Origin of the sequence: Bilophila wadsworthia ATCC 49260 (assembly GCF_000701705.1) — a bacterium.
Taxonomy (GTDB): Bacteria; Desulfobacterota; Desulfovibrionia; order Desulfovibrionales; family Desulfovibrionaceae; genus Bilophila; species Bilophila wadsworthia.
On sequence record NZ_JNJP01000005.1, the window covers coordinates 1 to 57,386 of the forward strand.

General features: G+C 60.8%; 51 protein-coding genes (1 of these 51 running past the window's edge). 25 read left to right on the forward strand and 26 right to left on the reverse strand.

All coding sequences use genetic code 11. The features are described 5' to 3' along the window. The 7 genes from T370_RS22595 to T370_RS0103550 form a co-directional block, all read left to right on the forward strand. A partial coding sequence (locus tag T370_RS22595; RefSeq protein WP_029434758.1) for an HNH endonuclease occupies positions 1–430 on the forward strand: 430 nt, incomplete at its 5' end. Further along, the gene (locus T370_RS26055) at positions 396–530 is read left to right on the forward strand and encodes a hypothetical protein (protein WP_009367990.1); all 135 of its coding nucleotides are present in this window, start codon (positions 396–398) and stop codon (positions 528–530) included. The genes T370_RS22595 and T370_RS26055, both read left to right, overlap by 35 nt. 4 nt (positions 531–534) lie before the next feature. Continuing rightward, complete coding sequence (locus T370_RS23410) at positions 535–1,392, forward strand: ERF family protein (protein WP_051643726.1); 858 nt, start codon at positions 535–537, stop codon at positions 1,390–1,392. A gap of 57 nt (positions 1,393–1,449) precedes the next feature. Further along, positions 1,450–1,911 carry a single-stranded DNA-binding protein gene (locus T370_RS0103535; protein WP_029434760.1) on the forward strand — a complete coding sequence of 154 codons (462 nt, stop codon included), beginning with the start codon at positions 1,450–1,452 and terminating at the stop codon, positions 1,909–1,911. Between the two features lie 21 nt (positions 1,912–1,932). Further along, positions 1,933–2,886 (forward strand): DUF1351 domain-containing protein, encoded by a 954-nt coding sequence (locus T370_RS0103540; RefSeq protein ID WP_029434761.1) that lies wholly within the window; start codon positions 1,933–1,935, stop codon positions 2,884–2,886. Positions 2,887–3,006: 120 nt separating this feature from the next. After that, the gene (locus T370_RS23415; protein WP_051643727.1) at positions 3,007–3,411 is read left to right on the forward strand and encodes a hypothetical protein; all 405 of its coding nucleotides are present in this window, start codon (positions 3,007–3,009) and stop codon (positions 3,409–3,411) included. A gap of 17 nt (positions 3,412–3,428) precedes the next feature. Beyond that, a complete protein-coding gene (locus T370_RS0103550) occupies positions 3,429–4,193 on the forward strand; it encodes a hypothetical protein (protein WP_051643728.1) in 765 nt (254 codons plus the stop codon). A 285-nt stretch (positions 4,194–4,478) separates the two neighbouring features. Here T370_RS0103550 and T370_RS0103560 read toward each other — a convergent pair whose 3' ends face one another. The 4 genes from T370_RS0103560 to T370_RS0103575 all read right to left on the reverse strand — a co-directional run bounded on the left by T370_RS0103560 (position 4,479) and on the right by T370_RS0103575 (position 6,476). Beyond that, positions 4,479–4,964 (reverse strand): hypothetical protein, encoded by a 486-nt coding sequence (locus T370_RS0103560; RefSeq protein WP_005027336.1) that lies wholly within the window; start codon positions 4,962–4,964, stop codon positions 4,479–4,481. A 192-nt stretch (positions 4,965–5,156) separates the two neighbouring features. Continuing rightward, complete coding sequence (locus T370_RS24095) at positions 5,157–5,312, reverse strand: gamma-interferon-inducible protein Ifi-16 (protein ID WP_081847472.1); 156 nt, start codon at positions 5,310–5,312, stop codon at positions 5,157–5,159. Between the two features lie 465 nt (positions 5,313–5,777). Then, positions 5,778–6,095 carry a hypothetical protein gene (locus T370_RS0103570; RefSeq protein ID WP_029434765.1) on the reverse strand — a complete coding sequence of 106 codons (318 nt, stop codon included), beginning with the start codon at positions 6,093–6,095 and terminating at the stop codon, positions 5,778–5,780. Between the two features lie 27 nt (positions 6,096–6,122). Then, the gene (locus T370_RS0103575; RefSeq protein WP_345917526.1) at positions 6,123–6,476 is read right to left on the reverse strand and encodes a helix-turn-helix domain-containing protein; all 354 of its coding nucleotides are present in this window, start codon (positions 6,474–6,476) and stop codon (positions 6,123–6,125) included. Positions 6,477–6,591: 115 nt separating this feature from the next. Between T370_RS0103575 and T370_RS0103580 the strand changes: the two genes are divergently transcribed. The 4 genes from T370_RS0103580 to T370_RS0103600 all read left to right on the forward strand — a co-directional run bounded on the left by T370_RS0103580 (position 6,592) and on the right by T370_RS0103600 (position 9,059). After that, positions 6,592–6,972 (forward strand): hypothetical protein, encoded by a 381-nt coding sequence (locus T370_RS0103580; protein ID WP_016361050.1) that lies wholly within the window; start codon positions 6,592–6,594, stop codon positions 6,970–6,972. A 641-nt stretch (positions 6,973–7,613) separates the two neighbouring features. Continuing rightward, complete coding sequence (locus tag T370_RS25900) at positions 7,614–7,787, forward strand: hypothetical protein (RefSeq protein ID WP_227329345.1); 174 nt, start codon at positions 7,614–7,616, stop codon at positions 7,785–7,787. A 17-nt stretch (positions 7,788–7,804) separates the two neighbouring features. Beyond that, complete coding sequence (locus T370_RS0103595; RefSeq protein ID WP_029434769.1) at positions 7,805–8,017, forward strand: hypothetical protein; 213 nt, start codon at positions 7,805–7,807, stop codon at positions 8,015–8,017. Further along, positions 7,995–9,059 carry a tyrosine-type recombinase/integrase gene (locus T370_RS0103600; protein ID WP_029434770.1) on the forward strand — a complete coding sequence of 355 codons (1,065 nt, stop codon included), beginning with the start codon at positions 7,995–7,997 and terminating at the stop codon, positions 9,057–9,059. Before T370_RS0103595 ends, T370_RS0103600 begins: the two co-directional genes overlap by 23 nt. A gap of 26 nt (positions 9,060–9,085) precedes the next feature. Here T370_RS0103600 and T370_RS0103605 read toward each other — a convergent pair whose 3' ends face one another. The 3 genes from T370_RS0103605 to T370_RS0103615 all read right to left on the reverse strand — a co-directional run bounded on the left by T370_RS0103605 (position 9,086) and on the right by T370_RS0103615 (position 10,963). Further along, on the reverse strand, positions 9,086–9,520 hold the full coding sequence (locus T370_RS0103605; RefSeq protein ID WP_005024672.1) for a 2-thiouracil desulfurase family protein: 435 nt from the start codon (positions 9,518–9,520) through the stop codon (positions 9,086–9,088). Positions 9,521–9,549: 29 nt separating this feature from the next. Then, entirely contained in the window at positions 9,550–10,041 is a 492-nt protein-coding gene (locus T370_RS0103610) for a cupin domain-containing protein (RefSeq protein WP_029434771.1), read from the reverse strand. A gap of 115 nt (positions 10,042–10,156) precedes the next feature. After that, positions 10,157–10,963: a M15 family metallopeptidase gene (locus tag T370_RS0103615; RefSeq protein WP_029434772.1), complete on the reverse strand. Its 807-nt coding sequence runs from the start codon at positions 10,961–10,963 to the stop codon at positions 10,157–10,159. Between the two features lie 345 nt (positions 10,964–11,308). On the opposite strand from T370_RS0103615, the gene T370_RS0103620 reads away from it, so the two are divergent. Next, positions 11,309–12,808 carry an FAD-dependent oxidoreductase gene (locus T370_RS0103620; RefSeq protein ID WP_029434773.1) on the forward strand — a complete coding sequence of 500 codons (1,500 nt, stop codon included), beginning with the start codon at positions 11,309–11,311 and terminating at the stop codon, positions 12,806–12,808. A 348-nt stretch (positions 12,809–13,156) separates the two neighbouring features. Here T370_RS0103620 and T370_RS0103625 read toward each other — a convergent pair whose 3' ends face one another. The 11 genes from T370_RS0103625 to T370_RS0103685 all read right to left on the reverse strand — a co-directional run bounded on the left by T370_RS0103625 (position 13,157) and on the right by T370_RS0103685 (position 25,067). Beyond that, positions 13,157–15,529: a glycyl radical protein gene (locus T370_RS0103625; protein WP_029434774.1), complete on the reverse strand. Its 2,373-nt coding sequence runs from the start codon at positions 15,527–15,529 to the stop codon at positions 13,157–13,159. Positions 15,530–15,697: 168 nt separating this feature from the next. Beyond that, a complete protein-coding gene (locus T370_RS0103635) occupies positions 15,698–16,603 on the reverse strand; it encodes a glycyl-radical enzyme activating protein (protein WP_029434775.1) in 906 nt (301 codons plus the stop codon). 18 nt (positions 16,604–16,621) lie between these two features. Further along, positions 16,622–17,422 carry a pyruvate formate lyase family protein gene (locus T370_RS26060; RefSeq protein WP_282705447.1) on the reverse strand — a complete coding sequence of 267 codons (801 nt, stop codon included), beginning with the start codon at positions 17,420–17,422 and terminating at the stop codon, positions 16,622–16,624. Next, a complete protein-coding gene (locus tag T370_RS0103645) occupies positions 17,409–18,986 on the reverse strand; it encodes a pyruvate formate lyase family protein (protein ID WP_029434777.1) in 1,578 nt (525 codons plus the stop codon). The genes T370_RS26060 and T370_RS0103645 overlap by 14 nt, the downstream gene beginning before the upstream one ends. Positions 18,987–19,010: 24 nt before the next feature. Beyond that, positions 19,011–19,793, reverse strand: coding sequence for an SDR family oxidoreductase (locus T370_RS0103650; protein ID WP_029434778.1), 783 nt, complete (start codon positions 19,791–19,793; stop codon positions 19,011–19,013). 349 nt (positions 19,794–20,142) lie between these two features. After that, positions 20,143–20,904, reverse strand: coding sequence for an ABC transporter ATP-binding protein (locus tag T370_RS0103660; RefSeq protein WP_029434780.1), 762 nt, complete (start codon positions 20,902–20,904; stop codon positions 20,143–20,145). Between the two features lie 27 nt (positions 20,905–20,931). After that, on the reverse strand, positions 20,932–21,768 hold the full coding sequence (locus T370_RS0103665) for an ABC transporter permease (RefSeq protein ID WP_005024662.1): 837 nt from the start codon (positions 21,766–21,768) through the stop codon (positions 20,932–20,934). A 3-nt stretch (positions 21,769–21,771) separates the two neighbouring features. Then, a complete protein-coding gene (locus T370_RS0103670; RefSeq protein ID WP_005024660.1) occupies positions 21,772–22,569 on the reverse strand; it encodes an ABC transporter permease in 798 nt (265 codons plus the stop codon). Positions 22,570–22,748: 179 nt separating this feature from the next. Then, positions 22,749–23,855 (reverse strand): ABC transporter substrate-binding protein, encoded by a 1,107-nt coding sequence (locus T370_RS0103675; RefSeq protein ID WP_005024658.1) that lies wholly within the window; start codon positions 23,853–23,855, stop codon positions 22,749–22,751. A gap of 52 nt (positions 23,856–23,907) precedes the next feature. Further along, entirely contained in the window at positions 23,908–24,663 is a 756-nt protein-coding gene (locus T370_RS0103680) for an ABC transporter ATP-binding protein (RefSeq protein WP_005024657.1), read from the reverse strand. Between the two features lie 41 nt (positions 24,664–24,704). Then, positions 24,705–25,067: a cupin domain-containing protein gene (locus tag T370_RS0103685; protein ID WP_029434781.1), complete on the reverse strand. Its 363-nt coding sequence runs from the start codon at positions 25,065–25,067 to the stop codon at positions 24,705–24,707. Positions 25,068–25,684: 617 nt separating this feature from the next. Here T370_RS0103685 and T370_RS0103690 point away from each other — a divergent pair. The 3 genes from T370_RS0103690 (at position 25,685) to pbpC (ending at position 34,912) form a co-directional block, all read left to right on the forward strand. Then, the gene (locus T370_RS0103690) at positions 25,685–26,464 is read left to right on the forward strand and encodes an IclR family transcriptional regulator (protein ID WP_029434782.1); all 780 of its coding nucleotides are present in this window, start codon (positions 25,685–25,687) and stop codon (positions 26,462–26,464) included. A gap of 207 nt (positions 26,465–26,671) precedes the next feature. Continuing rightward, on the forward strand, positions 26,672–32,260 hold the full coding sequence (locus T370_RS0103695; protein WP_029434783.1) for an alpha-2-macroglobulin family protein: 5,589 nt from the start codon (positions 26,672–26,674) through the stop codon (positions 32,258–32,260). Positions 32,261–32,566: 306 nt separating this feature from the next. After that, positions 32,567–34,912, forward strand: coding sequence for a penicillin-binding protein 1C (gene pbpC, locus T370_RS0103700; protein ID WP_029434784.1), 2,346 nt, complete (start codon positions 32,567–32,569; stop codon positions 34,910–34,912). A gap of 218 nt (positions 34,913–35,130) precedes the next feature. Here pbpC and T370_RS0103705 read toward each other — a convergent pair whose 3' ends face one another. Continuing rightward, positions 35,131–38,244 carry a sigma-54 interaction domain-containing protein gene (locus tag T370_RS0103705; RefSeq protein ID WP_029434785.1) on the reverse strand — a complete coding sequence of 1,038 codons (3,114 nt, stop codon included), beginning with the start codon at positions 38,242–38,244 and terminating at the stop codon, positions 35,131–35,133. A gap of 229 nt (positions 38,245–38,473) precedes the next feature. On the opposite strand from T370_RS0103705, the gene T370_RS0103710 reads away from it, so the two are divergent. The 8 genes from T370_RS0103710 (at position 38,474) to T370_RS0103745 (ending at position 46,766) form a co-directional block, all read left to right on the forward strand. Beyond that, the gene (locus tag T370_RS0103710) at positions 38,474–40,087 is read left to right on the forward strand and encodes an amidohydrolase (RefSeq protein ID WP_029434786.1); all 1,614 of its coding nucleotides are present in this window, start codon (positions 38,474–38,476) and stop codon (positions 40,085–40,087) included. Between the two features lie 83 nt (positions 40,088–40,170). Next, positions 40,171–41,448 carry an MFS transporter gene (locus T370_RS0103715; protein ID WP_029434787.1) on the forward strand — a complete coding sequence of 426 codons (1,278 nt, stop codon included), beginning with the start codon at positions 40,171–40,173 and terminating at the stop codon, positions 41,446–41,448. Positions 41,449–41,961: 513 nt separating this feature from the next. Next, complete coding sequence (locus T370_RS0103720) at positions 41,962–42,246, forward strand: DUF8000 family membrane protein (RefSeq protein ID WP_156034323.1); 285 nt, start codon at positions 41,962–41,964, stop codon at positions 42,244–42,246. Continuing rightward, the gene (locus T370_RS0103725; protein ID WP_029434789.1) at positions 42,243–42,476 is read left to right on the forward strand and encodes a FeoA family protein; all 234 of its coding nucleotides are present in this window, start codon (positions 42,243–42,245) and stop codon (positions 42,474–42,476) included. Before T370_RS0103720 ends, T370_RS0103725 begins: the two co-directional genes overlap by 4 nt. 282 nt (positions 42,477–42,758) lie before the next feature. Then, on the forward strand, positions 42,759–43,067 hold the full coding sequence (locus T370_RS0103730) for a hypothetical protein (protein ID WP_005024644.1): 309 nt from the start codon (positions 42,759–42,761) through the stop codon (positions 43,065–43,067). A gap of 677 nt (positions 43,068–43,744) precedes the next feature. Continuing rightward, positions 43,745–44,071, forward strand: a complete 327-nt coding sequence (locus T370_RS22605) for a cytochrome c3 family protein (protein WP_034505687.1) — start codon at positions 43,745–43,747, stop codon at positions 44,069–44,071. A gap of 144 nt (positions 44,072–44,215) precedes the next feature. After that, positions 44,216–45,676 (forward strand): uracil-xanthine permease family protein, encoded by a 1,461-nt coding sequence (locus tag T370_RS0103740; RefSeq protein ID WP_005024642.1) that lies wholly within the window; start codon positions 44,216–44,218, stop codon positions 45,674–45,676. A gap of 346 nt (positions 45,677–46,022) precedes the next feature. Then, entirely contained in the window at positions 46,023–46,766 is a 744-nt protein-coding gene (locus tag T370_RS0103745; RefSeq protein ID WP_029434791.1) for a sulfite exporter TauE/SafE family protein, read from the forward strand. A 394-nt stretch (positions 46,767–47,160) separates the two neighbouring features. Here T370_RS0103745 and T370_RS0103750 read toward each other — a convergent pair whose 3' ends face one another. Continuing rightward, complete coding sequence (locus tag T370_RS0103750; RefSeq protein WP_029434792.1) at positions 47,161–48,696, reverse strand: BCCT family transporter; 1,536 nt, start codon at positions 48,694–48,696, stop codon at positions 47,161–47,163. Positions 48,697–48,732: 36 nt separating this feature from the next. Continuing rightward, positions 48,733–49,113: a Rid family detoxifying hydrolase gene (locus T370_RS0103755; RefSeq protein WP_005024639.1), complete on the reverse strand. Its 381-nt coding sequence runs from the start codon at positions 49,111–49,113 to the stop codon at positions 48,733–48,735. Positions 49,114–49,627: 514 nt separating this feature from the next. On the opposite strand from T370_RS0103755, the gene T370_RS0103765 reads away from it, so the two are divergent. After that, positions 49,628–50,827, forward strand: coding sequence for a PucR family transcriptional regulator (locus T370_RS0103765; protein ID WP_029434793.1), 1,200 nt, complete (start codon positions 49,628–49,630; stop codon positions 50,825–50,827). Between the two features lie 71 nt (positions 50,828–50,898). Here T370_RS0103765 and T370_RS0103770 read toward each other — a convergent pair whose 3' ends face one another. After that, entirely contained in the window at positions 50,899–52,329 is a 1,431-nt protein-coding gene (locus tag T370_RS0103770; protein WP_005024637.1) for a flavin monoamine oxidase family protein, read from the reverse strand. 418 nt (positions 52,330–52,747) lie between these two features. On the opposite strand from T370_RS0103770, the gene T370_RS22610 reads away from it, so the two are divergent. Further along, positions 52,748–53,590: a 4Fe-4S binding protein gene (locus T370_RS22610; protein ID WP_248604200.1), complete on the forward strand. Its 843-nt coding sequence runs from the start codon at positions 52,748–52,750 to the stop codon at positions 53,588–53,590. Here the strand turns inward: T370_RS22610 and lpdD are convergent. From lpdD to T370_RS0103795, 4 genes are all read right to left on the reverse strand, one after another. Next, a complete protein-coding gene (lpdD, locus tag T370_RS0103780; RefSeq protein ID WP_009368617.1) occupies positions 53,584–53,934 on the reverse strand; it encodes a prenylated flavin chaperone LpdD in 351 nt (116 codons plus the stop codon). The genes T370_RS22610 and lpdD overlap by 7 nt on opposite strands. Beyond that, on the reverse strand, positions 53,931–54,497 hold the full coding sequence (locus tag T370_RS0103785) for a UbiX family flavin prenyltransferase (RefSeq protein WP_029434794.1): 567 nt from the start codon (positions 54,495–54,497) through the stop codon (positions 53,931–53,933). Before T370_RS0103785 ends, lpdD begins: the two co-directional genes overlap by 4 nt. A gap of 109 nt (positions 54,498–54,606) precedes the next feature. After that, positions 54,607–56,073, reverse strand: a complete 1,467-nt coding sequence (locus tag T370_RS0103790; RefSeq protein WP_029434795.1) for a UbiD family decarboxylase — start codon at positions 56,071–56,073, stop codon at positions 54,607–54,609. A gap of 221 nt (positions 56,074–56,294) precedes the next feature. Then, positions 56,295–57,386 carry the 3' portion of an FAD-dependent oxidoreductase gene (locus T370_RS0103795; RefSeq protein ID WP_029434796.1) on the reverse strand. 597 nt of this gene lie beyond the right edge of the window, so only the last 1,092 of its 1,689 coding nucleotides appear in the window; its start codon lies beyond the right edge, outside the window; it ends in the stop codon at positions 56,295–56,297.

Here is a 57,386-nt window from a genome sequence, read left to right on the forward strand (position 1 = left end):
CGTGCTCTACAGGAACAAAGACGGCGAAATCACAAAAGGAATCAACGGGGCGCAGGATGCTTTCAACGCCTTTCTTGATCAGCGGAAGTGGGAGGGCGGGGGAAAACGTGAGCGGAGGCCCCGAAATGCCCGCGAGCGTAACCTGTTGATCCGTTCCATCGCGGAAAGGGACGGTTGGGTCTGCATGTACTGCGGGCGGGTCCTGACCCCCGAGACGGCAACCGTGGAACATATCGTGCCGCTTGCCGGAAACGGACTGGACAGCTTGCGGAACCTGACCCTTGCCTGTGCCTCATGCAACAATGAGGCGGGACACCTGAGCGCCCGACAAAAACTGGATTTGGCAATGAGAAGAAGGTTGCTGACCATCGCCAATGAATTGCAGGAGATCCGTGATGAACTGGACGGACGACGCTTACCCCGAACTTGATGGGGACTGGACGGACGAGGAACTCATGATCGCGGCGGGCAATGCCGCCTTTGCGCGGAACCGGCGCAAGCACACGGAAACGGAAGAAGGCGGGGAGTAAGTATATGTGCGATACCCATAGCGAACAGATCAACGAACTGGCGAAGGCCCTTGCCGCCGCGCAGGGCGAGCTTGAACCCGCAGAAAAGAACTCCACCGCCGCCGTCGGGAAGGAGGGAAAGCTCAAGCGCAAATACGCTGACCTGACGGCGATGATCGACGCCGTCCGCAAGGTGCTTCCGAAGCACGGCCTCTCCATCGCGCAGATTGTCCTCCCCTCGGAAGGGGTTGCGCACGTCAGGACGATGCTGATGCACGAGTCGGGGCAATGGCTGGCATCGGAATGCAGGATGCCCTACGACAACACGGGCTCCAAGAACGCCATCCAGTCAATGGGCAGCGCCATCACCTACGCCCGGCGCTATTCCCTTTCGGCGTTGGTCGGCGTGGTGGCCGACGATGATGACGACGGGGAAGGTGCATGGAGGCGGGACGCCGACCGGGAACCGCCCCGGCGCAATACCCCCGAGTCCGCCCCGCAGCCCAAGCCCGAGCGCGTGAACCTCGCCGCCCTCGCCAAGGCGTTGAGCGAAGTGCGGGACAGTGCGGGGTTCGTCGCCTGTTACAACCGCCATCGGATTACTGAGGAACACCCGGACTACGAGGCGGTCAAGAACATGTTCGGCAAGAAGCGCCGGGAAATCGAGGCCAAGGCCGAGGCCGAAGCCGGAACCCCGCCCGAATTCGTGCCGCTGGACGCCGTGATCGCCGCCTTTGAAGCGGCGGAAACCGCAACCGCGCTCAAGGAGGCGGCAACCCGGCTCGGCATCCCGGAAAACCACCCGGACAGTGAGGCCATCTACGCCGCCTACCGGGAACGGCAGCGCAAGATCGAAGCGCAGGACAAGGAACGCGCCGCGTAACAACAGCCCCGCCCTGATAATCAGGCGGGGCTTTTCTTTCCCTCAGCAGGAGATTGTATGAGCAGCCTCAACAAGGTGATGATCATCGGAAGGCTCGGGCGCGATCCCGAGATGCGCTACACCCAGGCCGGAAAGCCCGTATGCAGCCTGAACGTGGCTACGGATGAGGGCTACACCAACGACCGGGGCGAAAAGGTCGACAAGACGGAATGGCACAAGGTCGTCTTCTGGGACCGGCAGGCCGAAACCTGTTCGCAGTACCTTGCCAAGGGGAGCCTCGTGTTCGTCGAGGGCAGGCTCTCCACCCGCAAGTATCAGGACCAGCAGGGGCAGGACCGCTACGTCACCGAGATTCAGGGGCAGCGCGTCCAGTTCCTCGACCGCAAGGCGGACGGCGACGGGCAACAGGGCCGACAGGGAGGCGGACGCCAGACACAGAGGCGGCACTCCGCCGACTATGAAGACCTCGGCCCCGCCTTCCCTTCCGAAGCCTCCGGCCTCGATGACGTGCCTTTTTAGGCAAAACCAATAGGATAGAATATGGCACAGACCGCAGAAATTCTGGAAGCCCTCCCGCCCGCGCAGGAGCAACCCGCCGGGATCGCCCTGCTGGACCTGAACGTCACCGCGACGCCGTTGGTCATCACATGGGACAAGGACGCCGTATCCGCCCTGCTGGATGCCGTCCTAGGCCAGTATGCGGGGCTGGAGGTACAGGAAGCCGACGTGCCCGCCATCAAGAACGAAATGGCGGGGCTGAACAGGCTCAGGGAACGGATGGACAACGCCCGGAAGGACATCAAGCGGCGGATTGCCGGGCCGCTGGACGGGTTCGACGCCGAGGTCAAGGCGCTGATCGCCCGCATCGTGGATGCCCGCGCTGCGCTGGACATGCAGGTCAAGGACTTCGAGCGGCGCGACCGTGAAGGCCGACGCGCAGCCGTCCAGTTTACCGTCGACAACATCAAGAGCTGTGAAGGCGTGCCGGAACTGGACATCCCCATCAACCCATCATGGCTGAACAAGTCCACGCGGCAAGCCGAGATCCACGAGGATATCAAACGGATCATCGCCGCATACAAGCGGGAGTGCGAAGAAACCCGCCGGATGGAACAGGCCAAAGCCGACCGCATCGCGCTGGTGGAGGCCACGGCAAAGGCTCAGGCGGAACAACACGGTTTCGCGCTTCCCCTGTCGAAGTTTGCGGCCTGCCTGACGCCGGACATTTCCGGCGAGGACGCCGCGGGCATCATCGGGCAGGCGTATGCGGCGGAAGCCAAGGCCCGCGAAGAGAGCAAGCCCGCCCACGTCGTCAAACCTGCGGAGCCGCGCCCCGATTCGTTCATTGAGCAGGAGGAGGGCTTTCCCTTCGCCCCGCCCGTGAACGTGGCTTGTACCCTGACCCTCAGCGTCAAGTACGCGCCGAAGTACGAGGATACCGTACAGGAGGCCCTTGCCCTGCTCCGCACGGTCGGCCTGGTCACAGTTTTCTAACCCTCCGGCGCCCACCTCCCGCGCCGTCCCCATACAGCCCGCCGGGGGGCATGTACCCCGGCACAATGCCAATCCGCCCGCATCACAGCGGGCTTTCTTTTACCCAAAGGAGAAAGAGCCATGAGCAGCCCTCTCGACATGCGAACCATGAACAACGGCGGCGTGGTCGAAGCCGTCAACATCGCGCTTGCCAAGGTCGCGGACAACATCGCGGACGTGAACACACCGCCGGACAAGCCCCGCACCGTCACCCTCAAGATCACATTCAAGCCCGACGAGAGCCGGACGCTGATCGCATCCAAGGCGGTCGTGACGACCAACCTCCAGCCGCAGGAGCCGCAGACCATCCCGGTCGTGCTCGACAAGCTGGACGGCGCGCCCATGCTGTTCGAGTCCTTCACCGACAACCGCCCCGACCAGTACCGTTTTGACGGCACGTCCCCTACGGAACTCAGGGGCAATGGCAGCGTGACCGTGAACGTCACCCCGTTCAAGAAGGCTGAGGAACATCCCATCAACCAGTAACAAAAGGAAAAAATCACATGGAAATCAACCGTATTGAAGCTGACAGGCACCTCATCGGCGTAGGCCGGGAACTCGAATCCCTTGACGGCAAGGCCAAGGCTACGCTTCCCGTTCATGTCACGGAAGACGGGTTGCGGTTCTACAAGCGTGACCCGGAAGGGGAATGGCAACGCCTCCATGACGCGGAACAGGACACGCTCACCGTGGGCACCTTGCAGGCCGTGGTGGATTACCTCAACCAGAACCCCGACGGGCTGGAACTCGACAAGCTCCTTGTCCACGTCTGCGATGTGACGACCGTGAGGGTTATGTCCGTCCCCTTCGGGGGCTGGAAACAGCGCACCACGTACATGCGGGCCGACGCCGTCATCCCTGCCCACCGTTTTGGAAGCTGGACCTCTCCCGACGAGTTCGTCCCCTATCTCCAGTCCTGCTTTGTCCCCTCGGACGATCTCGATGCGCTCATCAAGATCAGCGGCAACCTCGTGGACACCTCCGAAGTCCGCGTACAGGACGACGGCGTGTCGCAGGAAGTGTCCATCCGGCAGGGCGCGGCACGCAAGGCAGAAGTTCCCGTACCGTCCCCGGCGGTCGTCTTCCCGTTCAGCACCTTCGCGGAAGTCGCGCAGCCCGCGCACAAGGTCGTGTTCAGGCTCCAGTCTAGCCCGCTGGCCTGCAAGCTCATCGAGTGCGACGGCGGCGCGTGGAAGCTGGAAGCCATCGCCAACATCCGCACATGGTTGCTTGAAAACCTGCCTGAAGGCGTGAAGGTCATCGCGTAGCACCCCACGCCCCCGGTTTGGCTTCATCAGACCGGGGGCTTCACAGGAGAACTTGCCATGCCTTGGCGCCTCCGTTTCTGAACCAGTACCACCCGGGCACCTTCGGACGGCTGTCCGTCCACTCCAGCGCGCGGGGGAAGGCGTTCCATTGCCTGATCGCATATTCCGCGTTAACCTTTGGAGCGCAAGGGCCACACATCCCGCACGCAGTACAGAACCCGTAGGCTCTCGTATATGCTCTCAGGACCACATTGGTATTTTTGCACGCCGGGCACGGTAGCAACGTCAGTTCCTCACACATGCCCCACCTTCCTTCTTTCTCATATCCATCAATCCGGCGATGATGCTGTTGATCTTAAATTCTATGACACGATCAATGTATAAAAGAATCGTATCACTCTCTTTACCCAATCTGGTATCGACAAGTTCTTTGATCTTGACCTCAGCATATTCCTCGATGCTCTTTCTAATTCTCTTTTCAACCTCGGCATCTACCAAAGAAGCAATCCTGTCGTACAGGACCTCTTTGATGGTGCTATAGTGGTTCAGCCCGAATGCGCCACTTTGAATGTACTTTTCAATAGCTTTATTTACGGAGTCGGACAGATCGTTCTTTATCATCCGTTCAACGCGCTTTTCGATACCCTTGGTGAGGAAACTCTTCGCGGCCTTGTCGATGACCAAGGCGTCGATCTCGGCCTTCAAACTGGCATCACTCTCGATGATGTCCTTCACCAGCTTCTCACTCAGATTCAACGTCAACGTACTCATTCACTTCTCCTAGCTCTTTTGGTTGGGGTCATATTTTCTCCACGAAGTAGCCGGATGGTGAAGTCCGCATGGGCCGCATCAAAGCATGTGTATGGTGATGACAGTCTTTCGCGCCACTGGTCGCGCTCTTCTTTTGTTGGGTTCATATCATTTTTATCCCTTTAGTGCCTTGTAAATACGGACGACAACTTCTTACAGTTCTGTTTTTTCATTCTGGGCATGTTCCAGTTCCCGGCACAGCCTGAAAATGGTAGCCGCTGACCCCATCTCGTCGAGCGCCTTGGAGTCTCCGAGCATGTCGCCAATGGCGGCGGTTCGGATGTAGTCGAGTTCTTCGGGGGTGATCATATCTTTCCTTTGGCTTCATAAAAAAGTTGTCTAAAAAAGAGATTGAGAATAAGGTAGTTACAAATAGAGAGGAAAAGCGAAGCTTCTGAAGTCTTTTCAGGTGTAACCTACTGAAAAGCAGAGATACTTTTGTAAAAGCCTCTAGTTATCCGCCGTGTAGGCGGCTTAGAAGTTGACCGAATTGAGCAGCGGCATCCGAAATGCGTTATCCGCCGTGTAGGCGGCTTAGAAGAATATGTTGCTGGTTATGTGACTAAAAAATGTGTTATCCGCCGTGTAGGCGGCTTAGAAGAACCGGAGCGACAGCGCGTTCCCGTCACCGGGTTATCCGCCGTGTAGGCGGCTTAGAAGTATCTGGTCGGACGCCTAGCCACTTCATCGGCATCACCCCCTTCCAGGACCAATTGCCCACAACACCCAAACGAAAGGCGACCCACATCAAAGTGAGCCGCCTTTCGTTTGGGGTCATTCGTCGCCTTCGTATGGTGTTACATCCAGCACGTTGTAGGCGTACCTGTGCCGTCGGGATGGTTTGCCCCCTTCCGTGATGGGGAGCACGCGCAGGTCGTAGTAGGGGTAGGAGGGGGTGAACAGGATTTTGTCGACCTTTGCCGGACTGGTGCCGTCGCGATCCCATCCGGAGACGATATCGCCTTCCTTGTAGGGGCAGGCGGCGACGGCGGCGTCACGTTTGGCTACTTCAAGAGCGTTCTTCGCCTGTTGCACGGCGCGTTCGCACCTTCTGACCTCATCAACGAGTTCCATGATTTCAGCGTCGTTCATTACCGTTCCGTGTGATGCGTGTTGAGGTTATGGGTTCATCTTTTGCCTGAGCTGGTCGGCAAGCTCGGGAACCACGCCGAGCAGGGCCGCCCGGAGTATCGGCTCAAGGCTCTCTGCCGCCTGCTGTTCCGACAAAACAGGCGTCGGGGGCGTATCCGTTCCCGCCACATACTGCGGGCCTTCTCCGGTGCGGATCCACGAGGGATTGAGGCCTTTCTTATTGAAAAGCGTCAAGATCCAAGAATCGGGGATGTGGTTGCGCCGTTTCGCATCCGAGATGCTGCTCTGCTTCACACCGAGCATAGCGGCGATATCCGTTTGCGTGCGCAGGCCCGTGGACTGAAGTATCCGCTCATAGGCGTCTTGGAAAGCCAGTGATATTGCCGATCACGCTGCCAGTGAGGTGGAAAGTAGAACCAGACGATGAATGGGCAGGCCCCATCCCCGAACCCCGTGAACCGAAGCAGTGGGTAGCTATCAAGAACGCGGAGGAACCATGTCCGAAGAACTGACGTTACTTGGTGGGTCCTTCAACGGGTCAGAGCTCTGGGTCGCCTGCGGGAACATGCGAAAATGCCGCATGGCTGGCCCGTCAAGAAAAACCGTCGCTGAGGCTGTTGCCGCATGGAACGCCATGCCCCGTGACCTGACGTGGACGGACGAGCCGCCGAAAGAGGTAGGAAACTATTGGTGGAGGTGGGATGCAGGCAGTAAGCATTGGATATACAACGTGAGGCTTATACCGACAATACACGGGCTGATAACGTATGACCACAGCGCCTATGACGCGGAACACGTGGAAGACATCGGCGGCCAATGGGCAGGCCCCATCCCCGAACCCCGTGAACCGAAGGAACAAGGAGGATATGATGGATAGCTGGACGTTGTGGAGCGAGCAGCAGCCTACGGATGCCAAGCTAGTATATCGCTGGCGTATCCCCGCACAGGAGATTCTGGGACTGGTCATGCAGCCGGAGTGGTCGGAGAAACTCTTTTCTCCCCTATGCCAACCTGATATTTATTTTCCGAGTTGTGCGAGATGGGACGGATGGAAATGGCATATCCCCAATGGGCTGGAATGGCGCGTTGCGTCGCCAAATGAGCCGGAAGGGGAAAAGGAAGTCGTATGGGGCGGCCTTGACTTGCTTCCATGCCCATTCACCGGGAAACTTCCGACTGTAATCTATCATGGTCGATATATCGGGGCTCCACCATACCATGCTGAGTGGCTTGGCATAACCTCGTTCTCATATGTTTTTTCTTGGTATATCGTAAGATCTATCGGATGGCGTAGCGCCAAAAATATGCGCGACGCATGGAATATGAGGTGTATCCCCGAACCCCGCGAACCGAAGTAGCCCCGAAAGGGGCTTTCCTTGTAGCGATGATGTCCAGCGCAGGCTGTCTGCTGGCGCAAAGCGAGATCTCGACAGGAGGTTCCATATCCTCGCCGGGCACGTCGGGGATATTCAGGCCGCTGCCGGCGACGCTTCCCGCTGGACACAATGGGGTGCCGGGATGTGGGCCGGGCTGACCTTCCTTGAAGATTGCCGGAACACCTGCCCCGCCTACTTCCGGGGTCTTCACTGGCACAACCTGCTCAAAACGCTGACCACGCTGTGCAATGCGCTCGAAAAGGTCGACCCGCGAATCGCCGAGATTGGGACGCGGGTGTACGAGCGGGCCGCGTAGGATGAAAGGAGACAACTATGGAAACGACAATCTCGGAAATCCGCTCAATCGTACAGCGGCGTCGGGAGTTAGAGATTGAAGACCAACGTCTCTACCAACGGTTTCTCGAACTGCTCGAACTCAACCAAGGGACTAGAAAATCTTCCCGCGATAGGCTATCCCCAGAATCAGGGAAGGCGCTTTTTGCTGGCTTGAAGAGAGGTTTTCATGAGCGTAGCAAAGCGCGGTGACGGCAGATTTGTCGTCAAGTTCAAAGATGAAGAAGGGCGCTGGAAACAGCGCTCTTTCCGTACTGATGAAGAGGCTCGGCAGTTCGATGCGGATTGCCAATATGATAAGGTGGAAAACACGCGCCTGACGCTGTTGGAGGCGGTGCTGGTGTACTTAAAGAACACTGAGTACGCCGAAAAAACCATAGCAACGTACGAGTTTTTGGTCTGTGGTCATGACAGGCAAAACGGCTATCACCGGGAAGGTCCAGCGGAGTTTATTGCCGACCGTTTTGTTGACACATTGACACGTCGTGACCTCGAAAATGTGCGCGAGAGGTGCAGGAATGATGGTCTAACTATGACAAGCATCAACTCCTACGTTTCAAAACTCAAGGCCGCAATCAATTGGTGCGTCGAACAGGATTTGCTCCACGAGAATCCTTGGGGGAAATATCGGCAACTCCCAGGCGCAAAAAACAAGCCACGGACGGGAACGCTGGAAGACTTTCACAAACTCTTTCCTGTGCTCCCGCCGTGGCTTCAATGGGCAGCCCAAACCGCCATTGCCCTATGTCTGCGTCCCGGCATATCCGAACTTTTCCGTCTCGAATGGTCGGCATTCGACTGGAAGGCTAGAACCGTGTGCGTTTACATGCCGAAAGTTTGTACTACAAAACTTGTATTCCCGCCAGAGGCATATCTTGCCGAAGCGTGGCTACGGTTCAAGTCAGACATGGCAGCTGGAAAAACCCTCGTTTGCCGTGGGAGAAAAGGCACGGCAGTGACCTCCTCCATGTACCACAAGTCATGGGATAGAGCATGTAAAAAAATCGGCGTACTTATGCCTATGTACGCGTTACGGCATATTGCTGCTTCCGAAATGCTGGCAAATGGGGTGGACATCGCAGCAGTGGCCGCGCAACTTGGGCACAAGAACATCACCACAACAGGGGCATTCTACACTCATGCGCTGGCATCATCCCAACGGCGTGCAGCTACATGCCTCCCTGATTGCACCAACTTGGTGCGGAATGGTGCAGAAAAACAATTATATAATTAATAAAAATAATGTATTGAGCATAAAAGCTATCTTCCTTCGGTGAACGTCTCCTCGCTCCAGATTTCGAGTCCCGCCTCACGTGCCATACGGGCGAAAACGCCTTCGCCCGGCACGCGGGTTCCGGTAAAGGAGCCGTCATAGATTTCCCCGGATCCACAGGAAGGAGAGCGGGCCTTGAGGATCGCCGCTGTGCAGCCGTTTTCCAACGCCAGCCGCAAAGCTTCCTCCGCCCCACAGGTAAAGGCACCGGTCACGTCCGTTCCGTCTTTGGCGACGACACGCCCGCCCCTGATTTCCGAGGGGACGCGCGGCGTCGGAAGCCCCCCGAGGACTTCCGGGCACACCGGTAAGGCCTGCCCCGTGCGGACCAGCGCTTGTACCGCCGGACAAGGAGAGCAGCCTCCGTCATACCGGCAGGATTCACCCGCCAGACACGCGCTGACCACATACTGTTTGGACATGTTCGGCTCCATCCTAACGCCCTATTACTCTAACAGAATTCACGTACCAGCCCGGCGGCGTGGGGGAAGGTCTGCCCCAGAACGTCGGGATCGGCCATTTCAAAATCCGCAAAATCAAATCCCGGAGCCACGGTACAGCCCACAAGCGCAAAATCGGAGCCTTCCGCCGGAGTAGCGCCGAACCAACAGCCGCCTGGGACGGTGTATTGGAGGTACTGGCCGTTGAGTACATCCTGCCCCAAAAGGACTTCTTCTGCGGTCCCGTCCGGCCTGACTATCGCCAGCCGCAGGGGGGCTCCGAGATAAAAATGCCACATCTCATCCTGTTTCAGCCGGTGCAGATGGGAATATTCTCCCCGGCGCAAGAGGAACAGGATGCCCGTGGAGAAGTTCCGCGTCCCTCCGAAACCGGGCAGGGCGTCGGCGGGGATCGCTCCTTGGCTGCGATATGTCTCGGCGAAAAAACCGCCTTCAGGATGCGGGGACATGTTGAAATGCTCTACCAGTTTCTGAGGATCCATTTTTTCTTCCTTAAGCGTGTGATTGGAGGGTGCCGCGACCGCATCAGTCGCAGCGGGCTTTTTCATGCCTCAGGCGCGGACAGTGCCGGGCCGCTTTTTCCACTGCGCCACTGTGCTACGATGCGTCTTCGGGCTTTTCCCCGTTCGCCTGTGCCCGCAATTTTTTCGCCTTGATGATCAGTTCGGGGCGGTACTCGAAATGCATGAGGTCGAAATGCTCCCACTTTCCGCCCCAGATGAAGCCGTTGTCCTCAAAGAGTGAGACGATGGCGGAGGGGAAGGTCTTCTGCAACGGATGCGGGCGGAGTTTGCTCCATTGCCAATACGGACCCTTGTCGGGATTGAGATCCACCGCAATCCCGAAGCTGTGGGGGCTCAGGCGGTTCGTTTTGGCGATGGCGCGCCAGAAGTAGCCGTAGATGGGCGAAAAATAGCTGTTCAGTTCGGGATCGGCGGGCCGGAGTTTCCACGCCGCGTCGATGCGCTGGAACGCTTCGGCGGCGGGGGCGGCAAGGCGCACCTTGGTCTTGCCGCCGAACAGCGTACGGACGATTCCCCGTTCCACGGAACGCTGGTCCGCCCCGTACAAAGCCTTGAGCAGGGGATAACAGCGGATGCGCCCCGGCTCCTCATCGGGCGCGAAATCCGGGCGTTCGGGTTCCAGCGGGTAAGGCTGGCGCATGGCGTCCTCAATATCCGCATTTTCCAGCAGTTCCGCATGGCTTTTCATTTTCCCGTCATCATAGAGGAGACGTCCGCCGTTCTTGGTGAGGAACCACACATGCCCCGCGTCGTCGGTTTCCGTGCCCGTAATGAATCCGGGGTAGGCTTCTTGCAGACATTCAAGATCCAATTCGAGATCGCCGGCACAGGCCGGGATGGCCCAGAGCAGGCAACAGAGGCAGAAAATCAGTTTGCGCATCGGTCGTTCCTTGAGGAGCTTTTGGCTCGGCAGGGCGTTCTTCTCTGATTTCCGGAATGGCGCCCGAGAGCGGTTCTACTGCGGAATGCCGGAAATGTCGAAGCCTGTATATCTTTTTGCCAAGCACATTGGTTTTCCGGCATATTCGAAGCGGTGCGGCGGATTGTTGAGCGACGCGGGGGAACGGAAAAATCTTTTGATGCTCGGATCATGCCGTTGCCTTTGGGGGATTTTTCTCGAATGCGCTCCGGCGCGCCCCGCAAGGCCGCTTTCGGACGCGCGCTTTCTGTTGACACCCGCGATTATTCTTTCTAGAGCCTTGGGAAATGCTGTTCGGAGGTCCTTATGAAAACACGCAGAGCTTTTATCCAGACGGGCGCAGTGGCCCTGTGCGGTCTCGCGGCGGCTCCGGCCCTCGCCAAGCCCCGGAAACCCAAGGACGCCGACTGGACCGAGACCTTCGACGTCATCGTCATCGGCAGCGGCCTCGCCGCGTTCGTGGCGGGCCTGTCGGCTCTTGAGAGCGGAGCCAAGCGCGTGGCCCTGCTCGAAAAAATGGGCATGATCGGCGGTTCCACGGCTATCAGCAACGGGACCATCTCCGTGCCCGGCAGCCCGTTCCAAAAGGCACAAGGCATTGAAGACTCTCCCGAAGCCATGCTCAAGGATCTGCTCAAGGCCGGGAAAGGCTTCTGCCATCCCGAACTGACGAAGACCCTGGTGGGCAACGGCGTCGAGGCATTCGATTTTATCGTCAAACACGGCGCGAAATTCAAGGATACCGTGATGATGCCCGGCGGCATGACCGCCAAGCGCCTGCTTCAGCCCGACTACAACGGCGCGACGGGTCTATTGGCTCCCCTGCGCGAAAGCTATCTCAAGATGGGCGGCCAGCTCATCTTGTGCTGCAAGGTCGACCGGTTGCTGCTCGATCGTGACGGACGGGTCGAAGGCGTTGCGGCGCGTACGGATTACCATTTCAATACGCGGCTCAAATCGGACGATCTCGAGAACAAGGGCGGGACGCCCGTGCGCTACCGGGCGAAACGGGGCGTAATCTGCTGTACCGGCGGCTTTGAGGCGGATCGCGCCTTCCGGTCGCAGGAACTGCCCCAGTTTGACGGTGCGTTCACGACCGAGCATCCCGGCGCGACGGCTTCCGGGTATCGTATGCTTGCCGCCGCCGGGGCCCGCATGATCAACGGCACGCTGTACCGCCCGGCCTTCCCGTGCACGGACGAGCAGCCGCTCGGCATGATGATCGACCCTGCCACGGGCAAGCGGTTCGTGAGCGAAAGCGCGGATCGTGTGGCTATCTTCCACGCCGCAAGCAAGGTATTGGCCTCCAACGGGCGCCGGATGCCCTTGTCCATTCTTGACGGCGATGCCTACGAACTGGTGGAAAACAAGCACCGCATGGAAAAGAACGCCGGTGCGGGCTATGTGACCAAGCATGACAGCCTTGAAGATTTGGCGGAGCATTACAAGATTCCGCTGGATGCGCTCAAGGCGACCATTGAGGAATACAACGCGATGGCGGAGAAGGGCGAAGATACGGCTTTCAAGGCCGATTTCGCCAAGACCAAGAACAACAAGGTGGACAAGCCGCCGTACTATGCGGTGATGGTGAAGCCGAACCTGACCTACAGCCTTGCGGGGGCGCTCATCACGCCCAAGGCTGAAGTGGTGAGCGTGCTCGACGACGCGCCCATTCCCGGCCTTTACGCGGCGGGCGAGGCTACCTCGGGCGTTCACGGGGCCATGCGTCTTGGCGGTTGCGCCATTCTTGATTGCTGCGTGTTCGGTATGCTCGCCGGGCGCAACGTCATGGCGAAGAAGGTGTAGTGGATTGGGGGAAGAAAGCATTGGGAGGGGGGAGGGAACCTTATCTGAGGAAAGGTTCCCTCCCCCCCTCCCAAACCCTCCCCTCTCCCTCCAAAGACTTTTGACGTTATCGAATCCCTGTTCGAGATTTTGCTGAGCATCGTGGGAAAAAGAGGGTAATATATTACTATTGTGGATAGTAAAAAATGAAAAAAGGCGGAGAAGTTTTTCTCCGCCTTTCTGTTTATTATGGAAGAATGGAGTCTTTTCCCCCAAATCGCATACAGCCATAGCCGAGGGGGTCTGGGGGAAATCATTTCCCCCAGCGGGTGCAGGGCAGAGCCCTGCCCGCCGGAGGCATTCTCCTTTTTACAGCGCGTGGGCCGTGCGGCTGAGGATGTCGTCCTGCACTTCGCGGCTGAGTTCGACGAAATAGGCGCTGTATCCGGCTACACGGACCAGAAGGGATTTGTACTCCTCGGGGTGGGCCTGAGCGCAGCGCAGGACTTCGTGGCCCACCACGTTGAACTGGACATGGAACACGTCAAGATCAAGGAAGGACTTGAGGAACGCCGAGAGCCGGATGCGCCCGGCTTCGCCCTCGACTGACGCGGGCGTGAACTTGAGGTTCAGGAGCGTGCCGCCGTCGATGCAGGCGTGCGGGAGCTTGCCGAGCGAACGGAGTACGGCGGTCGGCCCGGTGCGGTCCGCGCCCTGACAGGGGGAACAGCCTTCCGCAATGGGCCGGAAGGCACGGCGGCCCGAGGGGAGCGCGCCGACTGCCATGCCCTGCGGAACATTGGAAGACACCGGATAGAGCGCGGGCAGCTTCTGGTTGCCGAGCAGCCCCCGGAACGCGGCGATCTTCTTGATGATGAATGAAGTCAGATCGATGACCATCGCGTCGGCTTCGGGATCGTCGTTGCCCCACTTGGGGGCTTCCTCATCGATGAGGCGCAGCAGGGGGTCGTAGCCCTTGAAGTCGTGCTTCACGGCGTCCGCGAGGGTCGCCATATCCACTTTTTTTTCGTCGAAGACCAGCTTTTTCACCGCAACCATCGAGTCGGCGTAGTCGGCCACGCCGTTGCCGTTCATGCCGGGCCCGGTGTTGTAGCGCGCCCCGCCGCGCATGAGATCCTTTCCCTTTTCCACGCAATCGAGGAGGACCATCGAGGCCACGGGGTTGGGCAGGTAGCGCTGGTGCAGGAGTTCCAGCAGGTTCTGCATACTGGAGAAGGTGCGGAGCAGGTGGTCGAGCTGGGCATGCACCGCGTCGCGGAACTGTTCAAAGGTCGTGAAGGATGCCGGATCGCCGGTTTCAAGGCCGAGCTTTTTGCCGCTCTTGAGATGGACGCCGTTGGAGAGCGCGAATTCGACGGCGGCGGCGATGTTGTAATGCCCCGCCGAACTCCATTGGGACATCTTGCCCGGCATGTTGGCTTCCACGCAGCCGAGCCCCACCCAGTCGCGGGCCAGCTCCGGCGGGATGCCTTTCTTCATGAGCTGCTTCATACCGATATCATCACTGTAGATGGCGGGGAAGCCCGAACCCGTCTGGATGAGTTCCGCAATCTTGAGGAAGAAGTCCTCGGGGTTCTTGCGGCTCAGGCGCACGGAAAGGGACGGTTGCACCATCTGTGTATCGATGGTCGCTTGCAGCATGAGGTAGGAAAGCGGATTCACCGCGTCGAGCCCGTCCATGTCCACGCCGCCGATGCAGACGTTCTGGAACGCACAGAATCCGGCGTAATGCGTCGCTGCGGGTTCGTTCCAATACCAGATCTGTTCGCCGAACTTGATCCACATGCATTCGATGAGTTCCAGCGCCTCGGCGTCGGTGAGGATGCCTGCCTCCACATCGCGCTTGTAGTAGGGATAGAGGTTCTGGTCCATGCGGCCCGGCGAATAGCCGCCCGCGTTGCCTTCGATGAACAGGCCCACGAAGATGAAGTAGTGGAGCTGCATGGCTTCACGGAAGGTCTTCGGCGGGTTTTCGGCTATAGCGTCGCAGGCCTCGGCCATGCCCAGCAGTTCGGCCTTGCGGGTGCCGTCCCTTTCGGTGGCGGCCAGCTCGCGGGCGGCCTGCGCGTGGCGGCGGCAGAGTATGGAAAAACCGTCACAGGTGATGGTGATGGCTTCCCAGAAGTCGCGCCGGTCGTAGTTTTCCACATCATTGAGATCGACGGTTTCAAGCAGGGCTTGCGCTTGCGCACGGATGCCCCCGAAGCCTTTGGCGAAGATGTTTTCCTTGAATTCAGGGACGATGTCTCCGGGAGTGCACTCAATCTTGATGTCGTTGTCGATGACGCCGCCCACCGAGATGATGTCGAGGATGGGCTTGGGGGCTTGCGCGTTCCAGTAATCGCGCAGGGTCTTGCCCTTCCAGTACGGATAGATCTCGTTGCGGAAGAGCATTTTCTGCTCCTCGGTGATCGCATAAGGGTCTTGCGGGCGCGTCGCCATCGTGTCCAGTTCTTCGTAAACCCAGTTGTTGGACAATTCCGGGCAGATATGGATAGTCCGTGCGGTGCGTCCTGCATTGCCGACGACGAGTTCGCCGGGCTGGATGGTGATGGTCTTGGTTTCGCAGTGGCGTTTGAAAGCCTTGGCGCGGCGGACGATCATGGGTTCGCCCTCCGTTTCCTTGAATACGTGCGTCTTGGAGAGCGCGCCCTCAAGACAGACGGCGGGAACATGGGTAAAAAACTGCTTTTTGAGCTGTTCGATTCGGGAAGTCAGCATGGCGGGGTCCTTTGTGGATAACGGTAAAAACGGTTGGGAGTTCAGGAGAGCACAGTGCCTGCAAGTATTGAAAGGTTCTGCGCCGCAACACGGCGTGGGTTTTTCCGGGAATGATGTTTTCGGGAAAAGGGGCCTTTGGAGTGAGCCGCATTTCAAAGGCAGTCGGCTCTAGAACAATACCTTGGTCCCGCCGAGACGTTCCGCGACGAACGCTGCACGGCGGGCAAGGTCTTCCTTGCTCATGGGTCCGAGGGATTCGAGCGCATAGGCCCGTCCGAGCAGGGCGTACTTGTTTTTGCCGAGGCGGTGGTAGGGCAGCAGTTCCACGGCTTGTACGCGGCCCAATGCCTTGATGGTGCGGGCAAAGTTTTCGAGATGGCCTTCATCGTCGTTGAGGCCGGGGATCAGCGGCAGGCGTACGGTCAGCTTCCCGGCGGCGCGATCCAGCACGGCGTCGAGGTTGTCGAGGATGAGTCCGCAGCCCTGTCCGGTGAGTTCCCGATGAACGTCGTCGTCCGCATGTTTCACGTCGTAGAAGAGGCAGTCGGCGGCATCCGCGAGGGCAAGCAGATCCTCGCGTTTGCCGAACCCCGACGTTTCCAGCGCGAGATGGATGCCGTAGCGTTTGCACGCTGCCATGAGGTCAAGGGCGAAGGCCGCCTGTGCGAGCACTTCACCGCCGGAAAGCGTCACGCCGCCGCCGGAATTGCGGTAAAACGCCATGTCCTTTTTGATATCTTCGAGCACGTCCGCCGTGTTGCGTTCGACCCCTGCGATCTGGAGCGCCTTGCCGGGGCATTCCTTCGCGCACAGCCCGCAGCCGTCGCACAGGGCACGGTCGAAGATTACTGCCTCGCCTTCACGGGTGACGGCGCGCTGCGGGCAGATCTCCGCGCAGTGGCCGCAGGAGAAGCATTTATCCGCATGGTACAGCAGTTCGGGCTTGTGCTCCTGCGTAGTGGGGTTGGAGCACCAGCGGCAGCGCAGGGGGCAGCCTTTCAGGAAAACCACGGTGCGGATGCCCGGGCCGTCGTGGATGCAGTAGTGCTGGATGTTTTCGAGAACTCCCTTCATGGTGGACCGTCCCGTGCGTTACAGGGTGTTGACCGTGCGGCTGAGGATGTCGTCCTGCACCTCGCGGCTGAGCTCGACGAAATAGGCGCTGTATCCGGCCACGCGCACGAGGAGCGAGCGGTATTCCTCGGGCCGTTCCTGCGCGCAGCGGAGGATGTCCTGCCCGACCACATTGAACTGGATATGGAAGATGTCCATGTCGAGGAAGGCCTTCAGGAAGGCTGACAGGCGGTGCCCGCCTTCCTCGCCCTGCACCACGGCGGGGGTGAGCCAGAGGTTCAGGAGCGTGCCTCCGTCGAGGCAGGCATGGGGCATCTTGTCCAGCGAGCGCAGGATGGCGGTCGGCCCGAAGCGGTCGCAGCCCTGCGAGGGGGAGCAGCCGTCCGCCAGCGGCTTTCCCGCACGGCGTCCCGAGGGCAGGGCGCCGATGGACAGCCCCTGCGGTACATTGGAGGAAACCGGGTACAGCGCGGGCATCTTGGGGTTGCCGAGGATGCCCTTGAGTTCCGCATGGATTTTGATGATGAAGTCGCACAGCTCCATGACCACGGCGTCGACGTCGGGATCGTCGTTGCCCCACTTGGGCGCATCTTCCGCCAGCATACGTTCCACGGCCTCATAGCCCTGAAAATCCGCCGCCAGCGCTTCGAGCAGGGTGTGCATGGGCAGCCGTTTTTCGTCGTACACAAGCTTCTTCACGGCAATGAGCGAATCCGCGAAATCGGCCACGCCGTTGCCGTTCATGCCCGGCCCGACGTTGTAGCGCGCCCCGCCGTGCATGAGATCCTTTCCGTTTTCCACGCAGTCAAGGATACTCATGGAAATGAGCGGGTTGGGGAAGAACTGCTGTTGCAGCCGCTCGATGAGGTTCTGGGAGATGGAAAGCGGCCTTGAACACCTCGTAGGTGGCGAAGGCTTCGGGATTGCCGGTTTCGAGGCCGATCCGCTTGCCGCTCTTGCGATGGACGCCGTTTGTGAGGGCGAACTCCACGGCGGCGGCGAGATTGTAGTGTCCCGCCGAACTCCATTGGGAGGTCTTGCCGGGCATGAGGGGTTCCACGCAGCCGATGCAGCTCCAGTCCCATGCTTTTTCGAGCGGCACGCCTTTCTTCATGAGCATCTTGAGGCCGACTTCCTCGTTGTAGATGGCGGGGAAACCGGAACCGGTCCTCACCAGCTCGGCGATTTTAAGGAAATAGTCCTCGGGGTTCTTCTTGCTCAGGCGCACGGACACGGAGGGTTGGACCATCTGGAGGTCGATGGTGGCCTTGAGCATGAGGTACGTGAGCTCGTTGACGCCGTCCTGCCCTGTTTCGCGGTCGAGCCCGCCGAGGCAGACATTCTGGAAGGAGCAGTACCCCGCATAGTGCTTGATGCCCGCTTCGTCCCAGTACCATACGGCGTCGTTGCTTTTGATCCAGAAACACTCAATGAGTTCGAGGGCGGTGGCGTCGTCTAGGATGCCCTCTGCCCGGTCACGCAGATAATAGGGGTAGAGATACTGATCCATGCGGCCCGGCGAATAGCCGCCCGCGTTGCTTTCCATGTACAGGCCCATGAACAGGAAATGGATCTGCTGGAGTGCCTGCCGGAAGGTGGCGGGAGGGTTGTCCGCGAGGAAGGCGCAGTCGGAAGCGATGTTGAGGAGCTCCGCTTTGCGGATGGGGTCACTCTCCCGTGCGGCGAGGGCTTCGGCGGCTTCGGCGTGCCTGCGGCAGAGGATGCGGAGCCCTTCATTGACGATGACGGCCGCCTGCCAGAAGTCGCGCTTCTCATAGTTGGCGGGTACGGTGAGGTCCACGGCATCGAGAAGCGCCTGCGCCTCGTCCTGAATACCCTTGAAGCCCTTGGGTAAAAGATGATCCGGAAATTCCGGCGTGGTTTCGCCGGGCGCGCATTCGATCTTGATGTCGTTGTCGATGACGCCGCCCACGGCGATGAGTTCGAGCAGATCCTTGGGGGCCTGCCCGTTCCAGCGTTCGCGCAGGGTCTTCCCGACCCAATACGGGTAAATCTCCTCACGGTAGAGGCGTTTCTGCTCCTCGGTCACGTCATAGGGATCCTGATCGCGCACGGGCATCCGGTCGAACTCCCGGCACAGCCACGTGTTGGACAGCTCGGGGCAGATGACCGCGCTGCGCGACCGGCATCCGGGATGCCCGACAATGAGCTCGCGGGGATCGATGACGATGGTCTTTGTTTCGCAATGCCGTCTGAATCCCTTGGCCCGCCGCACGATGAGGGCCTCGCCTTCCGTTTTCCTGAACGCGCGCGTCTTGGCGAGCGCGCCTTCAAGGCAGATGGACGGGCGGCGGGACAGGAACCGTTCTTTCAGGAAACGGGCGCGTTCCGGCTGCGCCATGCCCTGAGTGGTGTCGATCATGGAAACCTCCGCAAAGGGAAAGGATCAGGACGGGGTGCCGTCCCGCAGGGCGTAGAGGGCGTGAAGTTCTCCGGTCGCGCGCCGTTCGACGTCCGCCGTGCATTCGAGCAGCACTTCCATGATGCTGACGGAAGGGCCGAGGCTGAGGAGCCAGCGCATGGTCGCGGCGATCTGTTCCGGCTGGATCATTTTTTCCGGGGGATGGACGCAGCCCTCGCCGGAGGCCATGTCGGTATTCACCCAGCCGGGGCACAGTGTCGTGACCTTGATCCCCTGCGCGGCGAGTTCCCGGTAGAGCACTTCCCCGAGCCCCACGAGCCCGAACTTGGAGGCCGTATACCCGCCGAGCCCGGCCACGCCGATTTTCCCATTGCGGGACGCGAGGTTGAAAATGTAGCCGCTTCCCTGCCGCCGCATGATCGGGATGACGTGTTTCATGAACAGGAAGGGCGCGCGCAGGTTTGTCCGGTACAGCAAATCGAGGGTGTCGGCACCGAGTTCCAGCGTGCCGGGGATGCTGACGCCCGCATTGTTGAACAGCACGTCGATACGGCCCCATTCCGCCGCCAGCCGGTCGACGGCATCGCCCACGGCCTGCCCGTCGCCCACGTCGAGGGCAAAGGTGACGGGCGCGTGCTCCACGTCCAGCCCAAGCGTTTCGACAAGTTCCCTTGCCGCCGCTTCGAGGCGTTCCGGCGTCCGCGCGATCAGGGCTACCTTGTAGCCTTCCCGCGCCAGTTCTTCCGCCGCCGCCCTGCCGATGCCGCGGCTTCCGCCCGTGACCAGCGCTACGGGTATGTTCGACATGACGAACCTCCGGGTTAGAAATTTATGTAGTAACCTTAACCTGATATGGTCCCAGCGAAAAAGTTTCCCCCGTTCTGGGGCGGTCCTTCCGTTCTTCTTCAATTCCGACGTGAATGGCTATTCCCCTTTCTTCCATGCCTACAGCGGCTTTCCACTCAAACTGCGCAACATTCTTTCCTTCAAGCATCCCTTTCACTTTTTCGCATTTCCCCGTCGGAACGAACTCCCGTTGCGCGGCCTCCCCACCAGTGAAAACGTTTTGGGGGATGAGTGGAGGGGTTCTCGGGGGAGGGGAGAAGGAGCCCCTTTCCAAAGGGTCCCTTCTCCCCTCCCCCGATTCTTCTCCTCCCTACAACACCAATTCGGACTCATCGATGATCTGCTGGCGGAGCCGGAGGAAAGCGCGGTCCGTGGGCTCGCGGGGGCGGGCCAGATCAACCTTGTAGGTGTTGCAGAGCGTGCCGGGGAGCTTGTTCTTCATGGTGTAGATGCGGTCGCCGAGGGTGAGCGCCTCGTCGATGTTGTTGGTCACGAAAACGACCGTGCGCTTTTCCTGCATCCAGATGCGCTCGGTTTCCTTTTCCATGAACAGACGGGTCTGGGCGTCGAGCTGGCCGAAGGGCTCGTCGAGGAGCATGATCTCGGGGCAGTTGCAGTAGGCCCGGGCGATGCCCACGCGCTGCTTCATGCCGCCGGAAAGCTGATGCGGGTAATGCTCCTCGAAGCCGTTGAGCCCCACCATGTCAATGTACTGCTGGCTGAGGCGGCGGCGCTCCTCTCTGGACAGGTTGCGGACGCGGGGGCCGACCTCGACGTTGCCGCGCACCGTGCGCCACGCGAACAGCATGTACGACTGGAACACGAACCCCTTGTCGTGCCCGGGGCCCTCGATTTCCCTGCCATCCATGAGCACCCGGCCCACGGAGGGCTTTTCAAACCCGGCGATCATGCGGAGCAGGGTGGTCTTGCCGCACTGCCCGGGGCCGAGGATGACCACAAACTCGTTGCACCCCACGTCGATGGAGACGTCCCTGAGCACATGGACCTGCGTATTCCCCTTCTGAATGAAGGTCTTGCTGACGCCTTCACACTGGATTTTGGCTTCTCGCATGACATATCCTTTCGCGGCGGCGCGGGGCTACATGATCTCCCGGCGCCACGGGCAAATCTTCTTTTCGAGGGAGTCGATGCCGTAGGAACAGAGCGAGGCGATGAGCGCGATGAGCAGCATCCCGGCGATGACCATGGACGCCTTGCCCGAGTTCATGCCCTGCACGATGACGAAACCGAGGCCCGAGCGGGCGCTGACGAGTTCGGCGGCGAGCACGCAGCTCCACGCCCCGCTCAGGGAAATTTGCAGCCCGGCGAAGATGGACGGCACGGCGGCGGGGAAGGAGACTTCCACGATTTCTTTCATGCGGCCTCCGCCCGCCATGCGGACCACATCATACAATTCCTCGTCGATGAGCCGGATGCCGTTGTAGGCGTTGAGCACGATGGGCACGAACGCGCCGATGGCGATGATGAATATCTTCGGCTCCTCACCGATGCCGAGCCACAGGATGGAAAGGGATACCCACGAAATGGGCGGCATGGGCTTGATCAGGTTGAAGATGGGATTGAAGAACGCGTTGAAATACTTGTTGATGCCCATGAAGAATCCCAGCGGGATGCCGAGGGCGCAGGCGATGCCGAACCCGATGAACACGCGGCGGGTGGAGTCCCACGCGTGATCCCACAGCCCTTTCCCGGCGAGCCTCCGGGTCATGAGGTTCCCGATTTCCTGCAACACTTCATGGGGATAGCATAGCCCGCGCCCGAAAACGCCCATGTAGACGGTCCAGTACCACAGCCCGAGGAACAGGGAGACGGAAACCGTATGCAGGAACCAGCGGTTCATCAGGATGTCGTCGAGGCGCAGGGGACGCCGCTCACGGGATTCGATCTGGATTTCGTTGGCGATGGATTGGGACATGGCTTACCTCCGCATCCCGGCGAGGAGCTTCTTTTCGACGTAGTGGATGAGGATGCCGATGAACACGCCGGTCATGGCCACCGTCACCATGCCGAGCACCACCAGATCCGGTCTGCCGAGCTTTCTGCCGCACTGGATCAGGAATCCGAGGCCTCCGTTGGCAGCGAGGAGTTCCGCGCCCACAAGATTCATCCAGCACCACGCCAGCGCGATCTGGAGCGCGCCGAAGACCATAGGCAGGGCCGAGGGGATGCATACGGTCCAGAAAAGCTGCCAGTTCGTCGCGCCGTAGAGCCTGCCCATCTGGAGAAAGACCGGATTGGTCATGCGCACGCCCACATAGGAATTGATGACGCAAGGCACGATGCCGCCGATCCAGATGATGAACACCTTGCCCGTCAGGCCGATGCCGAACCAGTAGATGGTCAGCGGAATCCACGCGATGGGCGGGATGGGCCGGATGAATTCGAAAATGGGGCGCGCGAGCCCTTCGGCCAGCCGGAACCAGCCCATGGCCAGGCCGAGCGGGATGCCGACGGCGAGGGCCAGAAAGTAGCCGAGGAAGGCTTCCTTGATGCTGATCCACGCGTGCTCCTGAAGGAGCATCCCGTCGGGGCTCGCGTTGGCGAGCTTGGCGAAAAACAGCTCCACCACGGCGGACGGCGACGCCAGAAGCGTTTGCGGGACAAGTCCCATGTCCACAATCAGCTCCCACGACAGGAAGAACAGCGACAACGAAAGGAGCGGCAAAAGGATCAGGGCGCGCTGCCTGTGCGTCTTTACCTGCTGATACTGACTCATGATTCCCTCGCTTGTCCGGCAACCGGAACCACCTTTTCCCGCGCATGGCCGCGAAACGTCCGGCTCTCTGGCTGCGATGGCCTCCCTTTTCGGAGGGGACGGTCTTCCGCCTCGGGCGGGCCGGGGCATCCCCGGCCGCCGGGCGTTTTTCCATTCAAGACGTGCGGAACACCGCCGCGCTAGTCGAGCTTGTAGCCGCCGAGGGGCTTTTCCTTGATGGATTCCGCGGCCATCTTGAGGAACGTGCCGTTGATGTAGCCGGAACCGCGGATCTTCTTCACTTCCTCGGGAGAGAAACGCCCCTGCGAGGCAAAGAAGTCGAGCACCTTGTCCTGCCACTGTTCGACCTGGCTGGGGCCCTTGGAATCGTCAAAGATGGCAAGCTGCTGGTCGATGTCGAAAACCGGATGGTATTCAAGATCCATCTTGGCCATTTGCGGCTCGATGTCCTGCCCGGCCCACTCGGTCCAGAAGCGGTGATACTGCTCGGCGAGCTTGGGATTCTTGATTTCCTTCTTGATCATGTTCACGCCGCGCAGCCAGACGCGCAGGAACTTGACCACGATGTCGGGGTGGGCGTCACAGAAGGCCTTGTCGCCCACGAGGGTGAGCGTGAGGACCGCGTTCACGTCGCCGGGCTGATAGATGAGCTTGTTGCCCCGTTCCATGCCGATGTAGAGCCACATGGGCCAGATGCCCGCGAAGTCGCCGATGCCCGCGTCAAAGGCCGCCAGCACCTGCGCCGGGTCCATGTTCTGCATGACCACGTCCTTTTCCGTGAGGCCGAGGGCCTTCAGGTATTCGGACATGCCGAAGTGCTGCGAGGAGGACTGGGTATAGAGGAAGGTCTTGCCCTTCACGGTTTCGGGAGAGCCGAGGAGGTTCGGATACTCGGGGTTCCAGCCCTTCACCTTGAGGGCGGGATTGTCGGGCCGCACCGTGACGGCGTTGACCCACGATTCGTCGTTGGCGATGCCGATGAGGTAGGTATTGTAGCGGAGCGCGCCCACGAGGATGGGGACCGTGCCCGTGCCGCCCACGACCCATTGCTTGGCGGGGAGGGCTTCAAGCTGATCCATGCCGGTCTGGAAGAAATGGATCTGGAAATCCAGCCCCTCGTCCTTATCCCATCCCTGTTCCTTGGCGTACCAGAAGATGAAGGATTCGTGTTCCGGCATGGCGCAGATGTCGAGTTTGAACGGCTTTTCCGCAGCAGCGGCGGAGGGCGCGGGGAGGCACATCAGAGCCAGCGCAAAGAGGATCGTCAGGGTTCTCAAGGCCTTCATGTGAAACTCCTTCGTGAAAGGGTTGCATGGGGGGGAAAACCCCGCCGGGGCGTTACCACCAGCGGATCAGCTCGGTGACCTGTTTGCGGATGCGGATGAAGTCGTCGGATACGGTGTCCCTCGGGCGGGGCAGATCCACGACGATCTCCTTCTTGATGTTGGTGGGCTTGTTGGTGAGGACGAGGATGCGCTCCGCCACGTAGACCGCCTCTTCGATGTTGTGGGTGACGAAAAGGACCGTCGATCCGAGGGCCTTCCACAGCTTGACCAGTTCGTCCTCCAGATAGAAGCGCAGCTTGATGTCGAGCTGTCCGTAGGGCTCGTCCATCATGAGCAGGTCCGGCTCGACGGCGAAGGCGCGGGCCACGGCGATGCGCTGTACCATGCTGGCGGAAACCTGATTAGGGTAGAGTTCGGCGGTGTCCGCGAGCCCGACGAGGGGAAGGATGGCGTCGAGCTTGCCTTCGATGAGCTTCTTGTCCCACCGCTTGATTTCCATGCCGTAGGCGACGTTTTCGCGCACGGTGCGCCACGGGAAGCAGGTAGGCTCTTGGAACACGAAGGAAATGTTGTGCTTTTGCGGATTGGCGGGTTCGCCGTCGATGTAGATGTCGCCTTCGGACGTGGGCATCAGCTTGGAGAGGCAGTTGAGGAACGTCGTCTTCCCGCAGCCTGTGGGACCGACGATGGCAAGGAATTCGCCCTTGCGGATGGTGAAGTTCATGTCGTCGAGGACGAGCAGATCGCCGAAGCGTTTGGTCAGGTTCTTTACTTCAATCTTGATCGGCCGGGCGTCCTGTGTGGTCATGGCGGTTCTCCTTCTGGATGGCGCTCCTTCCGGCTGCGGGATCAGTCTTCGAGATCAAGGACGCAGAGGTAGTATTTCTTCACATACTTTTCGATGCGCCACACGGTCCGGGAGCCTTGCGGGATGATGAAGGCGTCGCCGGGCTTCACCAGCGTCTTGCGGCCCTGCGCGTCTTCAATCTCGGCGGAGCCTTCGGTAATGACGCACAGCTCCGTGCTCGCATGGCAGGGAAGTTCAAACGCCCCCGCCCGGCAGTCCCACACGCCCGCGTGCATTTTCCCCGAGGGATGGACGACATTCCGCCAGACATTGGTGAGCGGATCGCCGTCCAGAACATGTTCAGGGCGGCCGGGCACATGTTCCACGGCTTGCTCCGTTCCCAGAAAAATCAGTCCTGTGTCCATTATTGCTCCAATTTTTTGAACGATGTTCTTTTAATTTGAACTTAGAGGCATTATTTCCTAACCCCAAAAGCTTGTCAAGTCTTTTGTTTTTTTTTTCTTGAGCATGGCAAGAAATGGATGGATCGGTTTTGATACAACAGATTATTCAAGTATAATTCATATGTTGTATGAATCAGAGAAGTGAGTGGAGGTGACGTATCCGGGTTGCGGGTGGTGAGGATGGACGTTTTTTCCCCGCGTGGTCAGATTTCGGGTGTTGCTTCCCGTGGTATCTGTGGAGAGCGTCCTCTTCGCTTCAAGCAAGCAATCTCTCCGTTTTCCTCCTGTTTTTTGAGCTGAGGCCGTTGGAACAATTTGTTCTTTTTATTTGAATATGTTTTGTATATTTTATATGAATGGAAAAGGAAGGCCCAGTTCCGGGCTGTTCTCTCCGCAAAAGCCACCGAAGCTTGCGGGCGGAGGCCAGCGGATCTGTGCGCCGGAAGAGCAACACGGCGTGAGGAGGATGTATTCCCCGAGAGGAGGCCCGCCCCGTACTTCTTGCGTTTTTTGAGGAAGTATCATTAACTACGCTTGTTCGAATGCACGTTATTCATCATGCGATACAAGAGGATTCCATGAAGCCATCAAACCCTTCCCGCGTCCTGACCCTTGAGCGGGGGTTGCAGATACTCGAGTACATCGTGGAGCGCCGCAACGTGACGGTCACCAATGTGGCGACGGCCTTCGGCATCCAGAAAAGCGCGAGCCATCGTTTTCTGAATACATTGAAATATATGGGGTACGTCGAGCAGACACCCCAGAGCGACTATGCCCTGACGGGACGGCTGCGGTATCTGGCGGAAGGGGTTGTGCCCCGGATCGAGGTGAGGAATTTTGCGCGGCCCTATCTTGAGGAGCTGTCCAAAGCCGCCGAACAGCCGAGCAACCTCGGGCACTGGGACGGCCGGGAAATCACGTATCTCGCGCAGCGGCTCTTCAATTCGGCGCTCGAAGGGTATGCCGCGGGCAACCGCATCCCCGCGTACTGTTCGGCTATGGGCAAGGCCGTGCTCGCCTTCTCACCCCGCGAAGAGGTGGAAGCCTATGTCGCACGGACGCAGTTCACCCGGTTCACGGAAAAGACCATCTGCGATCGCGCTATGTTTTTGAAGGAACTTGAAGCAATCCGTGAGCGGGGCTACGCGGTCATGAATGAGGAAATGGCCACCCATCTGGTAGGCGTCGCCGCGCCGGTGTTCAACAAGGAAGGCTATCCGCGCTACGCCGTGAGCGTCGCCGGGTTGTGTTTCCGGCCCGTTGAGGCGTTTGTGGCGGAAGTCTGTGATGATGTCGTGCAGACCGCCAGAGAAATATCCGAATTCCTCGCCCACGCGCGCACAATGGAGGACAAGTAGGAATCGGGCAATTGGGAAGGGGAATCCTCCCTTGGCGGAAAGGCGGTTTGCCGGAGGGGGTGCCAGAGAAAGCTGGAGCAGACTCTCCGCGCAAGGCGGAACCCCTCGGTGGAGTTTGTGGCGGAACTCCTGAAGGGCAAGAATCCGTGTCTTGTCTGATAAGCAGAACTCCCTTATGATCATGGAAAATCAGTTTGGGAGAACGCCATGCGCCACCGTAGTATTCTATTCCTTCTTGTATTGCTGTGCTGCGTCGCCATACCCGCGCTGGCTGCTTCGGATCAGGCTCCGGCCTTTGTCCGGACCGCTGTGACCGCGCCTCTTGAGGGCCGCGAACCGTTGCGGGTGATCTTCGCGCCAGACGAAGCCGCGTGCAGAAAAGCTTACGGCGACGACTGGGGCGTGCGGTGCGCCGCCGCTCCGGGGCAGGATGGCGCGGTTGTCTCCGGCGTCCGGCTTTCGCCTGACATTCCCGGCGAATGGCGGTGGTCGGGCGGGGATACGATGGAGTTCCGTCCGAAGAATCCGTGGCCGGAATCCACGGCCTATACGCTTTCTCTGGCGAAGCTGCCGTTGCCGTCGCGCATGAAACTGGCTTCGCCAAGCCTTGCCTTCTCCACGCCGCCGCTTGCCGTGCTCGAGATGGACGGCCGGTTGTGGATTGATCCCGATCTGAACGGTGAACGGGCCGTTTCGTTTGACGTAAGGTTCACCACGCAGCCGGATCGTCAGACGGTGCAGCGCGACGCCGCGTTGAAGGTTTCCGACAAGAGCCTTATGCTTGCCAAACCCGAGTTCGTCTGGGGTGAAAACGGGACGTGCCTCATCAAGTCGCGGATTTTGAGCCTTGCCAAGACGCCCGCCACGGTGACGCTCTCGTTGCCCGGCGTGGCGGCGGAGGTCCGGCGCGACGGCACGCACTGGAAGATCCCCAAGGGCAAGATGGAGGCCCGTCAGCAGGTGACGGCCCCGGGAACCTCGTCCCTGTTCCGTATCAAGAGTGCCTCGCTCGAAACGTCCCGCGACGCCTCGCTCGCCGGGGAATACCGCCTGACCGTCGAGACGAGTCTGCTCGTGCGGCCCGACGCCTTTGCCAAGGCGGTCACCGCGCTCCAGTTGCCCCGCGCGCTTGAGGAAGGAGCCGTGGAGCCCACCCCGTGGACCAAGGCCCCGGTTGTCGACGAAACGGTCCTCAACCGTGCCAAGCCCGTGAAGATCGAGCCGCTCCAGCCCGCCGATCAGCCTGCGGGCACGTTGCGCTTCAGGGTGCCCGTACCGTCGGACAGTTATCTTTTCCTGAATCTTCCCCAAGGGTTCGGGCCAAGCCCCGCCTTTTCTCTGGCAGGGCCGTGGCGGGAAGTCTTCCATGCCGCCCCGTTCCAGCCGGAGCTTGATTTCCTCCAGCCCGGCAACGTGCTTGCCCTCGGAGGCGAGCGCAAGCTGGATCTCCACGCCAGCGGCCTGACCGCCATCCGCTGGAGGGCTTCGCGCGTCCTCAAGCCGTATCTCGGTTTTCTTGCCACGCAGCCGCAGCCGTTTACCAATACGGATATTCCGTTCGACGCCCTCAGCGACGTGCAGGAAGGCGTCATCGCGCTCAAGCGCACCGATCCGGGCGTGCCGCAGTTTACGGTGCTCGACGTGGCTCCTCTGTTCAAAGATGGGCGCGGGCTCATGCGCATTGAACTGGTGGGCATGGACGGCGACAAGGAAGTCGTCTCCGCCAGCCGCTTCCTGCTGGTGACGGATCTCGGGATGATTGTGAAGAAGAACGCCGACGGAAGCCGCGATGTCTTCGTGTGTTCGTTGTCGGAAGGCAATCCCATATCCGGCGCAGCGGTGCATATCCTCGGAACCAACGGCCTGCCCGTGGCCGAAGCCGTGACCGACGCCGGGGGCAGGGCGGCCTTGCCCTCCGTGTCCGGCCTGAACCGCGAAAAGCGGCCCGTCGCCGTGACCGTTTCGGTGAAGCGCGGCGCGGACGAGGATGCGGCATGGCTGCCGCTCGACGATTACTCCCGCGTCGTGGACTATTCGCGCTTCCCCACGCAGGGGCAGACCAGCAACGCCGACGGCATCAACGCCTATGTGTTCAGCGAGCGCGGCATCTTCCGGCCCGGCGAGACGCTGCGTTTCGGTATGCTCATGCGCCGGGGCGACTGGAAGGCGTTGCCGCCCGACATGCCCTTCTTCGCGGAACTGTCCGATCCCTCGGAACGGACGATCCTGCGGCGGCAATTCGTCGTCGGGGCCGACGGCCTTGCCGAGCTGAGCTGGACCGTCCCCGAAGGCGCGCCCACGGGCCGCTATCGCCTCGACGTGCAGACCCCCAATGCCGACGGCTTTGCGGTCGTGCTCGGTTCCGGGGCCGTGCGGGTGGAGGAATTCCAGCCCGACACCATGAGCCTGTCCGCAACGGTCAACCCCGCTCCCGGCAAGGGCTGGCTCAACGCATCTCAGGCCTCGGCGGACGCGGCCCTCAAGAATCTGTATGGCCTGCCCGCCGTGGACCGTCGCCTGCGCGGTCAGCTTTCGGTGCGGCCCGCATCGCTGTCTTTCCCCGGTTATGAGGATTTCACGTTCCACGATGCCATGCCCTATCGGGGGTCGGCTCTGACGCTGGATCTCGGCGAAGTCCGTACCGACGCGCAGGGCCGTGCCGTGCTGCCGCTGCCGCTGGAAAAGCTGCGCGGCGGAACCCTCCATTGCCGCCTTCTTGTCGAAGGCTTTGAGCCGGGCGGCGGACGTTCCGTGACGACCGTGCGCGACTTCCTTGTTTCTCCGCTTCAGGCCGTGCTCGGCTACCGTCCCACCGGGGCCGGGGGCAATCTCGGCTTCATCCCCAAGGGCAGCGAATCCACGCTGGAATTTGTGGCGCTCGGCCCGGATCTCGGCCGCGCCGATCCCGGCGAGCTGACGTTCTCCGTGGCGGAGCGGCGGTACGTGACCAGCCTCGTCACGGACAAGGACGGGCGTTACCGTTACGACGAAACCCCGGTCGACCGGGAAATCGCTTCCTCAAAGCGGTCTTTCGACGCGTCCGGCAATCTGGCGTGGGCCGTGCCCACGGACAAGCCCGGCGAATTCCTGCTCAGCGTGCGGAACGCCTCCGGCCAGATCATGGCCCTCGTGCCCTTCACGGTGGCGGGCAACGACGACCTGCGCCTCGCCGGGCGGGACGAATTGCCCTCCGGCAACCTGCGCCTGCACATCGACAAGGCGGACTATGCGCCCGGCGAATCCATCCGGTTGTTCCTGTCTTCGCCGTACGACGGCATGGGCCTGATCACGCTGGAGCGCGACAGCGTTGCGGCCTCCCGCTGGTTCCGCGTCCGCGCCGGGAATAGCGTGCAGGAAATCGCGGTTCCCAAGGATTTCGAGGGCCGCGCCTATGTCAACGTGTCGCTGGCCCGTTCCCTGTCCTCGCCCGACGTGTTCATGCAGCCGCACAGTTACGCGGTGGCTCCGCTCACCGTGAATGTGGCGCGGCGGGACATGGGGCTCAGGCTCAAGGCTCCGGAACAGGTGCTGCCCGGTAGCGCGCTCTCGGTATCCCTGTCCGCCCGCCATCCGGGAAAGGCGTTGATTTTCGCCGTGGATGAGGGCGTGCTTCAGCTCACCGCCTTCGCCACGCCCGATCCTCTGCGTTATCTGCTCAACGACCGGGCGCTGGAAGTGGAGACGCGGCAGATGTTCGATCTGCTCATGCCGGATCACGGCCAGCTCCGCATCCCGGCCTTCGGCGGCGATATGGCCTTGTCCGGCGGGCGGTTCCACAATCCTTTCAAGCGCAAGGCCGAACCGCCCTTGAGCTGGTGGTCCGGCATCGTGGAGGTGGGGGCTGAGACGTCCGTCACCATCCCCGTTCCCGGCTATTACAACGGCCGCGTTCGCATCATGGCGGTGGCGGCGTCGCCGGATACGGCGGGCCGCGCCGAAACCGACGCCACGGTGCGCGGCCCGGTGGTTCTGACGCCGCAGCTTCCGGTTCTGGCTTCGCCGGGCGACGAGTTCGAGGCCGCGCTTGCCGTCGCCAACAATACGGGACAGCCGGCTTCCTTTGCGCTGGCGTTGTCGCCTGACGAGGCCCTGCGCGTGGTTTCCCCGCCGCCCGTTGAAATAGCCGTAGGCGCGGGTTCCGAAAAGGTGATTCCGTTCCGCGTCAAGGTCGGGGATGTGCCCGGCAACGCGGAACTGCGTTTTGCCGTGACCGATGCCGCCGGAAACCGGACTGTCCGTTCCGCAACGCTGTCCGTGCGTCCGGCTTCGCCCCTGCGCGAAAGTTTGAGCGTCGGGTCGGCCTCCGCCTCCACGGTTCTGAAGACAGGGCGCGAGCTGTACCCCCATGAAGCCAAGGGTTCCGCTTCCGTTTCGGCGCTGCCCCTGCCCGCGCTGCGTGGGCTGATCCGTTATCTTGACGCCTATCCGTACACTTGTGCGGAACAGCGCATCAGCCGGGCCATGCCTTACGCGCTGCTCATGAATCGGCCCGAACTGCTTGCCGATGCGGGCAGGGCGCCGGACGCGGCGCGCAAGCTCGCCCGGGAACGCATGGACGAGGCCGTGCAGGGCATCCAGTCGGCGCTGAATTGGCGGGGCGTGTCCCTCTGGCCCGGCGGGGAGCCCGACGTGCTGGTCACGGCCTATGCCGCCGATTTCCTGCTGACCATGCGGGAGTCCGGGGCGGCTCTGCCCGGCGGTTTGCTGGCCGAGGTCTTCGGGGCGCTTGAGAATGCGCTGGATCGGGTGCCGGATTCGCTGGAAGAAGGCCGTGCCCAAGCCTATGGGCTGTGGGTTTTGACCCGCGAAGGCCGCATCACGACGCAAGCGATGGAGCAGCTCGTTTCGCAGCTTGAGGACAGGTTCCCCGAGTGGCGGAAGGACGTGGCTTCCACGCTGTTGGCGGGAAGCTGCGCGATCATGCGCATGAACGACGATGCGCGTCATCTGATTGCGCTTTACCAAGCTCCGGGCCCCGATTTTCAGGCTCGCGGCTATCTCGACGCGTTGGGCGTTCAGGCATTGCGGGCGTCGGTTCTGGCCCGGCATTTCCCTGATATGCTGGATACGCAGCGCACTGAACTGGCACAAGAACTGCTCGATGTGCTGAATGGCGGGCGGTATGTGACCCTTTCCGCATCCCTTGGCGTCCGCGCCCTGCTCGACATGGGGGGCGCGGCGAACATGCCTTCCGGCATTTCTTTGCGCTGCACGTCCATGCAGCCGGGGTTCGAGCCCGTGGAATCCGCGCCCGCGGATCTTGGAGGCATGTTGACGCTTTCCGCGCCCGGGTGTGCGGCGTATGCGCTGGATATGCCCGCGGGTTCCCAGCCTCTGTACTGGGAAGTTTCGGAGCAGGGTTTCGACCGCAAGCCGCCGTCCGAAGCCTTGGCACAGAGGCTTGAAGTGTCGCGTGAATACCTTGATGCCGAAGGGCGGCCCGTGACGACGGTGAAGCAGGGCGATGTGGTGACGGTGTCCATTTCCGCGCGTTCGCATGGAGGGTCCGTTTCCGATGCGGTCATTGTGGATCTGTTGCCCGGCGGGTTCGAAATGGTGCTCAATTCTGACATCAAGGGCCAAAATCCAAGCGGTGAGTCGGGCTACAAGTCCGTCGATCGCCGCGAGGATCGGATGATTGTGTTTTCGGAGCTGGCTGTGGAGCCCTCCGTGTTTACGTATAAGATCCGTGCCGTGAACAAGGGCGTGTACACGCTTCCGCCTGTGCAGGCCGAAGCGATGTACAACCGTAGCCTTCAGGCGCACTCGGCGGGCGGGGTCATGGTCGTCGAGTAGGAAGCCTCCGGCGGCAACCCCGCCCGGGGGCGAGCCGCCCCCCGGACCCCGGCGAAACCGGTGGTGCAGCGGTCAGAGGCGGTATTCGACATCCCGAGCGGCGTTACCGCTCGGGATGTTTGATATAATATCTGATTATATTGTGGTTGGATGATAAGGAAGTATGGCTGAGGGGAAAATCAGACCCAAAGGGCGGCAAAGTCATGACCGTTAGGTTTACGGGCATCGCACGTAGAGCAATTCCCCCAAACAGGGCCAAGGAGTGGAAGCCCTTTGTCGCCGGAGGCGTTTCCCAAAGGATTTCATGTGCGCAAAACCATCGCTTTCGCCTTCGTGCTGGCGTTGCTGTTGCCGATCGCGGCGTTCTGGGGCTGGCTTGTCCTGAGTCCCAAACCGCCGCTTCTGGACGGCGTGCCGTTTTCGCCGCTGGTGCTGGATCGGGACGGGAATCTGCTCAGGCTGGGCCTTTCCGAAGATGAAAAATACCGTGTCCGTATCCGGCTGAACGAGGTCGCGCCCGAGATGGTGCGGGCGGTGCTGCTTTACGAGGATCGGCATTTCTACCGGCACCCCGGCGTCAATCCGTTGTCCCTGCTCAGGGCTTCGGCGGGGATGCTCGGCGGGGCACGGCGTATGGGCGGTTCCACGATTACCATGCAGGTGGCCCGGCTCCGGCTCGGCCTGTCCACAACCACGCTTTCGGGCAAGTTCGCGCAGATGGCCCGCGCCCTTCAATATGAATACCATTATGGCAAGGGGGAAATCCTTGAGGCGTATTTCAACCTCGCGCCTTATGGCGGCAATATCGAAGGCGTCGGCGCGGCGGCGCGCATTTATTTCCGCACTACCTCCGGACGCCTTACCCGGACCGAAAGCCTTGCCCTTGCCGTCGTGCCGCAGAATCCGGTCAGGCGCTCTCCGCTGAACGGCCCGGATTTCGAGGCCGCCCGTGCCCGGATGCAGATGCTTGCCGATGCCGAAGACGCTCCGGGCGGTGGGCAGGGGGCGACTGCTTCTTTTGGCGCGTCGGGTTTCGCCTTGGGGAGGGCCCTGCCGCCGCTCCGGGTGTATGGTCCGGCGCGGCTGCCGTTCGGGGCTCCGCACGTTTCGAGCGAGACGCTTCCGTTGTCGCGGGGTGGGGAGCCTGTGCGCACCTGTATCGACAGCGGGTTGCAGCGGCTTATGGAGAGGGCCGTTGCCGGATTCGCGGCACGGGGAAGGCGTTATGGCCTGAACAATGCGGCGGCGCTGCTCATCCATTGGCCGAGCATGGAGATCCGGGGGCTCGTGGGGTCGGCCGGTTTTTCTGACGCGGCCATATCCGGACAGGTGGACGGAACCCGTGCCCGGCGTTCGCCCGGCTCGACGCTCAAGCCCTTCATTTACGGCATGGCTCTGGATCAAGGGCTGATCCATCCGCAAACGTTGCTTCCCGATTCGCCGCGCAGTTTTGGCGGCTATGACCCAGAGAATTTCGACCGGGTGTTCCGCGGCCCCTTGCCCGCTCATGAGGCTCTGCGCGCCAGCCGTAACCTGCCCGCGATTCTGTTGGCCTCGCAGCTGCGCCCGGGTTTTTATGGCTTTCTGCTGCGCGCCGGGGTGGATCTCCCGTTCAGCGCGGACCATTACGGCCTCAGCCTCGTGCTCGGCGGCGCGGAGGTTTCCATGCGCGAGCTTGGCGGCCTGTATGCTATGCTGGCGAACAAGGGCGTGTGGCGGCATCCCCGTCTGTACGAGGGGGAAGCGGCTGGTTCCGCCGTGCCTCTGCTGTCGCCCGAGGCCGCCGTCGTAACCCTGCGTATGCTGGAGGATGACGCCCATTTCGTCAGGTCGAAAGAAGGGCCTGTCCCGCTGCGCTTCAAGACCGGAACCTCCAACGGGTTCCGCGACGCGTGGACGGCGGGCGTGGTCGGCCCCTATGTGCTGGTGGTCTGGGTGGGGAATTTCGACAATACGCCGAACCCGCTGCTTGTGGGCGGCGATGTGGCGGCTCCTTTGTTCACGGATATCGCGCAGGCGCTGGCGTCCGACGCCGGGCCGCTCGATGATCTCGTTCCCGTTCAACAGGAAGGCCTGAACATTACCCGCGAAACCGTGTGCACGGCGACCGGGGATCTCGATGTCTCCCTGTGCGGGGACACCACCGAAACGTGGTACATCCCCGGACGCTCCCCTACGCGTTCCTCGGGCGTGTTCCGCACCATCCTTATTGATGCGGAAACCGGGCTGCGCGCCTGCCGCCCGGTTCCGGGCCGGACCGAGGAGCGCGTATGGGAATTCTGGCCTTCTGATTTGCAGGCGTTGTTCCTGCGGGCGGGCGTAGTGAAGCCCCCGCCACCGCCTTTCAGTCCGGAGTGCGGCCCGGAAGCCGGCGTACAGCCCGGGCGTCCTCCCCGGATCATCACTCCGAAGGACGGAGTTGTGTATCAGAGGCGGTTGTCCGATCCGGAACGGAGCGGCATTCCGCTCGTTGCGAGCACGGATGCGGACGCCGGCGCCGTGTTCTGGTTCGTGAAGGATCGGTTTATCGGGCGCGGCGTACCCGGCGAGCCGTTGGTCTGGCACCCTGGCGACGGCGCGCAGATGTTGCGCGTTGTGGACAATCTCGGGCGGGCGGCCATGCAGAAAATTGTGGTCAGGACTCTGCCGTAGGACAGATGTGTGTTGAAGGAATCTGGAGCCGTTAAGGGCGAGACTGTTACATCCATCAAGTATTCTTACGCAAAAGGGCGGCACCGGTTTATGGTGTCGCCCTAGCCTTTTGTAAAGCGCCATGCCTTCGGCGCGACCGTTCACGCCGGGGTCCGGGGTGCGGCTCGCACCCCGGACAGGGTCAAGGGACGGCAGTCCCTTGCCGCCGGGGGCATCCCCTACGCCGAGCCGCAGGGTATGCCGTACTTCTTGAGCTTGGCGTACAGGGTGGAGCGCTTCATCCTGAGCAGGGTTTCCGCGCCGCTGGGACCGCGCACGCGGCCTTCGGTGCGCTCCATGATGTGGCGCAGATAGCGCTCCTCAAGCTCGGAGAGCGTCGGGACGTCCGCAACGGTTTCGAGAAATGGGGAAGGGCGATCTGCGGGCTGATGCGCTGCGGGCGAAGCCCCGAGCACGAAGTCGAGCTGCCCGGCATTGTTCAGAATAACCGCCCGTTCAATCTCATTTTTGAGTTCGCGCACATTGCCGGGCCAGTCGTATTCGCACAGGCGGCGCTGCTGTTCCGGGGAGAGCGGCAGGGGGTGCTTGTCGTGGCGCCGGGCGAAGTGCTCGATGAAGGCCTGTACCAGGCCGGGGATGTCCTGCTTGCGTTCGCGCAGGGGCGGGATGGTCAGGGGGACGACGGAGATGCGGTACAGCAGGTCTTCGCGGAATCGCCCTTCCCTGACTTCTTTCCACAGATCGCGGTTGGTCGCGGCCACGAGCCGGAACCGGGAAAGGATCTCCCGAGTGCCCCCCAGACGCATGAAGCGCTGATCCTGCAGGACGCGCAGAAGCTTGGTTTGAATGAGCGGCGGGATCTCGCCCACTTCGTCGATGAAGAGCGTGCCTTGGTCGGCGAGTTCGAAGAGGCCGATCTTCTGCCGGATGGCCCCGGTGAACGCGCCGCGCTCATAGCCGAAAAATTCGCTCTCGAAAAGGGATTCCGGCATACTCGCCGGGTGCACCACCACGAACGGCCCGCTCCGCAGGCTGATCTGATGGATGTTCCGGGCCATGATTTCCTTGCCCACGCCGGTTTCGCCGAGGATGAGCACGGGCGCGTCGGTTATGCCCACCCGCAGGGCTTGTTCGAGGGAGGCCCGCAGGCCCTCGCCGACGACCGGGATCATGTCGCCGTCTTTCTGTCGGGTAATGGCAAGGAGGCGATCCTGTTGCTGGCTGGCTTCTTCGGTACGGACGAGCTCAAGCCGCAGGCCGGACCGGACCTCAGCCGCGAACAGCCGGGCGAGATCGCGGAGCAGGGCCGGGGAGAGGCGTTGGAACATGCCGCTGGTGAAGGCGCTGTCCATATAGAGGAGCCACGGGTAGGGCTCGCCGACGTCGAGCGCGAGGCACAGCCGCTGGTGTTCACTGTGGGTGGAGGCGGCATTGCGGAGGATGCTTTCCAGCCACTCCATACAGCTCCGCATCCCGTCGCTTTCCAGCTCCATGCGGGTGAGGTTGACCGAGGCCACGAACTCCGGCCTGCCGTCGTCGGTGGGGCGGAACAGCGCGGCGCGCTCGGACTGGAGCTCCTGCTGCGCGATGTCGAGCAGGTGCTGGAACAGCTCGTCGCTCCGATAGGAGGTCGGTTCGCGGTTGAAGGCGGCGTGGCAGCGGTCGAGAAGGATGCGGCCCGGCGTGTCCTCGGCTTCCGGCTCGGGTGCGGGGACGAGGGCTGGGAACGCCTCCCCGGTCGCCGCGATGGCGGCGGTGCGGTAGGAGGCGTTTTCGTCGAGCGGGTGCCCGATGATCTCGGCGACGGACTTGCGCTGCTGGTGGGCTTCACGGTGCTGGCCCATCGCTTCAAGCATGTTGGCGAGTTCGTGATGGGTGAGCACGAGTTCGCGGGGATCTCCGGTGGGTTCCAGTTCGCGCAGGCTGTCGTGAAGGAGGGAGACGACTTCTTCGGCGGGTGCGCCCCGCCCTCGGAGGCGCAGGGCATGGACCCGCAGCGCCGTGCCCCGGAGCTGGCGGTTGGGCTGGCGGAGGAAGGTTTCGATCGTGGCTTCCACCTCGTAACGCGGGATGGGCGGGTAGCCCCGTTGCTCGAAGACGTAGAGGAGATCCAGCACGAGAGGATCGAGGAAAGGCGAATGGGGGACCCCGCGCGCGGCGGCGCGCAGGGTTTCGTTGCGGAGGACGCGGTAGGCGGCGTCGGTGCGGCCCGAAAGATGGTGGTAGACGGCGAGGGCGCGCACGGCGCTGGAAGCGACCTTATGGTTTTGCTCGGGAGGAACGCAGTTGAGGAGGTAGTCGATTTTGACAATCGCTTCGTCCAGGGCGCCTTTACGGAGGAGCAGGAAGCACAGGTGGGCGATCCAGAGCACGGCGACGAGGCGTTCCCCGGCGAGTTCGGCGGTCTGGCGCGCGGATTCGATGATGCCGGTGGCGAGAGGGTACTCGCGCAAGTACATGGCGGCCTGGCTGGCGCAGAAGGAAAGGGGCTCGAAAAAACGTTTGTACCACCAGTGATCCTGCGCGGGGCGGCGCGCATAACACTGCAGGGTTTCACGGAAATGGCCCTTGAGGAAGTTCTCGATGCCTTCAAAGACCGGGATGCGATCCTGCATGTCCTGTTCCTTGAAATGGCGCATCTTTTCCGAACCGTGGAAAAAGCGGTCCGTGAGCGGCGGCTCTCCGCCCGAGAACAATTGCAGGTAATGCCGGAAGATCCAGATCATGGGCATGAAGCGTTCGCTGCCGTTGCGGGCCGAAAGCTCGTAGGCGAGCGGGGAGAGTTCCGTGGCGAGCTGGAGGTAGTGGTGTGAGAAAATACACATGCTCTGGACCACGAGTACGAGTTCGGCGTACCGCCAGCTTTTCTGGCCTGCATCGTCCATATGCGCGCGCCCCCAGCGGAGCAGGAACTGCACGACCATTTCGAAACAGGCGAATACGGCAGGTTCGTTGTCCTTGAGGCGGTCGTCGATGAAGCGGACCACGATTTCGCAGTCTTCCAGTGTGGCGTCTCCGCCGAGTACGCCCATGTGATAGGGGACGCCCGTATCCGGACAGGCGCTGCACAGGGTCTCGGCCATGTCTTCCAGCAGATCCGGCTCGATGCGGGTGATGGCCCATGCCGGGGCTCCGGAACCGCCGTCAGGGGAGCCCTCTGCGGGAGCGGCGGCGACATGCTTCTGAAGGGAGAGTTCCCTCAGCGCGGAGCGGACACGGATTTCGGGCAATCCGGTGATGGAGGCGAGTTCCCGTTCGTGGAGCGGGCGTGCGGAAAGCTGGAGGGCGAGCAGGAGCGAAGCGTGAGGGACACTGGAGGCGAGGGTGGGCATGGCGCGGACTCCTTGGGGGGGCGTCCTGTTTTTTAGACGCATCCTGATTTCTGGACGCTGTTCATCCCGTTTTCTAGACGAGTGATAGTTCGCATTTTATCATACTGTCAAGAACTTCTTGAAAAACGCTCGATTGCATGACTTGAGCCTTTTGGCATCCCCCTTGCTCTTTTAAACGCATGTACCCGCTGGAGGGTGCGCATTCCAATGCCTCAAGGAGGATGTCTTCATGCAATATGCCAGTGTGTTGTTGTTCAACGCCGTGGTCCTGACTCTTGATGGAAACGATGCCGTGGCTTCGGCCCTCGCGCTGGACGGCGACCGTATCCTTGCCGTCGGCGATCGGGACGGGCTCGCTCCGCTCATCGGGCCGGACACGGAATGCAGGGACATGGGGGGCGCTGCCGTGCTCCCCGGCTTTTACGACGCCCACGGGCATATTCTGATGGCCGCGCAAGGACGCGGGCGCGTAAACCTCAATTCGCCGCCTCTTGGGACCTGCCGGACGCTCGGCGACATCCTTGCCGCCATCCGGGCCCGTGCGGCGGAAACGCCCGAGGGCGAATGGGTGCTTGCCTGCGGCCTCGACGATACGCTGCTGACGGAAAAGCGGTTCCCCAGCCGTTGGGAACTGGATGAGGCGGCTCCGCACAATCCCGTGTTTGCACAGCACATTTCCAGCCATTTGTGCGCCCTGAACAGCGCGGCCCTGAAGCTGGCCGGGATTGACCGCCATACGCCGGACCCCGCCGGGGGCATCATCCGGCGCGATGCGGACGGCGAACCGGACGGCGTGCTTGAGGAAAGCCCGGTTTATGAAACCATCATGCCGCTGCTGCCCACGCAGACGCGGGAGCAGCGGATCGACGACCTTGCCGCCACCACGCGGGATTATGCCGCGCGGGGCATCACCACGGCGGTGGACGCGGCCTTGTTCTCCTACGACGACGCGGAGCTTTTGCGCACCGTACAGGAGCAGGGGCGCCTCGCGGTCCGGGTGCACGTCAATCCCTTTACGTCGCTTGATCCTGACGATCCGCGGCTGGCGTTCGATGGGAAGGATGTGACCATCGGCGGGGTCAAGCTGCTCGCGGACGGCTCTTTGCAGGGCTATACCGGCTACCTCACCAAACCCTACCACACCCCGTATCAGGGCGACCCCGAATGGCGGGGCTATCCCACGCACAGCCGCGAGAATCTGTTCGCGCTGATCGAAGCCGCGCATGGGCGTGGGCAGTTCCTCATCCATACCAACGGCGATGCCGCCACCGACGACGCCCTTGATGCTCTTGAAGCCGCGCAGGCCAAACATCCCCGCAAGGATTGCCGCCACATCCTGATCCATGCCCAGACGATCCGCGAGGAGCAGCTCGATCGCCTCGGAGCGGCGGGCTACACGCCTTCGTTCTTCACCGCCCATGTCTATTACTGGGGCGACCGCCACCGGGATCTGTTCCTTGGCCCGGAACGCGCCGCCCGGATGGACCCCATGCGCTCCGCGCTGGATCGCGGCCTCGTGATCACCGCGCACTGCGACTCCCCCATCGTCCCCGCCGATCCGTTGCTGTCCATTTGGGTCAGCGTCAACCGCCTGACATCCTCCGGTCAGGTACTTGGTCCGGATCAGCGCATTTCCGTGCTCGAAGCCTTGCGCGCCCATACCTTTAATCCCGCGTGGCAGAATTTCCAGGAAAACGACAAAGGCTCCATCGAGCCCGGCAAGCTGGCCGACCTTGTGGTCCTCGACGCCAATCCGCTGGAAGTCGATCCCGCCGATCTGCGCAACATTGGTATTCTGGAAACCATTGTAGGCGGGAAAACCGTGTATTCCGCCCGTGCCTGATTGACGCGCGGGCGTGCTCATCCGCCCGCGCCGTCTTCCTTCAACCGCGGGCTCCGCTCCCGCACGAACAAGAGGATCCGCCCATGTCCCAAGCCACCCAGACGACCCCGATTGGGGCTCCCGTGGAAGAACCGGCCGTTCCTGTCAGCCGCCCCCGTTTCATGTTCGCCTTTGTCGTCTTGTACATGCTGTTCCTGCTTGACTTCTCGGCGCGCCTCGGCGTGACTTCCGTGTTCCCCGCCATGCAGAAAGCCCTCGGGTTGACCGACTCCCAGATCGGCGTGGCCGGTTCCGCCGTGCTCTGCGGTATGACCCTGTTCGTGTTGCCGCTTTCCTTCATCGCGGACAAAACGTCCAAGAAAAAAGCCATCACCCTCATGTCCGGCCTGTGGGGAGTCGGCTGTCTGCTGTGCGGGCTCGTCTCGAACTTCTTCCTCATTCTGCTTGGCCGGTTCATGGTCGGCATGGGCAACGCCAGCTATGCTCCGGTGTCCGTATCCATGCTGACGAGCTGGACCAAGAAGTCCCGCTGGGGCTCGGTGATCGGGCTGTACAACTCCTCCATGTCCGTGGGACTCGCCGCTGGGACGGCCGTAGCGGGCATTCTGGCGCAGAGCATCGGCTGGCGCGCGCCGTTCATCGTGATGGGCGTGGTGACGCTGCTGTTCATGGTGCTTTCCATGGCTCTGCCGAAGACTTCGGCCAAGCCTGAAAACGCCAAAAAAGACGACGTGAGCCTGAAGGAAGCCTTTGGCGTTACCTTGAAGAACAAGACGCTCGTCATGCTCGGTATCGGCGTCGGCCTCGGCAACATGGTCTATTCCAGCATGGTGGCGTGGATTCCCATGTTCCTCGTCCGCGAAATGGGCTGGACCAGCGCGGAAGTGGGGGCGTACATGAGCCCGGTATACCTGTTCACCGGCATTGTGATCACGCCCTTGTCCGGGATCATTTCCGACCGTCTCGGCCGGTGGAGCCGCAAAACCCGTGCGTGGCTCGGCGTCCCCTGTTTCGTCCTGTTGGCGGCCTGTTTCGGCTTCGGGTTTATGCTGAAGAGCTTCCCCCTCATCGCGCTTGGGGTCATGCTCTTCCTCATCCCGGTTACCGGCATCCATATCGCTACGCAGGAGCTTGTTCCCGCCCGCTACAAGGCGTCGGCCTACGGGACCTATGTGACGTTCCTCCAGGGGCTCGGCTTCTTTGGCCCCATGCTGGTGGGTGCCCTGTCCGATGCGTTCGGCCTGAATATCGCCATTGTGTATGTGCAGTTCGTCTTTGTGCTTGGCGCGCTCATGCTCCTGTGCGCGGGCTTCACGTATCAGGGAGACTTCGACCGCGCCCGGGCGCTTGATAAGCGGTAATATCAGGAAGCAGAGGCCTTTTCTGTTCTTGCTTTTCGGATTTGGATAACGAAGCGGTATGACAGGCGTTCATGCCGCTTCGTTTTGGGTGGGCGGTACGGTGCCCGGCTATGCATGGGGCGAGGGAAAGGGGGAACGGGCCGCCGTGAGGTCGAAGAAGTTCAAAAGGGGACGGTTCCGTGACAGTGTATATCAATACCGCCGCATGTTTTTGTGCCCCTCCATTTTTCCGTTGTTATTGCTGGGCGGCGTTTTGGGCCGGGTGGATTTCGACAATACTGGCATCGGTCGTTGTTTATATGCCGAAACCTGTGGGTAGGTGGACAAGATGCACCACGCGAGCGTGGCAGTTCGGATGTGCGTGGCCTGAATGCGGCAGCGGTTCCGTAAAAAGTGAGTTTTATATTTGACAATAAATTTCAAAATCAATAAGCTCCGCCAAAAGAGAACGCTGCTGCGATGGCTTGCACATACGTTCATCTCACGGGGATTCTGGCTCTTCAGGAGGCCGAGTTGACTTTTTCGTATAAACGGTGCGCGCGGGTACTAACGCTGGTTGCCGTGTCCTTGCTTGGATTGGCGTTGCTTGTCCGGGCTCTCGTCGCCTTTATTGAGGCGTTGGCCGTGCTTCTCCTTGCCGTGGTCGTGGCGTCGTTGGCCCTGCCGAGGGGGATCAGCTGGTACTGGCGTCAAGCACGGCGGGAAATCCCGCGGTTGTTGCGCAACCTTGGGGACTTGTTGGATACTTCCGCGTCGGAACCGAAAGCGGCGGCTGACGGGCAGGCGAGAACGGAATGATCCGCAGGCTGCATCACCTGAGAAACGGGCAGAGTGGTTTTGTCGTTGCCATCGCCGCTGCGGGCGAACGTGCCCAGCGCCTCCGGGATATGGGGTTGCTTCCCGGTGTCGGGATTACGGTCATGGGCCGTTCTCCGATGGGGGATCTCTTGTCTCTCCGTGTAATGGGAACCACGCTGGCTTTACGTGTGGCCGACGCTGAGGACGTTACCGTCAGCACGGATGACTGACGTTGCCGAGGTGAATCCTCCTTTTTCCGGTGCCGTGGGAGTCTCTAACGACTTTCCGAGACGGTTTAATGGGCTCTCCAAGGCACCCCTTCCAGAGCGAAGCTCCCGATATGAACTTGAAAAGCGGAACCTCCACTGTTCCCCCGATATTGCTGCTACAGCGGCAAAACCGGGTAATCTCATTTACATTTTTGAATAGCTGTTTATAGTTGATTAAGATTTTTATTATCAATAATGAAGATCGGCAATCGGCCGATTCGCAATACAACCAGAGAGGAAGTTATGAACAATCGCTTCGGAACGACTTCGGACATGATCATTCAGACGGTGCAGGAAAAAGAAGGATGCGCTTGCCTCGCCATTGACGAAAAAGGACTGTACCTGACCTCGCCGGCGTATGTGGATCGGCCCCTTGCCGATCCGAACCGCTACGCCGGAAACCGTAAAGATGTGGCTGCCCGATTGAATGCATTGAGCCTTGATGCGGACAGCCTGCTTGAGCAGAACCGGCATCGAATCCCCAAAATTACAGGTGAATCCAAAAAGAAGGTCAACCCTCTTAAGGCATCCAAGCGCAGCATGAAAGGCTGATACGCGGGGTTCATCGGTCCTCATAGCAAAAGCGGAAGGGAAACCTTCCGCTTTTTTTATCAAAAATCGAAGAAGCGTACCATCTGAGGCTTCTGTCTCTGGAGCGGCGACGTGAATATATGGGAATGCCCGTTGAAGCCCACGCGTAAACCGTTTTGACCCATGCACGGAAAAGTTTGTATTATCGTATGCGGCATAGGAAATGGAACATGCTGACGAGACAGGCGAAAAAAAGGAAAAGAGTCGCCTCGGGAATTTCCTTATCAGAAAATCCCTTGTGAGAATCTTTACTAGGGAGGTGCAACAGGATAAGGAATCAGCAAGTGATATTGCCGCCCATTGGGATCGGAAGAAAACGGAAGGGTCCGGTTCCGCGTGGAAAAAGGTTCTTTTTAAGATGGGGAACCAATGGTGTATTTTCTATAATGGGCCATGCCGCGTTTTTGCTCTGAAAATGATTGTTGTGAAATAAGATATAGATATGCTTTTGAGTTGTTGGGAGTATGTCTCTCATGGGCTCAAAGCAGCATCCTGTGTTTTCAATTCCCCAACGGCCCATATCCGGTCTTGATGGTGGGATTGTGTGCTTGAATGCCATTGCCCTATGGCCAGCGCATTTGATGGTCCGGTTACGGCAACTGTTTTTAACGTATTACTTTAAGGATGTTTGAACCACCATGAAGTACGCTTGGACACTGGCGATATGTCTGGCGGTCCTGTGTCTTGCCGCCCCTTCCGAAGCCGCGCCACAGAAGGCGCTTCGGGATGCCCATGTGGATCTCGCATGTGCGGACTGCCACACCGGGCAGAAAAATCCAAAACAGGCCGGGGCGGTATCCTGTGCCAAATGCCATGATGCACCGGAGGTCGCCAAACGGACAGCCTCCCGTGGAAAGAAAAATCCTCATATTTCTCCGCACTGGGGAACGGAGGTTCCTTGTTGGGTCTGCCACAAGGAACACGCCGAAGATCAGAATTACTGCCTCATCTGCCATACGTGGTGATGCGGGGCCTCATTATACTGTACACGGAAACCTGATTTCCGTAAGAAATGGAACAACCCCGGAAGAGATCGCACGCGGCCTTGGTTGGCCGCCGCTGGTTTTCCCGGCGAAGATCTCCCATCCCCAAGCCTCTGGAGGATGCCTATGTCCAGCGCCCCGGCCTCGCAGCCCGCTACGCCCAATCCTGAAAAAGAAAGCGAACTGATTTACGGCCTCGAGTCCCATCCGCCTTTCGGCTCGTCCTTGCTGGCCGCCCTCCAGCACATTTTGGCCATGGTGCTCAGCGTCATGGCACCGCCCGCCATCGTCGCGGGCGCGTTGGGCGTCCCCCCGGAAGCCATCGCCTACCTTGTCAGCATGTCCCTGCTGTTCGCGGGCATCGGGATCTGGTTTCAGGTGTCCCGGCCCTTCGGTATCGGTTCCGGCATGTTGAGCATCCAGGCGACGAGCTTCGCGTTTCCCGGCACGCTCATTGCCGTGGGGGCCCTCCTCATGAAAGAGCAGGGCATGTCGTGGGAGCAGGCGCTATCAACTCTCTTCGGCGTATGTTTCATCGGCGGGTTTGTGGTCATGGCGGGGAGCCGTATCATGCCGTTCCTGCGCAAGATCATCACGCCCACCGTGGCTGGCATCACCGTTATGATGATCGGCGTCTCCCTCGTGCGCGTGGGAGCGATCGATCTCGCAGGGGGGTTCGCGGCCAAGGCCGATGGAACATTTGGGGACATCTCCAACTTGTTCCTTGGCACGCTGGTCATTCTCGCTATCGTTTGCGTCAACCGCAGCAAGAACCCGCTGTTGCGCATGAGCTCGCTCATCGTGGGCATCCTTGTCGGCTTCGCAGTGGCAATAGTAATGGGCAAGGTCAATTGGAACATCCTTTCCGAACAGCATACCTGGTTCATCATGCCCGTGCCGTTCAAGTTCGGCTTCTTCGGCTTTGACTTGCATTCATTCCTTGTCTTGAGTTTTCTTTTTCTTGTTGTGGTCATTGAGGCCATCGGCGACTTGACGGCCACCAGCGTCGTCTCTGAACAGCCCGTGCGTGGTCGCGTCTACCGTAGCCGTTTGGCGGGCGGCATCCTTTGCGACGGTATGATGACCTCCCTCGGGGCTATATTCGGTTGCTTCCCCGTGGCGACGTTCTCCCAGAACAACGGCGTCATCCAGCTCAGCGGCGTCGCCAGCCGCAAGGTGGGCAAATTCTGCGGCGTGCTGTTTATCCTGTTCGCTCTGTTTCCCATTATAGTGGTGTTTTTCCAGCTTCTGCCCCGCCCCGTACTCGGGGGCGCGCTGGTCGTCCTTTTTGGGACCATCGCCTGTTCGGGTATCCGCATCCTGTTGCAGCATGAAGTGAACCGACGTGAATCCATCATCATTGCCGTGTCCATCGGGGTGGGCCTCATGTCCATGACTACCCCGGAAGTTTTTGAACGCCTGCCGCGTTTCCTCAAGATATTCTTTGATTCCGCCATTGTTTCCGGCGGCGTCACCGCCATGATCGTCCATCAGATCCTCCCCAAGGGCATCTGCCCTTACGAGGGCGATGAGGACGATGAGGACTGTAACCCGCATTCCGAATTCCTTTTCAACAAGCACGAATGATCCCCTGTTCCGCTTCCGTTCGGTTTTGCGGACGGCGGAGGATGAGCTTGGGCAACACGAAAAAGACGAGGCTTTCCCCTCGTCTTTTTCGTTGTGGAAAACGGGGGGTTCCGCGAGGGAAGGTGCCACCTTCAGCAGCATCGGTGGCGTACTCTTTTTAAGATAATCCGCAACGTTTCAACATAAGAGCGAAAACGTTTTCGCACGGGGTCCCATGCCGTTTTCAGAGGGCATTTGCCCTCTGTACAGCCTTGGGTTCTCCTGTTAGAGCAAGAAAGGGTATTCTCTCACAATCGCTTTTTATCCGGCGTGTTCCGGAGGTCCGGACAGGCCGCGCGGGGCCTCTATGTTCGAATCCAGCTACCCCCTCGTGTTTTTGGCATGGTTTCTCGGCGGCTTCATCAACGGTGTCAGCGGGATGGGGGCAGCGATGGTCGCCTTGCCCATTGTGGCCTGTGTGCTGGAGATGAGCGAGGCCGTTCCGGCTACCTGCCTCGTAGCGGTGACCCTTGCGGTCTATGTGGCATGGATGTACCGCGCCCATTCGCGGGTGGCGCCGATCATTCCCATGCTGCTCGGATGCATCCCGGGGCTCATCATCGGCGTGTGCGTGCTTCGGGTGGTTCCGGGAATCTGGCTACAGGGCGGGCTTGGGGCTGCCTTGATCGTATATGTGGCGTGGCAACTCTTGCACCGAGCCGATACGGCGCACCCCGAGAGCATGCGGGGCTGCGCCGTATCGGGGTTCGCATCGGGGTTCGCCAACGCGGCGATCAGCTTCAGCGGGCCGCCAGTGGCGATCTATGCGCTCTACGTTGGCTGGGACAAGGACACTACTCGCGGGACGCTCAGCCTGTATTTTCTTGGCATCAGCATCTGCACCTGCATTGTTCAAGCCGCCGCCGGACTGTATACTCCCGTCGTGGTCAAGGCCGCACTTTGGGGGATGCCCGGCGCGTTGGTGGGGCTCGTCGTCTCCCTGCCCGTCGCCCGTTTCGTCCGGGAGAGCGTTTTCCAGGGCATCCTGCTCGTCATGATCGCCTTCGCCGGGAGCGTCTGTATTATCCGGGCTGTGGAGAGCCTCTTGTAATGGGGAAGTATCCCATAATAAGATGATTGGATTACAATAACAGCGCGCCAAGGAGCTTGGTGAAGGCAAAAAAACGGCCTCCTGCCCTTTGCCATTGTATTTGGATGCGGAGGAAGGATTGTGGCGAGAGTCCCTTCCGGCATGACCCGAGAGGGGGAGCACCCCGGCCTTGCTGCGGGCCTCTCTCATGTGCGCGGGAAAGATCCCACTTCGCCCGGAAGGCGTTCCGGAATAGGGCACGGTTATATATTTACAGCGTCTTTTGATTTGCGGGCAATGGGGTGTGGTCGGGCGACAGTAATCGCCAACAAACGAAGGCCTATCGGCTGTTCCGATAGGCCTTCGTTTCGTTTTTTCCAAAGCAAGAGGCTATCTCAGTATGGGGAAAAGGATACTACGCTTTGCCTCCGGACTTCTCTTTATCTATATAGAGCAGGTTTGCTGCCCATATGTTTGGAAAATCTTCTCGTACGGCCTTGAACATGGAGATGTTCATGATAACGCAAATGCCGAGGAGGGGGATGGCGGCCAAAACGACCAGCGCTTGGATGATTTCCAGCCCGCCTACAAGCAGGACGCCCAAGACGAGTATGGAAAGAGAAATGCACCAGATGTACTTTGAAGTGACACTGGGTTCCTGATCGCTGAGGATTTCCTTGGAAGACATGGAGGCCATGACTCGGGTCGCCGCGTCGATGGTGGTCGTAAGGAAGATCGTACAGCAGATGAGGAAGGCCGGGGACATGATCTGGTGGAGCGGGGTGAGGCTTACGACCTTGCTGACGGTATTGGGCAGGCCGTTGGCGAGGTAGAAGGCGTAGACGTCGAATTGTCCGGTGTATTGGAGGTAGAGCGAAAAGCCGCCGAAGATGACGCTGAACAGGAAAGAGGACAAACAGCCGAAGAAGTACACGCCGAGTACGGTTTCCCGGAGCGTCCGGCCCATGGAGATGCCGGTGAAGAAGATGGCCATCATGGGGCCGTAGGCGAGGAACCATGCGCCGTAAAATACGGTCCATTTGGCGGGGAACCCGCTGGCGTTGAAGGGATCGGTCCACCCGGAAACGCGTGGGAACATGTCGAGGACCATGCCGAGCGTGTTGGTGCCGAGACTGAAGAAGTATCCGGTGGCACCGCCGATGAGCACGATGGCGAGCAATGAGAGGGCAAGGATGGAGTTCATGTCGCTGAGCAGGCGCATGCCCTTGCTGAGCGGCTTGCGGATGCTGCCGAGCGTGATGACCGTAAACATCCCGAGCACGCCGAGATGAAGCGCCTGAGTGTCGGGAAGGCCAAAGTAGTCTGCATACAATCCCGATACGAGCTGCACAGCGGTGGCGAGCGTCGATCCGATGCCCCCGGCGAGGCCCATGATGATGAATACGTCGAGGCAGACGCCGAACCAGCCGTCGATGAGCTTCCTGCCGAAAAGAGGGGTGAGGCATTCGCTTACGCGCTGCTTTTTCACCTGACGCACGCCCATGAAATAGAAGATGGGAATGCACGGGATGAGGTACAGCACCCAGTAATAGGGGCCCCAGTGAAAGAAGGTGTAGGCGGTCGCCACTTCGTAGCTGTAGGCGGCGTTGTTGGTGATGAGCGGTTCCACCATGGACCAGTTCACCATGCCGATGCCATGCCCGGCGGCGATGATCATGCTTCCCCAATGGAAATTGTTGAAAACGGGCTTTTGGTCATGCCCGCCGAGCTTGATCTTGCCGTAGGGGGAAAACGCGATGAAAAAGACAAAGAAACCGCCCAGCAGATACAGCAGGATATACCCCCATCCGAAGCTCTTTGCCGTGAAGTCGTAGATGGACTGGATCATCCCCTGCAACGACGAGGCGTAGAAGATGAGGGGGGCCGAAGTCAGGAGAACGATGGCTATGGTTGGGAGAAGGATCTTTTTGTCGAGGGCGGCGTTACTCATGGAAGGCTCCTTTGGCAGCGTCTCTTCTGAAGGTCATCAGGGCAAATAGGCAATGGCATCCATTTCCACGTCAAGGCCGTCGTATATGCCGGCGCTGGCGACGGTCATCCGGGCCGGATAGGGAGCGGAAAAATACGATCTGTAGACAGATTCGAATTCCGGGAAGTGCTTCATGTCGGAAAGGAAGGCCCGGCAGTGAACGACAGCGTCCAGCGTGCCCCCGGCTTCCTCAATGATGGCCTTGATGTTTTCCATGATCCGGCGCGTCTGGGCGGCGACGCTCTCTCGCTCGAAGCGGCCCGTTTCCGGGTTGGCGCAGAGTTGCCCCGAAAGGAAAAGCAGATTGCCCGCTTTGACGGCCTGCGAATAACTTCCGACGGCTGCCGGGGCTCCTGTGGCTGAAACGGTCTGGCGCATGCTTCTCTCCTCATATGCGGCGCGCTTCCGGGCGCGGTAGGCGGGTACTCCCATGTCAGGGAAGGAACTGTTGATAGTAATGCGCCGCCGGACGCTTCCTGTCATCGGACAAATATCAAAATATGCAGTCCTCTTTTCCTGCATTTGTAGGAAAAGGCAGGGGTTGCGTTTTCTTTGTGAAATGAATGCGTTTCCGTGGAAAATCGATGGAATGTGGGCGGAAAGGCGCATCGCATCCGCTTTTTGCATACGGAGAAAAGGCTTTTCCGCGCCACTATGCCCTTTTCGCACAAATGCTGAAGATCGGTTTTTTTTGTTTTTTCATTATAATGGATTAGATGCATGTAGGATTTTTGTTCCCTCTAACAGGGTGTGACTTTACAAGGTACGGCGGGCACAAGCGTATGAGACAAACGACGGAGCCTTGCACAACCTCACGACTTTGATACAGAAAAAAGGATTCCTTGAAGGGAGGATGCGTTCCAACAGCAAAGCTGTGTTCAGGAGGCGCGGTATGATCCAGAATTTCATACAGGAACAGGTTGACACCCTTGCGCGGACTCTCCAGCGCTCAGTGGCCATTGACGACGTCGGCATTAACCTTGTCGCGGTCTCGAAACATTTTGACGATGCGGACGATGCGCGGGTCAGGGCCATTCTGGCAAGGACGCTGGAGGAGGATTCTTGCCAGTACCTGTTCTCCTTCGGCATAGTGGCGACTCGGGATAAGATTGTTCGCATCCCCGAATGCCGGGAGCTGGGCTTCAAGGAGCGCTCCTGTTACCCTATCCGCTGGCAGGAGCGGACCCTGGGCTACTTGTGGCTCGTCGGCAAGGTCAGCCCGGCGGAGGACAAGGCCGCCGTGGCCTGCGCCGGAGAGCTGGCCGTGCCCATGTTCAGCATGCAGCTTGAGGGCGAGCAGGCCTTCAGCAAGCATGAGCTGATCGTCCGGAACCTGCTTTCCGTGGATACGCGCTGGGCATCAAGGGCCGCCGCCATCCTGTCGCGGCAGGGGAGGATACGGACGGACCGGAAATACCGGGCGTTTAGCGCGGCAACCCGCAAAGGAACGGGCGGCCAGCACAGCGAGCTGACCTTCCTGCGTAAGCAATTCAGGGAATTCACCGCCGCGCACGGCGAGGCGGCCCCCTTGTTCAGCGACTTTTCTCCCGAGCTTGTGATCGTCGTCCCGGCCGATTCCAGCCTTTCCGACCCCGGCACCCTTATGCGCATAGCCTGTTCGGGGCTCAATGCGGACTTGCGGATCGGCATCGGCCCTGAGGTGGACGTGCTGCACCTGTACGATTCCTACGCACAGGCCTCGTCCGTGCTTCAGGTGCTCCGGGCCATCCCGAACCTGGGCCCCTGCTCGACGTGGGAAGGCCTTGGGGTCTACGGCAACCTGACGCTGCTGACCCGAAATCACGAGGACGCCCAGCTCCCGCTGACCCCCAACATCGCTGCGCTCCGGGAGGAGGATTCCGCGCTGTTCGACACGCTGGAGCTCTTTCTCGACAATGCCGGAAGCATCGCCAAGACTTCCGAGGAACTGTGCATCCATCGGTCGACGCTCTATTATCGGCTGAAACGGATCGCGGATATCACGGGTACGGATCTCAATTCCGGTCTGGATCGGTTTACGCTTCACCTCGAACTCAAGCTGTTCCGGCTCACCAGCGTCCTCCTCGGCGACGACGAGCCAGCCACTGCCTGAGCCGTGAAGCGGCGAAGCCGCCCCGGGACGTTTCCGGGGCGGCTTCGCAAAAGGATACCCTGTGGAGAGGTTCAGTAGGAGAAGCCGTTGGAGGGCAGCAGGGTGTCGGTGTAGAGTTTGCTGTTGATGTCCTCCCCGGCGAGGAGCCCCGTCTGGATCGCCGTTTCCGTGTACCACGAGCCGAGGTAGTCTCCGGCGAGGTAGATGCGCCGCGGCGTGCGCATCAGGAGCGGCTGGAGCTTGTTGCGCCCGGGGAAGCAGTAGGCGAGCCCCAGATGGAATTTTTGGACGCTCTGCTCCACGACGAGAGAGCCAAAGCCGGGGAACACCTCTTCCAAGTCCTTGCGGTAGATTTCGAGAACCTTTTCATCCGGCAGATTGATGAGGTCGCGTGCCAGCTTGGCGGGGGAAAAGACCATGAAGGAAGAGCCGGGCTGGCGTTCGCTTTCCATCGTCCGTACGAGGTTGGACATGTTGAAGGCGATGTTGAAGGAACGCTGCGGGGTGCAATAGGCGTACACGCTGTCCCAAGGGCGGCGGCCGGTTTCGTTGGTCAGGAAGGCCCCCGAGACGTAATGCCCATACTGGATCTTGCCAAGGGCGTCGTGGACGAGGGGATCGAGGTTTTTGGTGATGCGGTGGGTGATTGCCGCGGGCGTGGTGATCACGGCATACCGGGCCTGTTCGGTCACTTCCTTGCCGTCGCTCTTATAGGTCACTTCCACATGGTCGCGGTGCTGTATGACCTCAAGCACCTCGGCTCCGAGCTTCACCTTGTCCCCGAGCGTGTGCGCGATGGCCTGCGGCAGCGTCGCCGCACCGCCCACAATGTTGCGGGCGAGACCGGAGCTCTTGTCCCACACCAGCAGAAAGTAGCCTACGCCGGCCCCGGCCGAAATTTCCTCGGGATCGCCCGACGAACGCGAGACGGTGGGGCGGAAAAAGGCGTCGGCTTCTTCGGACAGCGGACCGGTGAACTCGGAGAATGTCTTGTCCGCCATGAAGTCATAGATGCGCTGCTGGCGGACTCTGTAGTCTTCGCCTTTGCGGGGCTTGTTGACCTTGCCGTAGGCATTGACGGCGCGCATGACCTTGATCCCGGCTTTGACGATTTCCCAACGCGCCGACCATGAGATCGGCAGGCGGAACGGGTAGAAGTTGACGTTGCCGTCGTTGAGCACTTTGCCTTTGTAGGCCAGGGCGGCAAAGGAGCCTTGCAGGTTCAGCGCGTCGACGCCGACTTCCTTCAACAATTTGTCGGCGAAAGAACCTTCTCCTCCGAAGACGTGCCCGCCCCAGTTGAGCCAGTAGGCTCCGCGCCGTTCGGAACGCAGCCGTCCGCCGATACGGTTACTGCCCTCAAGAACGAGCACATCGCTGTGGCGAAGACGCCAAGCTGCTGACATCCCAGCAATACCACCACCGATAACAATTGCATCTCTCATGGAAGCGCACCTCATGCTGCATGCGGAAGTTGTTTCATGTTGAAGAGTAGGTTGCATAAGGTTTATCTTTTTGTCTTCGGGCAAATATCAAAAAGATGGATGCATTTTTCCTACAATTGTTTGATGCCGGCTGATATGGGAAAGGTTGCCGAGCATTAGGCGTCCGAACACTCGGATTGCCCGCTCCCGAAAAGCATAGGCCCGTTCATGCGTTTCCAGTATCTGCTGGGCATTACCATATGGTAATGGGTTCTGTTCAGGTATGGCACATTCCCCTGCTGCAGAAAGGGGTTACGCGCCGGGCATCGTCCCAACGCTTGGCTCCCCGGCCCTTTCCACTTGCACCAAAATGGTGCAGAATGGTGAGGAAAGATCAAAGTGATGTTCATAGCCTGTTCAAATAAAATGCTTTTGCAACGGGAAAAGGGAGCGTCCCCGCACGGTTTCCCGGAGGGATGCCCAGAGGAGTATGGCCATGGAAATCAAACGGGTGCACATTGCGTACTTTAGCCCGACCGGAACGACGAAGCGGACGTTGCGGGCGGTGGCCGAAGGCTTCGGCTGCTCCGAGCTTTCCGAAACGGACTGGGGCGATCCCAAAAGCCGCGCCGCAATCCTGAAAACCGGGCCGGACGAGCTGGTGATCGCCGGGATGCCGGTTTATTACGGACGCATTCCGTCGTTGTTCCATGAGGGGCTGCCGTTGCACGGCGAGGGCACGCCGTTCGTGCCGGTCGCGGTGTACGGCAACCGGCATTACGACGATGCGGTTCTGGAACTCAAAACGCTCGGCGAGGCGGCGGGGTGCGTGACGCTCGGTGCCGCCGCGTTCGTGGCGCAGCACTGCCTCAATCCCGATATGGGCCGTGGGCGCCCCGACGCTTCCGATCTCGCGGTCATGAAGCGTTTCGGCAGTGCTCTGCGGGCCAAGGCGGATGGCCTTGCTGGTTCCATGCCGCCTCTGAGCGTGCCGGGGGCTGTCCCGTACAAGGAGTACAAACCGACGCCGTTCGCGCCCGAGTTGCTGGACGCCGAAACCTGTATCCGCTGCGGCCTGTGCGCCCGGACGTGCCCGGTTCGGATCATTGATTCCGAGACATATGCCGTGACCGAGCCGGACGCTGCCTGTTCTGCTTCGGCTGCGTGCGTATCTGCCCGGTCGCGGTGCGCGGGCCGCGTCCCGAAGTCGCGCCCGTGTTCGCCGCTCAAATGGCGGGATTGGCAGCCCGATGTACGGAGCGCCGCGAGCCGGAATTGTTCCTTTAGGGAGAGCATCCTGTTTTATCAAATAAACAAGGGCTTGGCCTTCCTTCAGTGATGGGAGGCCGAGCCGAGCCATGTGTCGGCCATATCCCTGACCGCCGCGACCACGGAAGCGATTTCCGCGCGGCTGATGCCATCGAAATGGATGCCGCACACGGCGCAGACGCAGCAGCCGAGTTTGGACGCCGCACGTTCGGCAAGCTCGGCGGCGAGTTCGCCCTCGCGGTGCCCGTTGCGGTCAAGACGGCGGATTTCGCCGTCAGCGCACAATGCCGCCGCGCCGATGTGCGGGGCGTCGCCTCCGGTCACGCTGACGAGGCAGTCGCCGCCCTGCCGCCGGGCGTTCAGGACGATTTCCTTGCCGCGCACCAGCCGGGTCAGTGTCGCGTCGCCGATCATGATCCTTCCCACCTCCTGAAGCCGGGGGCTTCCAGCCGGAATTCGCGCATGATCTTGCCCACGATGTGGGTGGTCATATCCTCTATGGATTGGGGGTGCTGATAATAGGTCAGCATCGGCGGGAGGATGGTCACGCCCATTTCCGCGAGCGCGGTCATGTTGCGCAGGTGGACGAGCCCGAGCGGGGTTTCGCGGGCCACGAGCACCAGTTTGCGGCGTTCCTTGAGGGTGACGTCGGCGGCGCGGAGGAGCAGGTTTTCCGCATACCCGTGGCAAATGCCCGCCAGCGTTTTCATGCTGCACGGCACGACCGCCATGCCTTCCGTTTCAAAGGTGCCGCTGGCGATGACCGCGCCGATGTTGCCGATGTCGTGCGTGCGGAAGGCCAGCCCCGCCAGATCCGTTCCGCTCATGCCGGTTTCTTCGTGCAGGACGCGCTCACCCGCCTCGCTGGTGACGAGGTGGACTTCCCAATCCTTTTCTCTCCGCATGGCCTCAAGCAGCGAGACGCACAGGATCGCGCCGCTGGCTCCGCTCAATCCTACGACAAGACGTTTTTTCATGGTGTTATCCTTTTGGCGGAAGCGTTGGTATGCCCGGTAATCCAAGGATGCGCCCCGGAGCGGTTCCGGCGGAGGCGGCCGGCTCGTGCCGAGGACGCATCCTTGAGGCTCAGATGAGGAATTTCCCGGGGTCGACTTCCATAAAAGGAGCCCTTTGGAAGCGTTCTTTCTGGTCAAAAGGCACGGTGCAGTCGAAGATGGCCTTGCAGCCGACCCCGCGTGCTGGGATGCGGGCATCGTAGAGCGGCGACTGCGTGGGATCGAGGACGTGCCCGCGTACGCCGGGTAGAAACACGGTGTCGAGATTGCCCTGATAGCGGGTGGTCATGGCCCAGAGCACGTCGCTCATGTCGAAAGGGTCCACGTCGTCGTCCACGAGGAAGACATGCTTGAGTTCGGGGAAGGCCGAGAACGCGAGCAGGGCGGCCTGACGCTGGCGGCCTTCGTCGGCGATGGTGGCCTTGCGGAACTGGAGCACGGCCATGAATTTCCCGCCGCCGCAGCTTGCGGCGTATACGTTGCGCACGCGGCCCGGCATGGCCCGCTCCACAAGGCCGAGGATGCTGGCTTCGGTGGGGATGCCCGCGAGATTCACATGCTCTTCGCTCGGGCCGATGGTCGTCTGCATGATCGGATGCAGCCGGTGGGTTACGGCGGTCACGCGCATGACGGGGGTTTGCGGATCGGAGGGGCCGCAATAGCCGGGGAATTCGGGCATGGCTTTGCCGTTGCCGGACTGGGCGTCCTCGGCGATGCGCACATTGGGCAGGATTTCGCCCTCGATGACGTACTCCGCCCACGCCAGAGCCTTGGCATCCACAGTCAAACAGGCGCACTGTTCCACGGCCCGTCCGCGCAATGCTCCGGCGATGGCCAGTTCGTTGAAGCCGATGGGGGTCATGGGCGGCTCGAAGCACGCGCCGAGATAGATGGCGGGATCAAGCCCGATGCTGACGGACACGGGCAGAGACTTGCCCGCGGCCTCGGCCTTGGCGCGGAACACGTCGATGTGGCGGCCCGGCGAGAACCAGACGGACAGGGTATCCGGGCCTTGCAGGCACATGCGATGGATGGTCACGTCCTCGTCGCCGTTTTCCGGATCTTTCCCGTACAGGAGGCCCATCGTGACATACGGCCCGGCGTCCTCGGGGGTATTGGTGGGCGCGGGGACGAGGCGGCGCAGATCAAACCCCGGCTCGTCGGCGCGGTGCACGGCTTCCTGACAAGGGGCAATTCCCTTGATGGCGGTAGGCTGGATGAGGTGTTGAAGGGCATCCATGAGGTGCCAGCCGAGGCGCTCCGGCTCCGTGCCGAGCAGCAGGGCGGCGCGTTTGCGGCTGGAGAGCACGCCGATGGCGACCCGTGCGCCGGGATGTCCCTTCACCTTATTGAAAAGCATGGCCGGGCCGATGCGGGTGGGGCGGGCCACCGTGCCGCCCGCGCCGATATGCCGGTATGCGCCGCAGAGTTCCGCCACGGGATCGGCTTCGACGTCTGTTTGGGCGAGTTCGCCGTGCTGGTCCAGCAGTTTGAGGGCTGTGCGCAGATCTGTAATATCGGCGGCGGTGAGGGACATGGGAAGCTCCTTGGATACGGAGGTTGGCGAATGTTTTTCCGAGGGGCTTCCCGCCCCTTGGACTCCCCCGGCAGGGAGCACTGCTCCCTGCACCCCCGGGGCCGTTTCGCCTTGCGGCAAAACGGCTGTGGGGCGTCTGGGGATTTTTTTGTATTCTTTTTTATTGTGATAATGCAGGGAGGTAAAATAGCGATACGGGTTAAAGGAAGTTTTTCGCCTTGTTACAGCATCATGGTCATCGGGAAACGGTAGGCGATGGACCCGGTGGGGCAGGCGATGCGGCAGCAGCCGCAGTGCCAGCACTGGGACGGGTAGGCTACCGCCGGGCCATCGTCGGTCATTTTGAGGATGTGTCCGGGGCAGCTTTCCACGCATGAACCGCATTCCATGCAGTGGCCGCAATGCATACAGCGTCCGGCCTCGGCAACGGCAGCTTCGGCCGCGAGCCCGCCGGAGAGTTCGGCAAACGCCAGTTCCGGGCCGTCGCTGGCGGCAGGAGGCAGGATCTGCCGGGCGGCGTGCTCGTGGTAGTCGGCGTGCATGATTTCCTTGAAGGCCACGACATGCGGCGCGGGCAGGGCGGGGACGTGCTCTTCGCGGACCCGCCCGGTTTCATCGATCCAGATGTCGAGGTTCTCGGCGGGGTCCATGCCGGAAAGGGCCTTATGTACGGCAATGGCGGCCTGCCTGCCGTGCCCGATGGCCCGGGCGATGAGCGAAGGGCCGTTGGCGATGTCTCCCGCCGCGTAGAGGCCGGGAACCGACGTGCGGAAGGAGACGGGATCGACGGCTACGAAGCCGCGCGGGGTGCGGGCCATGTCCACGCCTTCGAGCGGGGTCTCGTCGGTTTGCAGACCACTCGCGCAGATGACCAGATCCGCGTTCATGTACAGGGGATCTCCGGGAGCGAATTCCGTATGCAGTGCGCCGGTTTCGTCAAAGGAGAACGAGGTTACGGGCCGGGCCTCGAAGCGGAGGCGTCCGCCTTCCGGGGCGACGGCGTGGCTGAGGTGGCTGTTGTGGATGACGATGCCTTCGTCGAGGGCTTGTTGCACCTCCTCGGCGGGTGCGCGCATGGCGTCGGTAGGTTCGAGGCAGACGATATGTACGGCATCGGCGTTGAGGCGGCGGGCGGTGAAGGCGCAGTCAAAGGCGACCCCGCCGCCGCCGAGGATGACCACGGTTTTCCCGGCGAGGGACTGGCGTTCGAGCGTGGAGCGCTTGAGCCAGCCCACGGCGGGAACGAGGTGTTCCTTGCCGGGGATGTCGAGGCGGCGTTCCTTCCACAGGCCGACGGCGAGGATGGTCGCGTC

Bases quoted from the DNA above. Each gene is read 5' to 3' on its own strand.
- T370_RS0103670 (WP_005024660.1), bottom strand. From the start codon at position 22,569: ATGAGTCAGTATCAGCAGGTAAAGACGCACAGGCAGCGCGCCCTGATC.
- T370_RS0103715 (WP_029434787.1), top strand. From the start codon at position 40,171: ATGTCCCAAGCCACCCAGACGACCCCGATTGGGGCTCCCGTGGAAGAA.
- T370_RS0103625 (WP_029434774.1), bottom strand. From the start codon at position 15,529: ATGCTGACTTCCCGAATCGAACAGCTCAAAAAGCAGTTTTTTACCCAT.
- T370_RS0103725 (WP_029434789.1), top strand. From the start codon at position 42,243: ATGATCCGCAGGCTGCATCACCTGAGAAACGGGCAGAGTGGTTTTGTC.
- T370_RS26060 (WP_282705447.1), bottom strand. From the start codon at position 17,422: ATGAGTATCCTTGACTGCGTGGAAAACGGAAAGGATCTCATGCACGGC.
- T370_RS0103645 (WP_029434777.1), bottom strand. From the start codon at position 18,986: ATGATCGACACCACTCAGGGCATGGCGCAGCCGGAACGCGCCCGTTTC.
- T370_RS0103605 (WP_005024672.1), bottom strand. From the start codon at position 9,520: ATGTCCAAACAGTATGTGGTCAGCGCGTGTCTGGCGGGTGAATCCTGC.
- T370_RS0103610 (WP_029434771.1), bottom strand. From the start codon at position 10,041: ATGGATCCTCAGAAACTGGTAGAGCATTTCAACATGTCCCCGCATCCT.
- T370_RS0103680 (WP_005024657.1), bottom strand. From the start codon at position 24,663: ATGACCACACAGGACGCCCGGCCGATCAAGATTGAAGTAAAGAACCTG.
- T370_RS0103745 (WP_029434791.1), top strand. From the start codon at position 46,023: ATGTTCGAATCCAGCTACCCCCTCGTGTTTTTGGCATGGTTTCTCGGC.
- T370_RS0103675 (WP_005024658.1), bottom strand. From the start codon at position 23,855: ATGAAGGCCTTGAGAACCCTGACGATCCTCTTTGCGCTGGCTCTGATG.
- T370_RS0103790 (WP_029434795.1), bottom strand. From the start codon at position 56,073: ATGTCCCTCACCGCCGCCGATATTACAGATCTGCGCACAGCCCTCAAA.
- T370_RS23410 (WP_051643726.1), top strand. From the start codon at position 535: ATGTGCGATACCCATAGCGAACAGATCAACGAACTGGCGAAGGCCCTT.
- T370_RS0103550 (WP_051643728.1), top strand. From the start codon at position 3,429: ATGGAAATCAACCGTATTGAAGCTGACAGGCACCTCATCGGCGTAGGC.
- lpdD (WP_009368617.1), bottom strand. From the start codon at position 53,934: ATGATCGGCGACGCGACACTGACCCGGCTGGTGCGCGGCAAGGAAATC.
- T370_RS0103660 (WP_029434780.1), bottom strand. From the start codon at position 20,904: ATGCGAGAAGCCAAAATCCAGTGTGAAGGCGTCAGCAAGACCTTCATT.
- T370_RS0103685 (WP_029434781.1), bottom strand. From the start codon at position 25,067: ATGGACACAGGACTGATTTTTCTGGGAACGGAGCAAGCCGTGGAACAT.
- T370_RS0103740 (WP_005024642.1), top strand. From the start codon at position 44,216: ATGTCCAGCGCCCCGGCCTCGCAGCCCGCTACGCCCAATCCTGAAAAA.
- T370_RS0103615 (WP_029434772.1), bottom strand. From the start codon at position 10,963: ATGCGCAAACTGATTTTCTGCCTCTGTTGCCTGCTCTGGGCCATCCCG.
- T370_RS0103595 (WP_029434769.1), top strand. From the start codon at position 7,805: ATGGAAACGACAATCTCGGAAATCCGCTCAATCGTACAGCGGCGTCGG.
- T370_RS25900 (WP_227329345.1), top strand. From the start codon at position 7,614: ATGTGGGCCGGGCTGACCTTCCTTGAAGATTGCCGGAACACCTGCCCC.
- T370_RS0103695 (WP_029434783.1), top strand. From the start codon at position 26,672: ATGCGCCACCGTAGTATTCTATTCCTTCTTGTATTGCTGTGCTGCGTC.
- T370_RS0103535 (WP_029434760.1), top strand. From the start codon at position 1,450: ATGAGCAGCCTCAACAAGGTGATGATCATCGGAAGGCTCGGGCGCGAT.
- T370_RS0103785 (WP_029434794.1), bottom strand. From the start codon at position 54,497: ATGAAAAAACGTCTTGTCGTAGGATTGAGCGGAGCCAGCGGCGCGATC.
- T370_RS0103600 (WP_029434770.1), top strand. From the start codon at position 7,995: ATGAGCGTAGCAAAGCGCGGTGACGGCAGATTTGTCGTCAAGTTCAAA.
- T370_RS0103635 (WP_029434775.1), bottom strand. From the start codon at position 16,603: ATGAAGGGAGTTCTCGAAAACATCCAGCACTACTGCATCCACGACGGC.
- T370_RS0103540 (WP_029434761.1), top strand. From the start codon at position 1,933: ATGGCACAGACCGCAGAAATTCTGGAAGCCCTCCCGCCCGCGCAGGAG.
- T370_RS24095 (WP_081847472.1), bottom strand. From the start codon at position 5,312: ATGATCACCCCCGAAGAACTCGACTACATCCGAACCGCCGCCATTGGC.
- T370_RS0103620 (WP_029434773.1), top strand. From the start codon at position 11,309: ATGAAAACACGCAGAGCTTTTATCCAGACGGGCGCAGTGGCCCTGTGC.
- T370_RS0103750 (WP_029434792.1), bottom strand. From the start codon at position 48,696: ATGAGTAACGCCGCCCTCGACAAAAAGATCCTTCTCCCAACCATAGCC.
- T370_RS22605 (WP_034505687.1), top strand. From the start codon at position 43,745: ATGAAGTACGCTTGGACACTGGCGATATGTCTGGCGGTCCTGTGTCTT.
- T370_RS0103580 (WP_016361050.1), top strand. From the start codon at position 6,592: ATGTCCGAAGAACTGACGTTACTTGGTGGGTCCTTCAACGGGTCAGAG.
- T370_RS22610 (WP_248604200.1), top strand. From the start codon at position 52,748: ATGGAAATCAAACGGGTGCACATTGCGTACTTTAGCCCGACCGGAACG.
- T370_RS0103710 (WP_029434786.1), top strand. From the start codon at position 38,474: ATGCAATATGCCAGTGTGTTGTTGTTCAACGCCGTGGTCCTGACTCTT.
- T370_RS0103570 (WP_029434765.1), bottom strand. From the start codon at position 6,095: ATGAACGACGCTGAAATCATGGAACTCGTTGATGAGGTCAGAAGGTGC.
- T370_RS0103665 (WP_005024662.1), bottom strand. From the start codon at position 21,768: ATGTCCCAATCCATCGCCAACGAAATCCAGATCGAATCCCGTGAGCGG.
- T370_RS26055 (WP_009367990.1), top strand. From the start codon at position 396: ATGAACTGGACGGACGACGCTTACCCCGAACTTGATGGGGACTGGACG.
- T370_RS23415 (WP_051643727.1), top strand. From the start codon at position 3,007: ATGAGCAGCCCTCTCGACATGCGAACCATGAACAACGGCGGCGTGGTC.
- T370_RS0103690 (WP_029434782.1), top strand. From the start codon at position 25,685: ATGAAGCCATCAAACCCTTCCCGCGTCCTGACCCTTGAGCGGGGGTTG.
- T370_RS0103730 (WP_005024644.1), top strand. From the start codon at position 42,759: ATGAACAATCGCTTCGGAACGACTTCGGACATGATCATTCAGACGGTG.
- T370_RS0103770 (WP_005024637.1), bottom strand. From the start codon at position 52,329: ATGCAACCTACTCTTCAACATGAAACAACTTCCGCATGCAGCATGAGG.
- T370_RS0103705 (WP_029434785.1), bottom strand. From the start codon at position 38,244: ATGCCCACCCTCGCCTCCAGTGTCCCTCACGCTTCGCTCCTGCTCGCC.
- T370_RS0103560 (WP_005027336.1), bottom strand. From the start codon at position 4,964: ATGAGTACGTTGACGTTGAATCTGAGTGAGAAGCTGGTGAAGGACATC.
- T370_RS0103650 (WP_029434778.1), bottom strand. From the start codon at position 19,793: ATGTCGAACATACCCGTAGCGCTGGTCACGGGCGGAAGCCGCGGCATC.
- T370_RS0103765 (WP_029434793.1), top strand. From the start codon at position 49,628: ATGATCCAGAATTTCATACAGGAACAGGTTGACACCCTTGCGCGGACT.
- T370_RS0103755 (WP_005024639.1), bottom strand. From the start codon at position 49,113: ATGCGCCAGACCGTTTCAGCCACAGGAGCCCCGGCAGCCGTCGGAAGT.